This is a genomic window from Planomonospora antibiotica (assembly GCF_014647955.1).
GTDB lineage: Bacteria > Actinomycetota > Actinomycetes > Streptosporangiales > Streptosporangiaceae > Planomonospora > Planomonospora parontospora.
The window spans coordinates 1-56,200 of record NZ_BMQE01000038.1; the positions used below are offsets into that span (position 1 = coordinate 1).

Sequence of the window (56,200 nt, forward strand, 5' to 3'; positions counted from 1 at the left end):
CTCCCGGGGGCCACCCGAACGTCCCGCTTCGCCGACCTGGAACTCGCAGCATGACCCACCATCGAATTAGACAACAGAGTCCTGAAGACCGGGGAGGAATCCGGACCCCGTCAGGGGATGGCCCGCCGCCAGGCGGGACATCCCGAGCGCGAAGCGCGGGGCCGCATGCGGCCCCGCGTCATCGACGGCATTCCGCCGATCGGCGGCCACCACGACCCACTGGGCTGGTGGCGCGGACACCCGGTGCCCGCCGTGCCGCCATTCACCCTCTCCGATCATGAATTGGGCGCTAACGTGTTCGAGTCCGCACGCGCAAGGGCGGATGATCGATGAGGCGGGGGAGGTGTTTCGCCTGCTGACCGGACGCAGGTACCGACTGGAACTCGACTTCGGGCAGCAGCTGACCGCCGAGCGGATCGCCGCCGTATGCCGATCGGTGTGGAACACCGCCCTGGAGCAGCGCCGCGCCTACCGCCGCCGGGGCGCGTTCATCGGCTACGCCGAGCAGTGCCGCCAGCTCGCCGAGGCCAAAAAGGACTTCCCCTGGCTGGCCGACGCGCCCGCGCAGGCGCTGCAGCAGACGCTCAAGGACCTGGACGCGGCGTGCCGGAGGCACGGCACCTGGAAGGTCCGCTGGAAGACCAAGCAGCGGTGGACGCCGTCGTTCCGGTTTCCCACCCCCAAGCACATCCCGGTCCAGAGGATCAACCGCCGGTGGGGGCGGGTGTTCCTGCCCAAGCTCGGCTGGGCGCGGTTGCGGCTGTCGCGGCCGCTGGGCGGGGCGGTGCGCTCGGCGACCGTCTCCCGCGACGGCGCCCACTGGTTCATCTCCTTCCTCGTCGAGGACGCCCGGTCCACCCCGGACAGCCATGCCCGCCCCGAGGCGGCGGTCGGGGTGGACCGGGGCGTGGTCACGGCCGCGGTCACTTCCGAGGGGGAGTTCTTCGACCGCCGCCACGCCACCGCCACCGGCGTGTCCGCATTCGAGCCACCGAAGGAGAGCAAAGCCGGGCGGGTGGCCGATCAGGGTTATCTGTCGGCCGGTGAGGCGGAGCGGTATGCGCGCCTGCAGCGCCGGCTGGCGCGGGCGGCGAAGGGTTCGGCCCGCCGCGCGCGGGTGGTGCGCGCACTCGGGGTGATCATGGAGCGGGTGCGGCGGCGGCGGGCGGATTTCAACGCCCAAGCCGCGCACCGGCTGACCCGCGATTACGCGCACATCGTCTTCGAGGACCTGAACGTGCGGGGGATGACCGCGTCGGCGTCCGGCACGGTTGCGGCGCCGGGTGCGCGGGTGGCGCAGAAGTCCGGCCTGAACAAGGCAATCTTGGACAAGGGCTGGTACGGGCTGGAGGTCGCGGTCCGCTCGGCGGCCCGTTACACCGGCAGCCTCATCAGTACGGTTCCGGCCGCGTACACGTCCCAGACGTGCTCAGTGTCGGCCTGCGGGTGGGTGGAGGCGAGGAGCCGCGAGAGCCAAGCGCTCTTCCGCTGCACCGCCTGCGGGCAGGTCGAGCACGCCGATGTGAACGCGGCGAAATGCATCAAAGCGAAAGGGCAGACGGCCGGGCCGGTCGTCTCAGGGCGTGGAGACTGCGGGAGTGCCCGGGTCGGTGAAGCGTCAAGCACCCGTTCCACAGCGCGCGGCGCGCCGCGCGCTGCCGCGTGAGCGGCACGGGGATCCCCGTCCCTTCAGGGCGGGGAGCAGGTCAACTTTTCCGTGCTCTTCTCACCGGCCTGGGCCTTCAGGTCGGCGGCCTCGCGGCGGATCAGCAGGACCCAGCCGCCGACGGCGACCCCGATGAACAGCCACCACTGCACGCCGTACGCCAGGTTGAGCCCGCCGCCCTCGCCGACCTCCGGCTCGGGCACCGGCGCGGGCGCGGCGGCGGCCTCCGGGGACTGCCGGACCAGCTCCACGAAGCCGCCGAGCAGGCGGTACGGCAGGCCCTCGCCGATCGCGGCGGGGTCGATCAGCATCACCTGCCCGGCGGGGAGCCCCTGCAGGTCGCGGATGCCGGAGGACTCCTCGGTCTCGGCCGGGCGGAGCCGTCCGGTGACGGTGACCGGGCCGGAGGAGGGGGCGGGCACCTCGGGGAGGGCGTCGGCGGTGGCGCCGGCCCGGACCCATCCGCGGTTCACGAGCACCGCCTCGCCGTCGCCGGTGACCAGCGGAGTGATCACGTAGAAGCCGACGGCCCCGTCCTGGACGCGGCGGCGGGCCAGCAGCTGGTGGGCGGGGTCGAACGTGCCGGTCGCCGTCACCGTGCGGTACTTGTCCTGCTCGCGCACGGCGCCGCCCGCGGTGGTGAGCGTCGCGACGGGGACCGGCGGCGCCTCCAGGTTGGCCGTGGTCCGGTCGCTGCCGGCGGACCGCTCCTCGTAGCGCCCGAACTGCCATTGGCCCAGGAGGACGAAGGCGGGGATGACCAGCAGCACCACGATGTGGAGCGCGATCCACCGGCGGGTCAGAAGGAAGCGGTACACGCCACCAAGGGTAGGCACCGCATCGACCGCCCCGTCCGCCGAGTGGCCCTCAGGGGGTGTCGCCGCCGCGCGGAGGGGCTCCGGCGGCCCCCGCGCGCGGCGTCGCGGGGCCGGCGGCCGAGGACCCGTCACCACGCGGCCGGTCGCCGGCGGTGTCCGGCGTCGCGCGGGCCGTCGCGACGGCCGGTGCGGTGTTCCGCGCGCCGGGACCCGGCAGCGGGGTGACCTCCCGGGGGCCGGCGACCTCGTGGCCCTCGGCGCACCGGAAGTGCTGCTCGACGAGGGCGCCGCAGCCGCGGTGGGTGAGGAGCACCGGCGGGCCGCCGGGACCCGACCGGTAGCGGTCGCCCCAGTGCATCAGCGCGACCATGACCGGATAGAGGTCGCGGCCCATCTCGGTCAGGCGGTATTCGTCGCGCTGGCGCTGGCCGGGCTCGCGGTAGGGGACCTTGCGGAGCAGCCCCTCCTCCACCAGCCGGGCGAGGCGGGCGCTCAGCACCTGCCGGGGGGCCCCGGTGGCGGCCTGCATGTCGGCGAAGCGGCGCACCCCGCTGAAGGCCTCGCGGAGCACCAGGAAGGTCCACTTCTCGCCCAGGATGGCCAGCGTGCGTTCGATCGAGCAGTTGTCCACCCGGAAGGGCACGTTACCGAGGGTCGCCTCACTCATAGAGGCATCGTAAGCGGCCATCGCGCCACCTCCAACGAAGCTAAGTCTAGTTGACAGACTCAGATGATCCCGGAATGCTGAGTCCATGCTTCGAACTCAGCTTGCGCACCCGCGCCGCGACCCGACGCCGGCCGTACGGCCCGCCGGACGGGCCGCCGGACGGACCGCCGGACGGACCGCCGGACGGACCGCCGTGGAGCCCGTCACCCAGGGGGAGGGCGACTGGAGCCGGGTGCCAGGAGCCGATGCCCGGGCGTCCGGGGCGGGAGCCGGAATCCGGGCGCCGGGGACGGACGTCGGGATCCGGCCGGCGCGGGCGGACGACGGGGAGCGGATCCACCGGTTCCTCGCCGGGCTGTCGCTGCACACGCAGACCCTGCGGTTCTTCACCGGCCTCGGCCGCCCGGCCGCGGGCCTGGTCCGCGCCCTGTCGACGGTGGACGAGCGGCGCGACGTGCTGCTGGCGGTCCACCGGGACGACGTGGTGGGGCACGCGATGAGCTTCGGCGACGGCGTCGCCGCGGTGGAGATCGCCGTGGTGGTGACCGACGACTGGCAGGGCCTCGGGCTCGGCTCCGCACTCGTCCGCGGGCTGCTGCGCCGGGCCGAGGCGAAGGGCGCGCGGACGGTGGGGATGGACGTCATGGGGGAGAACCGCAGGGTGCTCGCCATGATCGGCAGGGAGTGGCCGGACGCGGTCATGCGGGCCTCCTCCGGGACGGTGGAGGTGACGGCGGCGCTGCGCCAGGAGGCGGGCCGGGTGCGGTAAGATCGCCGGGGTCCGGGGTGACGGGCGGGCATTTGCGGAACAAGGTTCTGTTGCCGCACCATTGACCTCGTGAAGAATGCCAAGAACGGACGTGACGGCCGCACCCGGATCGTCGAGGGAGCCCTGCGGCGGTTCAGCCAGGACGGTGTCTCGGCGACCACGCTGGCCAGCCTCCGTCAGGAGAGCGGCGTCAGCGTCGGCAGCTTCTACCACCACTTCGCGAGCAAGGAACACGTCTTCGGCATGCTCTACGCCGAGACCCTGAACATGTACCAGGACGCCTTCCTCGCCGAGCTGCGCAGCCACGAAGGGGCGCGCGAGGGCGTCGAGGCCATCGTGGCGCTGCACATGTCCTGGTGCGGCGAGCACCGCGAGCGCGCCAACCTGCTGATCAGCGAGCGCCCGCCGAAGCGGGACGAGCCGGGCGGACCGGAGGTCGCCGAGTCGCGCCGGGCCTTCTTCCGCAACGTCGCCGACTGGTGGCGGCCGCACATGAAGGCGGGCGTGCTCCAGCCGGTTCCTCCTACCATGTGCTACGTGCTCTGGCTCGGTCCGGCGGTGGAGATGTGCCGCCTGTGGTTCGCGGGGGCGCACCAGCCCACGGAGGAGGAGATCGCCGCCATGTGCGGGGCCGCCTGGCAGAGCCTGCGCAAGCATCCCTCCTGACGGCCGCGCCCGGCCGGCGGGGACCGCTCCGCGCGACCGGAGGTTCCGTACGGCCGGAGGTTCCGTACGGCCGGAGGTTCCGTACGGCCGGAGGTTCCGTACGGCCGGAGGTTCCGTACGGCCGGAGGTTCCGTACGGCCGGGGGTTCCGTACGGAGGAGGTTCCGGCGGCCGGAGGGTGGGACGGGGCGGCGTGGGGCCGGAGGGGATCGTCTAGCGGGCGCCCACCAGGCCGCGCCGCCCGGTGGGGACGCGCCAGACCTTCTCGTCGAGCGAGATGTCCAGGCGCAGGTCCTGGCGGCGCCGCTGGAGGCCGGGCACGCGGACGCGGTCGCTCACGTCGAACCTGCCGCTCCGGGGGTAGCCGAACCCGAGCTCTCCGGGAAGGACGCGCAGTTCGTCCTGGTTCCCGCAGTGCGGGCAGGTCCAGGCGACCATGTCCCGCCCGCGGTTGTAGTCGTGGCAGGCGCGGAAGTACTCGTCGGGGCGGAAACGGGACTCGCAGGCCATGCAGGGGATCAGCATCATGGATCCTTCTGGAGTCGTGCGTGCGGATCTCAAGGATTACCGTCAAGTGCTTGAGGCCCGCTTACAGATCGCTTACCACTTTGCGTAACGATTTGGTCACTCTGGGTTCCGTATGGTGAGTGATGGGACCATGGGACCGTGAAAGATCCGCTCGACCGGCTCCGCGAACTGCTGCTCGCAACCGGCTACACCATCGACGGCGTGCGCGAACGTCTCGGCGACGTCGCCGCCACCGCCCTGTCCCGCGAGGAGCTCGTCCCCGCCCTCCGCGCCACCCGCGACGGCGACCCGCTCGGCACGCTGATCCGGCTGTGGTGGCTCGGCGTCCCGGTGGCGGCCGCCGATCTGCCCGCGGGCCTGCCCGTGGCCGAGCTGGCGGCCGCGGGCCTGCTGGCCGCGGACGGCCCCCGGATCGCGCCGCGCGTCCACCTGCAGCCGTGGGAGACCGGCGGCTACGTGGTCTCCGACCCCAAGGTCAGGCCCGGGGACCCCGCGCTCCGCCCCGACCACGTCGTCGGGGCCGGCGGGGCCTCGGCGAACCTCGCCCAGCTGGTCTCGCGCCGCCCGGTGGAGCGCGCCCTCGACCTGGGCACCGGGTGCGGTGTCCAGGTGCTGCACCTGGCCGGCCGGGCCGAGCGGATCACGGCCACCGACGTCAACCCGCGTGCGCTGGAGCTGGCCCGGCTGAGCTGGGCGCTGTCCGGGATCGACGGCGTGGACGCCCGGGAGGGCTCGCTCTTCGACCCGGTGGAGGGCGAGCGGTTCGACCTGGTCGTCTCGAACCCGCCCTTCGTGGTCTCCCCCGGCGGGCGGTTCACCTACCGCGAGTCCGGCTTCGAGGCCGACGGCTTCTGCCGCGACCTGGTACGGCGGGCGCCCCGCTTCCTCGCCCCCGGCGGCACCTGCCAGCTCCTGGCCAACTGGCTGCACGTCGGGGGAGAGGACTGGCGCGACCGGGTCGGCGGCTGGCTGGCCGGGACGGGGTGCGACGGCTGGGCGGTCCAGCGGGACGTCCAGGACCCGGCCGAGTACGTCGAGCTGTGGCTGCGCGACGCCGCCGAGCAGGGCACCGCCCGCTACCGCGAGCTCTACGACGACTGGCTCGGCTGGTTCGAGGCGATGCGCGTCACGGGTGTCGGCTTCGGCTGGATCACCCTGCACGACTCCGGCAGCCTCGACCCGGTGGTCCGGGTGGAGGAGTACGGCCACCGGGTGGAGCTCCCGGTGGGCGGTTACCTGGAGGAGGTGCTCGGCTCGATCACCGCGGCGCACCGGACGACGGACGCGGAGCTGCTCGCGGCCCGCCTGGTGGTGGACGCGGGGGTGCTGGAGGAGCGGACCGGGGCTCCCGGGGCGGAGGACCCCGCCACGATCGTGCTCCGGCAGACGCGGGGGCTGCGGCGCAGCGCGCGGGTGGGGACGGTGGAGGCGGCCCTCGCCGGGGTCTGCGACGGCGACTATCCACTGGCCCCCCTCCTCGCCGCGATCGCCGACCTGACCGGGGACGACTCCGATGACCTGCCGGGGGAGGCCCTGGAGAGGATCCGGTCCCTGATCGCCGAAGGATTTTTCCACATATCCACAGGATGATGATCCACAGGTTGTGGATATCCCGCGATCGATCGTTGATCGGACGTTGAACGGGGCGGGAGAGGCTCTGGCCGTGGGCACGGATCCGGGGGATGAAGGACTCGTGCCCGCGTCCGGCCGGTCGTCGTGAGAGGCGGCCGGTCACCGTACGGCGCACCGGTTGATCCCGGGCCCCCTGCGCGCCGTACGGCGACCTGACGGCCGGCCGGACCACGACCCCTGCCGCGGCGCCCGGAAGGAAGTCCGTGATCAATCACGTGTGGATGACGCGTCTCGACGACGCCCTATACGACGGGCTCGGACCCGTCGTCGACCTGGTCGCGGTCGAGCAGGGTGCGCAGGTCCCCGGCCTCGGGGGCGCCCAGGCGGGAGAAGAGGTCGTGGGCGCGGACGAGGCAGGCGCGGCTGCGCCGGGACTCGCCGAGCCCGGAGAGCGCCCGGCCCAGCACCCATAGGGCCTGGGCCTCGCCGTAGGGGTGGCCGATCTCTCGGCTGACGGCGAGGGCCTGCTCGGCGTGGCGGGTCGCGTCGGCGAAGCGCCCGGCGGCGATGAGCGTCTCGGCCAGGCGCGAGCAGACCCGCTGCTCCCACACCCGCTGGTTGCCCGCCCGGAAGAAGGCCAGGCACTCGGCGTGGTGGTGGACCGCCTCGTTGAGGCGCCCGACCCGGGACAGCACGATGCCCAGATGGTAGCGGGCCCGTGCGGTGCCGGCGGCGGAACCGATCTCACTGAAGACCGCCAGTCCCTGCTCGGCGGCGGCGATCGCCTCCTCGGGCTGGCCGAGGAACAGGTGGTCGCGGGCGGAGTAGCTGAGCGTCAGGGCCTCGCCGCCCGGGGCGTCGTTCTCCCGGAACTCCTTGCGGGCCGCGTCGAACCAGGACAGGGCCTCGGTGTGGCGGCGCTGCCGTCCGACCACCACGGCCAGCGCGTTGAGCGCCTCCCCGGTGACGATCCGGTCGCCGCCCGCCGACAGCTCCAGCACGGCCCGGAACTCCTGCTCGGCCTCCGCCAACCGGTTCGCGCCGAACAGCAGCCTGCCGCGCACGTAGCGGCAGCGCAGCTCGGCGGAGGGCGCGTCCAGGCGCCGGGCGGCGGCGAGCACCTCGCGGATCCGCAGGCCGAACTCGCGGACGTGGCTGCCGGACTCCAGCAGCGGTTCCATGGCGAGCAGCAGGTCGGCGGCGGGCAGCAGCCCGGCGGCGTCCCGCGCGTCCGCGGCGGCCTGGGAGATGGACGCGAACAGGCCCTCGGCCTCGACCGAGAGCCAGGTCACGGCCTCGTCGGCGGAGGTGAACGCGTGCCCGCACCCGGAGACGGCCAGCCGGTCGGCCACCGTGCTGCCCTCGTAGGCGAGCCGGTGCGCCGACCGCGCGGAGGCCAGGTAGAAGCCGAGCAGCCGGCGCAGCGCCTCCGGACCGGGCTCGGCGCCGGACCCGCCGCCGGGCGAGGCCCCGGGTCCGCCGCCGGGCGAGGCCCCGGGTCCGCCGCCGGACCCGTTGTCCGGCGATGCGCCGGACCCACCGCCCGGGGAGCCCGAGCCGGAGGCTCGCTCGGCGGCTCGGCGGGCGAAGAGCTTGAGCAGGTCGTGGAAGCGGTAGCGGCCGGGGGCGGGGGCCTCCAGCAGGCTGGCGTCCACCAGGGACTCCAGCAGGTCCTCGGCGTCCATCGGGTCCAGGTCCAGTACGGCCGAGGCGGCGGAGACCGAGATGTCCGGCCCGCCGGGCAGGGAGAGCAGCCGGAACGCCCTGGCCTGGTCGGAGGTGAGCTGGCCGTACCCGAGGGCGAAGGTCGACTCCACCGCGAGGTCGCCCACCCGCATCTCGTCCAGGCGGCGGCGCTCGTCGGCCAGCCGGGGGACCAGGGAGGCGACCGTCCAGGTGGGGCGGGCGGCCAGGCGGGCCGCCACGATCCGCACGGCCAGCGGGAGGAATCCGCACGCGGCGACCACGTCCATCGCGGCGGCCCGCTCGGAGTCCACCCGCTCGGTCCCGGCGACCGCGCGCAGCAGCCCCAGCGCCTCGTCCGGTTCCATCACGTCCAGGTCGACCAGGCGCGCCGCGGGCAGGTCGGCGAGCTTGTGGCGGCTGGTCACGATCGCCGCGCAGCCGGAGGATCCCGGGAGCAGGTGGCCGACCTGGGCGGCGTCGCGGGCGTTGTCGAGCAGGACCAGCATCCGGCGGTCGGCCAGCAGCGAGCGGAACAGCGCCGAGCGCTCCGCCAGGCCGTCCGGGATGACGTCGGCGGGCAGTCCCAGGCCGCGCAGGAAGGCGGCCAGCGCGGACTCCGGCGCGGTCGGCTCGTCGCCGTACCCGCGCAGGTCCGCGTAGAGCTGCCCGTCGGGGAAGCGGTCGTGCATGGCGTGGGCGACGTGCACCGCCAGGGCGGTCTTGCCCACGCCGCCGATGCCCGAGATGGCCGCGACCGGGACCCCCTCCGAGTCGTCCGTGCCGTCCTGCGCGGAGAGCAGGACGCGGAGCCGGTCGATGATCTGGCGGCGGCCGGTGAAGTCGCTCACCGCCGCGGGCAGCTGCGCCGGGCGGGGCAGCTCCGGAGGCTCGTACCCCTCGCCGGGCACGGGCAGGGGCACGGACGCGGAGGGCCGTTCCGGGGCGGCGGAAGAGGCGGCACGAGGGGCGGCACGAGGGGTGGCGGGAGGGGCGGCGAGGGCCGGGTCGCCGGAGAGGATGCGCCGGTGCAGGGCGGCCAGTTCCGGTCCGGGGTCGATGCCCAGTTCGTCGACGAGCGCCCGGCGGGTGTCGGTGAAGACCGCCAGCGCGTCCGCCTGCCGCCCGCACCGGTAGTAGGCGAGCATGAGCTGGGCGCGCAGCCGTTCGCGGAGCGGGTGGTCTCCGGTGAGCGCGATCAGGTCGGAGACGACCTCGGCGTGCCGGCCGAGCTCCAGGTCGAGGTCCATCAGGGTTTCCAGCGCGCTCATCCGGCACTCCACCAGCCGGTCGCGCTGGTGCTCGACGTAGGGGCCGACGGCTCCGGCCAGCGGTTCGCCGGTGCACAGCGCCAGCGCCGCGCGCAGGATCCCGGCCGCCCCGCCGGGATCCCCGGCGCGGCGGGCCGCCTCCGCCTCCTGGATCCCGGCCTCGAAGCGGTTCAGGTCGAACCAGGCCCCGGCCAGGCGCAGCGCGTAGCCGCGGCCGACCGAGGTGAGCAGCGTCGGCGGGGTGCGCGGGGAGCGGTCCGGTTCGAGTACGGCGCGCAGCCGGGAGACGTAGGTGCGCAGCGCGCCGAGGGCGCGGGGCGGGGCCTCCTCGCCCCAGACGCCGTCGATCATCTCGGCCGGCGTCACGGCGCGGCCCTCGCGGACCAGCAGCATCGCCAGGATGGAACGTTGCAACGGGGTGCCCAGATCCAGTTCGGCGCCGTCGCGCCAGGCCTGGACGGGGCCGAGTACGGCGAAGCGCAGGCCGTTGTCGCCGTCCTGTGCAGCCATGTTCGGTATCTCCACCCTAATGGGAAGTTTTATGACCAAATAATAGATCCTTTGTCGCCCGCCCCATAGCTCGCCTGGACGACCGGCCAGTCGGAGTGTTGATCGGCCGTTGATCGGGCGTTGAACCCCGCGCGGGACGCTGGTGCCGCAGCCGAGCACGGCCCCTACGGGGGCGGCCGTGCCCGGTTGACGGGGGCGAAGGGCGGCGGGGGGTGCCGCCGACGGAAAAGGCCCGCCCGGAATGAATTCCGGGCGGGCCTTTTCCCATCAGATCCAGCGAGAGGACTGCCGGGTTCACCCGGCAGGGGAATCGCTTCCCTGTTACGGTTTTTGCTTGAAACGGGCAGGGCTTGTCCGTCGCCCACCTCACCAGAGGAGAGCGAGAAGCCGCTCCCTTCAGGGAGCGGAGGAGTCACTAGTCCGAAGTTGCGGTGACGTTCACGCGGCCTCGACGAGTCCGAGCCGCTCGTGCAGGCGTTCTCGCACGAGCGGCCATTCGGAACTCAGGATCGAGTAGAACGCGGTATCTCGGACCGTGTCGTCGGCGCCCCGGCTCTCCGCCCGCCGCACACCGTCGAGGTGCGCGCCGAGGGCTTCGATGGCGGCTCGGGAGCGTACGTTCCGTACGTCCGCCTTGAGGGTGACGCGGTGGACCTGCCAGGTCTCGAAGGCGAGCGAGAGCATCAGGTACTTGCTCTCCCGGTTGACGCCGGTTCCCTGGGCCGAGGCGGCCAGCCAGGTGTAACCGATGTCCGCCACGGACGGGACCTCGCCCACCGCTCCACGCGCACCCGGCGGCCAGGGCATGGGGCCCTGCCAGTACTCCAGGTTCATGAGACGGGTGGCACCGACGATTCGGTCGGTGTGCAGCCACCGGATGGCGAAGGGCATCGTGCGGCCCTCCGCCTGCTCAGCCAGAGCGGCCTCCACGTAGGAGGCCATCTCGTCCCGGCCATGGGGGACGCGGGTGAATCCGTACGTCGTACGGTCTTCACCCGCCGCGGCGACGAGGTCGTCGACGGCCGCGAGGCTGAGCGGCTCCAGGCGCACGAGGCGCCCGGACAGGGTGACAAAAGCGGGCATGAGCACATGATGAGGGCTCTCTGCGACGCTCAATGCCAAATGGCGCGGGACATCTTCCCGAGCGTCCGGGGAAGCACCCGCCCGATCGCGCAGAGGGGATGAAACCGCAGCTCAGAAGGGTGCCCTCCAGCGTGCGGTCCGTGCGCTCCGGCGGGCCTTCTCCAAACTGAGACGTGCGCCCCGGGGGGCGGGGCTCCTCAGCGGGTGGAGCGCCGGGCGACCAGGCCGTCGAGGGCCCCGCCGAGGTGGTCGAGGGAGGCCGCGATCCAGGGCAGCGCGAGGGGGTCCGGGGCGCTCAGCGCGGCCAGCCGCTGCTCGGTGGTCTCGCCGTACAGGAGGCTGGTCGCCATCCGGACCCGGAGCGCCGCCGGGTCGTCGCCGAAGGCGTGCCCCGGGAGCACGCCGACGCCGTACGCGTCGAGCAGGAGCGCGGCCAGCCCGGCGGAGGTGGAGACGTCCCGGCCGGCCCCGGCGGGGTCCAGGCGGCCGGTGAAGTCCGGGTAGAGGTAGAAACCCCCCTGCGGGGCGGCCGTTCGCACGCCCGCCGCGGTGAGCCGGGCGTGCACCGCCCGCGCGACCGCGGCGTGCAGCCGCCTGCTGCCGCCGATCCGCTCGACGAGCTCGGGGGGCTCGGTGTAGGCGTAGGCCGCGGCCTGCTGGACGGGGGCCGCCGGGCTGGACCAGATCTCACTGGCCACCGCGAGCAGCCGGTCGCGCAGCCCGGCGGAGGGCAGCCGGGTCACGCCGATCCGCCAGCCGCCCAGGGCGAGGCTCTTGCTGAGCCCGCTGGTGACGACGGTGCGCTCGGGAGCCGCCTCGGCGGGGCTGAGGAAGCCGGCGTCCGGGTCGTGGACGAGGTCGCGGTAGATCTCGTCGGAGACGATCAGCAGGTCGAGCTCGCGGGCGACCTCGGCGAGCTGCTTGATCACGTCGGCCCCCGCGAGCGTCCCGCTGGGGTTGTCGGGGAGGGTGACCAGCAGCGAGCGCACGTCCCGGCCCGCGGCGCGGGCCCGCAGGACGGCGGAGACCACCCGTTCCGGGTCCGGTGCGCCGCCTCCGCCGGGGAGCGCCGGGACGGGCAGGGAGCGCACCCCGGCCAGTTCGGCCTGGGCGGCGTAGCTGACCCAGCTCGGCACGGGCAGCACGATGTCGCCGCCGATCGCGAGCAGCAGGCCGTACAGCAGGGGCTTGCTGCCGGGGCCGCAGACGACGAGCCCGGGGTCGGTGGGCAGGCGCCGTCGGGTCCAGTATCCGGCCGCCGCCTCGCGCAGCGCGGCGGCTCCCGCGACCGGTCCGTACCCGTTCTGCCCGGCCGCGGCGGAGAGCCGCTCCCGCAGGGCGGGGTGGACCGGCAGGCCCGCCTCGCCGAAGGCGAGGTTCAGCACGCGGTGGCCCGCGCGCCGCCTCCGGTCGATTTCTTCATTTGCCGCCAAAGTGGCGGAAAGAGTGATGTTCATGGCGATTCCCCCCTGTGCTGCGGAACGTTCCCAGCGTGGTGGGATGGAGGCATCACGACAAGCTTCGATTCATGTGGGTGGGCGTAAGGAGATCCGATGCTCGACCTGCGCCGCCTGGCGTTGATCTGCGAGTTCGCCCGGAAGGGGAGCATCGCCGCGACCGCCGCCTCGCTCGGGTACAGCCCGTCGGCGGTCTCCCAGCAACTGGCCGCGCTGGAGCGCGAGTCCGGCGCCACGCTGATCGACCGGACCGCCCGCAGCGCCGAGCTGACCGACGCGGGCCGCCGTCTCGTCGAGCACGCCGAGCGCATCCTGGCCATGGTGGAGACCGCCGAGTCCGATCTGTCCGCCCAGGCGGGGACCCCCTCGGGCCGGGTCACGGTCACCGCCTTCCCCACCGCCGCCGTGGCCTTCGCGCCCGCCCTGGCCCGGCTGCTGCGCCGCCACACCGCGCTGACCCTCCGGATGGCGCAGGGCCGCTCGGGGCGGGGCGCCCGCGAGGTCCAGTCGGGCACGGCCGACCTCGCCGTGGTGGACGACTGGTACGGCCGGATGCGCGAGTCGGAGACCATGCGGATCTTCCCGCTGCTGCGCGACCCGCTGGTGCTCGTGGTGCCGCGCACGCACCGCCTCGCCTCGCCGGACGAGCCGGTCGACCTGGCGGAGCTGCGCGACGAGCCGTGGATGGCCACCCCGGACGGCGAGCCCTCCCGGATGGCCGTCGACCGCATGATGGCCGAGGTCGGCGGGGCCGGGCCGGTGCCGTGGGAGTTCGAGGGGCTGAGCACCGTCCTCAGCCTGGTCGCCAAGGGCGTCGGCATCGCCGCGGTGCCCGCCCTGGCCCTGGCGGCGGGCGTGCGCGGCATCGCCGTCCGGGAGATCCCGGGGACCCCGGCCGGCCGCGACGTGCACGCGGTCGTCCGCGCCTCCAGCGTGCACCGCCCCGCCGTCGCGGTGACCCTCCGGGCCGTCCACACCGCCGCCCGCTACCTCGCGGCCGACCTCACCGCCCTCGAACCGGCGGTGCGCTGACACCCGTCCCCGTCCCGGCCCCCGTGCGCCGCGGCCGTCCCTGTCCCCGCGCCCGTCCCCGTGCGCCGCGGCCGTCCCTGTCCCCGCGCCCGTCCCCGTGCGCCGCGGCCGTCCCTGTCCCCGCGCCCGTCCCCGTGCGCCGCGGCCGTTCCCGCATCCGGACCGGGTGGATCCCGTACGGACTCCGCGCGGGCCCCGCAGGACGGCACGGCCGGACTAAACTCCCCACGTGCCTCCCTCCTACGCGCTCGAGAACCTGCTGTCCGACGGCGGGTCGAAGCTGGTGGCCGGGATCGACGAGGTCGGCCGGGGGGCGTGGGCCGGGCCGGTGGCGGTCTGCGCGGTGGTCACGGACCTGTCCGAGCCGCCCGCCGGGCTCACCGACTCCAAGCTGCTCAGCCGGGCCCGCCGCGAGGCCATGGTCGCCGAGATCACCGGCTGGGCCGCCGGGATCGGGTACGGCGAGGCGTCCCACGAGGAGGTCGACGCCCTCGGCATGACCGAGGCGCTGCGCCGGGCCGCCCGCCGGGCCCTCGCCGAGCTGCCGGTCCGGCCCGACGCGGTGATCCTGGACGGCAAGCACGACTACCTGGGCCCGCCCTGGCAGGTCCGGTGCGAGATCAAGGGCGACCTGTCCTGCGTCTCCGTCGCCGCCGCCTCGGTGATCGCCAAGGTCCGCCGCGACGCCTACATGGCCTCCCTCGGCCTCGACGCGTACGGCTTCGCGAGCAACGCCGGCTATCCCTCCCCGGTCCACCAGCGGGCCCTCGCCGAGCACGGCCCGACCGAGCACCACCGGCTGTCCTGGTCCTACCTCGACAAGCTGCCCCGCTGGCGCCACCTCAGGAGGCACCGCGACGCCGCGGCGGGCGCGGGCCAGCTCGGGCTCTTCGGGTAGCCGGGGCGATGGGGACGGCCGGGGCGATGCGGATCGGCGTCTTCCTGGTCGCGGCCGGCTTCCCCGGCCGCCCGCCGGGCGAGGTGCTGCGGGACACGGTCGAGGCGGTGGTCGCCGCCGAGGAGGCCGGGTTCGACGACGCGTGGATCGCCGAGCACCACTTCATGTCGTACGGCGTGTGCCCGTCGGCGGCGACGCTGGCCGGGGTGGCGCTGGGCCGTACCAGCCGGATCCGGGTGGGGACGGCGGTGAGCGTGCTGTCCACCCGGCACCCCGTCGACCTGGCCGAGCAGGCGGCCGTCCTCGACCAGGTCTCGGGCGGGCGCTTCCTGCTGGGCGTGGGCCGGGGCGGGCCGTGGGTGGACCTGGAGGTGTTCGGCACCGGGCTGGACCGGTTCGAGCGGGGCTTCGCCGAGTCGCTCGACCTGCTCTGCGCGGCGCTGGAGCGGGGCGAGGTCGCGGCCGACGGGGAGTTCTTCAGGTTCCGCCGGGTGCCGGTGGTCCCGGCGGCGCGGCTGCGGCCGGTGGTGGCCTGCACCTCGCCGGCGACGGCGGCGCTGGCCGCCGCGCGGGGGCTGCCGATGCTGCTCGGCATGCACGTCGGCGACGAGGAGAAGGCGGCCATGATCCGGGCCTACGACGCGGCGGACCCGGGACGGGCGGACGCACCGACACCAGGCCCGGCGGAGTGGCGCCGGGCGGGAACCGGTCCGGTGGGACAGGGCCGGGCCGGGTCCGGTCCGGCGGAGCCCGGTCAGGTGGGGTCCGGTCGGGTGGGGTCCGGTCGGGTGGGGTCCGGTCGGGAGGACGCCCCGGCGCGCGGTCCGGAGGGGCGGCGGGACCCCGGGCACGTCGCCGCCGCCGTGGGGTACGTGGCCGACTCGACGGCGCAGGCCGTACGGGAGCTGAGGGAGAGCATGCCGCGCTGGCTGGAGCCGGGGCTGGCGGGATACGTGCCGGTGGACGGGCGGCCTCGGCCGAGCCGGGACGTCCCGGCCTACGTGGACTTCCTGTGCGCGACGCACCCGGTCGGCTCCGCGGACCACTGCGTCGCGTCGATCCGGCGGACCGCCGCCGCGACGGGCCTGCGGCATCTGATCCTGATGGTCGAGGGCGCGGGCGACCACGCCCGGACGCTGGAGAACATCAGACGCCTCGGCACCGAGGTCCTGCCGCGGGTGCGTCAGACCGCGTGATCCCGGTGACGCCGGGTCCAGAGGGCTCAGGCATCGCGTAAGACCTGGTCCCTGACGGTCTCGTTGAGGTGGTGCGTTGACACCGGACCGAAGAGGCCTTCCAACTCCTCTTTGAGGGCCATGATCTCGACGAGGCCAAAGGATGCCCCTTCGGCACGCAGGTGGCGCAGATCGAGATCGCTGTCCGGCCGGTCATCACCACGGGCCACCGATCCGAAGACCGACAGCCCGCTGAAACCGAACCGCTCACGCAGAGCGGGGAGACGCTCCTGCGGGAGATCAAGATCCATCCGTGTCCGGGGTGATCAGCGTGACCGTCGGGAAGTAGGTCCTGTAGCGAGCCGTATCACGAGTGATCAAGCGGTACTTCTGCAGGGCGGCGTGGGCGCCTATGTAGAAATCCGGCAGCGGAGATCGCTTCTGTCCGCCGCGCTGTCGATAGGCCGCGAATGCCTTACCCGCCAGGAACCCCGCCTCGTAAGGAAGATCGTAACGTTCGATTTCACCCGCGGGCAGAGCCTCGTCGAGGTCTTCGATGCCGGTGAAGCCGACGGAGATTTCAGCGTAGATGACCTGGTTGATGGCTACCGGTCCTTCTTCTCTCGCTTGTGCTACCGCTTCATCCGACCAATCGGCCCACTTCGGGTCATCCATCAGAATGTCCAGCAGAACACAGGAGTCGACGAGAGTGATCGGTCGCTCGGGAACCGGCCGCAGGTGGACTCTATTCGCCACGGAGGAGTTCCATGAGCTCGTCGGTGCTCATCCTGATCGAGGCCTTGCCGCGCATGTGACGGGTCAGTCTCTTGCCTCTGCTCTCGCTGCCCTCGCTGCGCACGATGGTCAGTGTGCTGCCGACTTCGACCACGTCCACCTCGTCGCCTTCGGTGAGGTTGTACTTCTCGCGGAGGTGAGCAGGGATCGTCACCTGTCCTTTGCTGTTGATCCGCATCCCTGAACCGCCTGTTCGAGTGGTCATGTATTACCTCTACTACCTGATACTAGCCATGTCCTCGATTCCGGAGAATGGGAGGGCGCGGGCGGTCGGGCCCGCGCCCTGGAAGCGCCTGGTGGATCCGGTCAGCAGTCGACGAGTTCGGGGGACTGGTTGAGGATCTGGGATCGGGCGGTGGTGAACTCGGCGTGGGCCGCGGTGGCGGACGGGTCGAAGACCGCGACCCGGTGGCAGTTCTGGAAGGCCAGCTTCACTCCGAAGTGGCGCTCCAGGGCGCCGCGCATGGCGTCGCTGGCCAGGCAGCGCAGGAGCTGGCCGCGGGCCTCCTCGCTGGGCGGAGGGACGGTGTTGTCGGTGAACTCGGCGCCGGTGCGCGCCCGCTCCCGGACCAGGTCGTCGATCAGGGACCAGGCGTAGGGCAGGGAGTCGCGGACGCAGGCGACGAACGCCGCGTCGTCCACCTCGCCGGCCTGGGCCTGGTCGAGAAGGTCCTTGGAAACGGTCAGCGACATGCTGCGTTCTCCTCTCGGAAAGGGGATCTTTCAGACACTAGATCGGGTCCGTCCGCCGCTCCACCTAGCGCCGGAGCGACACTCGTGTGGGCCCGAAGGCGAAGTCCGGGTCGACCTGGGCGGCGAGGTCCTCGCCGACCGCCCGGTTCGCCCAGGCCCGGGCGTTGCGCAGGTGGAACTCGACGGTCTGGCGGCCGAACCGCTCCCAGTCCTTCTCCTGGGAGTCGACGTGCTTCAGCAGCACGCCGAGGGCGTCGGCGTTGGCGGGCTCCAGGTCCTCCAGGGTGAACGGGCGGCCCTGCTCCATGGCCCGCACCGCGGCCGAGTGCTCCAGGCAGACCAGCAGGTCGTCGCCGACGTGCTCGCGCAGGAAGGCGACGTCGCCGGGGTCCTGGACCTTGTTGCCGACGACGGCGAGGGGCACGTCGTAGTCGGCGGCGTACTCGCGGTACTGCCGGTAGACGCCGACGCCCTGCCGGGTCGGCTCGGCGACCAGGAAGGTCATGTCGAAGCGGGTGAACAGGCCGGAGGCGAAGGAGTCCGCTCCGGCGGTCATGTCCACCACGACGTGCTCGCCGTGGCCGTCGACGAGGTGGTTGAGGTAGAGCTCGACCGCGCCGACCTTGGAGTGGTAGCAGGCGACGCCGAGGTCCTCCTCGCTGAACGGGCCGGTGACCATCAGGCGGAGGCCCTCCGGCGTCACGGCCGAGAAGCGGGCGTGGACCGGGTCGTCGGCCGGGTCCAGGCCCAGCAGCCGGGAGCCGCGGCCGGGCGGGGTGGTCTTGACCATGGCGGCGGCCGAGGTGATGCGCGGGTTGTCGCCGCGCAGCCACTCCTTGATCTCGGCCAGGTGGGAGCCCATCGGGCGGGGCAGCCCGCCCTCCTCCACGCCCAGCACCATGCCCAGGTGCTGGTTGATGTCGGCGTCGACGGCGACGACCGGGCCGCCCTGACGCGCCGTGTATCTCGCGAACAGCGCCGACAGAGTCGTCTTGCCGCTGCCGCCCTTGCCGACGAATGCCACCCTCACGATGACGATCCAATCTGATTATGAAAACCATTGCAACCTCTGTGAGTGGCCATCATGCCACGGCGGGTGAGATCCGGGTGGGGGTTGACGGAAAAAGGGGCGCGCCGTGACCCCGTGCCGGGGGACCCGGATGCGGACCGTACGGTGCCGTATGGAATCGTCTCGAGTGGCGACCCGGCGGGGCCGGCCGGGCCGGGGCCCTTCCGGGGTCCGGATCCGGCCGCCCCGCCCCCTACTCTCCGATCGGGAGCGACCATGCCGCACGCCGTCGAATGGCCGGAGCTCCGCGCCCTCACCCAGGACGCGGACCACGTGGACGTCAAGACAGTCGAGGGGGACGTCACCCTCAGGGAGTTCCTGGCCGGACTCGTCTCCTACGAGCCGGACTGGATGCGCTTCCTCTACCGCGTCCGGGCGGGGTTCGTGCGCCTGCTGGGCATGCGCCAGGGGGAGCTGCCCTCGGCCGCGGGCATGCGCCCGCAGGACGTCCCGTTCACGCCCGGGGAGAAGCTGGCCTTCTTCACCGTCACCGAGGCCGAGGAGGGGCGCTACTTCGTGGCGGGCACCGCGGAGTCGCACCTGAGCGCGTGGATCGCGGTGGTGGCCGAGCCCGGCCGCTTCCACGTCGTGACCGTCGTGAAGTACCACCGCTGGACCGGGCCGGTCTACTTCAACGTCATCCGCCCCTTCCACCACCTGGTGGTCGCGGGCATGGCCAGGGCGGGGGTCGCGCCGGGGGCCGGGAGGGCGCACGCGTAGCGCGGGAGCCGGGAGGGCGCAGGCGTGGCCGCGGGGCCGTGCGCGGATCCACCGGGCGTCAGGGGCAGGTCTCGTCGAGGAGGACGGTCTCCTGAGGCGTGGGCGTGGGCGTGGGCGTCGGTGCCGGTGAGGGCGTGGCCGCCGCTGTCGAGCCGGGTTCCGGCGGTGGGCCCGATTCGGATTCCGGCGCCGCTTCCGGTGCCGCAGGTGCCGTCGGCGTGCGCGCCGGCGGGGCGGGGGTCTGCCGCGGTGCGGGGCGGGGCACGGCGGTGGCGGCCGGGGACAGGGCCGCGGTGGCCTTGCGCCTGATCAGGGCGTAGTCGGGTGCGACGGGGTCGATCACCGGCGGGACGAACTGCAGGCTCCTGATCCGGGTCCCCTTCACCTTCTCGGCCAGGTCGACCAGATGGGGCAGGAGCGCCCGGGGGATGTCGGTGGACACGGTGTCCAGCGCGGCGTCGGCGATCTCCTCGAAGCCGCCGATGACCGTCACCGGGTCGGCCTGCTTGGCCACGGCGTTCAGCAGGCACTTCTGCCGGCTCATCCGGACGTAGTCGCTGGTGTGGGTGCGGGACCGGCCGTACCAGAGCGCCTCCTCGCCGGACAGGACGCGGGTGCCCGGCTGGACGACGCCCTCGTTCCGCCTGCCGTACACGATGGGCTCGGGCACGGTGAGCCGCACGCCGCCCATCGCGTCGATCATCTTGGCGAAGCCCCGCATGTCGACCATCGCGTAGTAGGGCAGGTCCAGACCGAGGACGCCGCCGACCGTCCTCTTCAGCAGGGTGGGACCGCGCTCGCCGTCGGGGGTGCCGGGGACCGTCTCGGGGTGGTCCTCGGCGTACTGCCAGATCTCGTTCAGGATCCCCGGCGTGTGCGGCGGTTCGCCCGCGAAGCCGTGCGGGAAGCGGTCGCGGGCCGGGCCGGCCGGCATGGGGACGTGCTCCAGGTTGCGGGGCAGGCCGAGCAGGACCGTGTCGCCGGTGCGGGTGTCGACGCTCGCCACGGTCACGCTGTCGGTGCGCACGCCGTACCGGCCGGTGGCGGCGTCCGCGCCGACCAGCAGCACGTTGAGCCGTTCCCGGCCCTGCCACGGGTCGGCTGGCACGGGCGTGGTGCCGGCCGCGAACAGCGTGGTCATGACGTGCTGGGAGACGTGGGCGAGCCGGGCGGCGTACACCGAGGGGAGCATCACCAGCACGCACAATAGGCCCACGGCGAAGGCGGACAGGCGGCGGCCGGCGCGGCTGAGGCCCTGCGGCCGGAGGAGCCGGTAGGACCGGATGACCACGGCCACGGTGACGGTCCCCAGCAGCAGCGCCACCGCCCCGAAGGCCTGCAGCCAGCCGGGCCGCACGGCCAGGGTCAGCAGGAAGGACTCGGCGGTGAGGAGTGCGGCCGCGGCCGCGGTGATCAGGGTCAGGGAGGAGAGCATGAGCAGGGCCCCCGTCCTGCGCCGTCCGGCCCGCAGGTGGGCCAGGCCCCACAGCACCGCCGAGCCGAGCGTGAACGCCAGGCTCGATCCGATGCCGGGACGACGCCTGTGACCTGCCATCTGTTCACTATTCCCCGTACACCTCCGGGACTGCCGCAGGTTAGTACCGGATATCGGCTTATTAGGTCATGTATTGGGTCATGTCGCGATCCGGTCCGGCGGGAATGCCGGCCCCGCCGGGCTCACCAGTCCGCGGCGCCCGCGAACGACGTGGGCGTCGGACGGTAGCCGAGCACCTCGCGGGCGGCGGTGATGTCCAGCGTGCGCTCGACGGCCAGATGGCCGACGGCATACCGGGTCAGGCGGGGCGGCCGCGTCCGGCCGAGCAGCCGGGCGGCCGTCTCGGCGACGGCGGCGACGGGCTCGGCGAGCCGGAGCGGCAGGTAGTACGGCTCCGCGGCGACGCCCCGCTCACGCAGGATCGCGCGCAGCGCGTCGTCCAGGACGACCGGCTCGGCGTCGGTGACGTTGAGGACACCGCAGGTGCCGCGCCGTACGGCCTCGGCCGCGAGCAGGCAGGCCCGGGCCAGGTTCCCCACCGAGGTGAGGCTGACCCGCTGCCGCCCGTCGCCCACGGCGACCAGCCGCCGGCCCCGGACCGCGCCGAGCACGCGGGGGAGCAGCGTCGTGTCCCCGGGACCGTAGACGGCGTGCGGGCGCAGGACGATCACCCGGCCCGGAGCCGCCTCCGCGGCGGCCCGTTCGGCGGCGGCCTTGGACGCGCCGTAGACGTTGACGTACCGCGCGACCGGGGCCTCGTGCTCGCGCGCCATCACGGTCGGCCGGAACGGGTCGTAGACGCTCGCCGTGCTCACGTGCACGAACCCGGCCCGGGGGAACGCCTCCGTCGCGCTCCGGGTCCCGGCCACGTTGGCCGCCCAGATCTCCGCCGGCGGCCCCCAGTCCGTGACGCCGCCCGCGCAGTGGACCACCGCGTCCACCTCCGGCAGCCCGGGCCGCAGGCCCCGCCCGCCGAGCAGATCCCACGCCAGGTATGGCGCGCCGCCGACATGGGCGGGCTCCACCGCGGGCCGCCGCCCGAAGGCGTGCACCTCCCAGCCCTCGGCACGGGCCGCCCGGCACACCGCGCCGCCCGCGAACCCCGACGCGCCCGTCACCGCGATCCTCATCGCCGGACCCCGCTCCTCCCGGTCGCCGGCACCTGCCCCGCCGGGCCGTTCACCGCGTCGCCGGCCGCGTCGGCCGCCCGGCCGTTCGCTGGGCCGTTCGTTCGGCCGTTCACCGCGTCGCCGGCCGCCCGGCCGTTCGCAGGGCCGTCCGCCCGGCCGTTCGCAGGGCCGTCCGCCCGGCCGCTCGGGGAGGCCGTCCGGCGGCGGTCGACCGCGGCGCTCACCGGGCCACCAGGGCGCGGAGCGCGGCGCGGTCGAGCTTGTCGGCGCGGCCGGAGCGGGGGAAGGCACCGAGCGCGACGATCCGGTCGGGGAGGGCGCCGGCGTCCACCAGGTCCGGCAGGGCCCCGCGCAGCCGCGCCTCGTCGTAGCCGGACGCGGGGACGACGGCGAGCACGACCTCCTCGTCACCGGTCTCCGGGTCGGCCAGGCCGACGATGGCGGCCTCGGCGACGCCGGGCAGCGCGGTGATCGCGGGCTCGTAGAGGCCGGGGTAGATGTTGAACCCGTCGCGCAGGATCATGTCCTTCTTCCGGCCGAGCAGGACCAGCCGGCCGCCGGAGATCCGGGCCAGGTCACCGGTGGCGACCTCGCGCAGCGGCTCCCCGCCCAGGTAGCGGCCGGCCAGGTGCGGCCCGGAGACCAGCAGCTCGCCGTCCTCGGCCAGGCGTGCCCCCACCCCAGGCAGGGGAGCCCCGAGCAGGTCGCCCTCGGCGCCCGACCCGGTGTGGGCGAGCTTCTCCTCCGCCGAGGCGATGGAGATGGGCAGGGCCTCGGTCATCGCGTAGACCGACAGCACCTGCGGACCCGCGGCGACCGCCCGGCGGAGCACCCCGGCCGGCGCGGGGGCGGAGCCGAGCAGCAGGTGGCGGAGCGTCCTCGGCAGCCGGGGCGTCTCGCGGAGCAACCGGTCCAGGCGGACCGGGACGGCGAAGGCGTGGGTGGCCTTCCGCTCCGCCAGCTCCGCCGCGAGGGGCCCCCGGCCGGGCAGCGACCAGGTGGCCCCGGCCATCAGCGCGGGCAGCCCCAGCATCAGCTGGTCGGTGTGCACGACGTCGCCCGGCCCGAGCGGGAAGGCGCTGCGGAACAGCTCCAGCCCCGCCGCGAGCGACCCCCGCGTGTGCACCACCCCGCGCGGACTGGCCGTGGTCCCGGAAGTGAAGATCACCGCGGCGGGCCGGTCCGCCCGGGACGGTCGCGGTCCGGGGTTCCCGGGGCCCTCCGGCGGCTCCGGCAGGCGGCTCAGCCGCAGCGCGCCGCGCGGCACCCCGGGCAGCCAGGGCCCGGCGTACAGGTGGCGGACCGGATGGCCGGGGAGGGGGTCGCGCAGATCGGGCAGGAGCAGGCCGCGGCGGCGGGCCAGGGACCTGAGCGGCCCGCTCAGGGTGTGCAGCAGCGACTCGGTCACCACCCACCTGGGCCGGGTGGCGGCCATCCGGGCGGCCAGCACACCGGGAGCCAGGCCCGGATCGGCCAGCACGAGCGTCCCGCCCGCCGCCACCGCGCCCAGCGCCGTCACCACCGCGTCCACGCCGGGCCGTACCGCGAACAGGACCCCGTCCCCCGGCTCCAGCCCGTCCATGGCGGCCCGGACCGTGTCCACCCGGCGGGCCAGCACGCCGTAGGCGATCTCCCGGCCGCGGCCGTCGACGAGCGCGGTCCGGTACGGTTCCCGCCCGGCGGCGGCCATGATCCCGGTGACGATGTCGTTCATGCGGCGGCGGTCCAGGGGGTGGAAGGGGTCCCGGCGGTGCCCGCGGGACGGCGGTCCGTCGGGTGGGGGCGGTCCGGAGAGGCGGGGAGGTTCATGCGGCGGTGATCCACAGGTGCTCGTAGGTGGGGATGAGGACCCCTCTGGCGGCGCGCCGTCCGGTGACGCGGACGCCGCGGGACAGCACCGTCGAGGCCACCGCGCGGATCTCCGCCAGGGCCAGCGGGTAGCCGATGCAGAAGTGCGGGCCCGCACCGAACCAGAGGCGGCGCAGCTCGGGAGGGTGCGGGCGGGACGGGTCGAAGGGACCGTGGGCGCGGGTGCAGTTGTGGGTGACGATCAGCACCCGGTCGCCGGGCCGTACCGCGACCCCGCCGACCCGCGCGGACTCGGAGACCGAGCGGAGCATCAGCGGGGTGGGGGTGGTGACCCGCATGGCCTCGTCGATCACCCGGTCCAGGTCCTCCACGACGGCACGGCGGTCGAGGCCGTGGTCGAAGACCAGTGCCACCAGGCGGGGCACGAGGGTGGCGACGGTCTCGGTACCGGTCAGGAAGAACGCTCCGGCGGCACCCCGCGCCTCGGCCGCGGACAGTCCCAACTCCCGCATCCGGCCCATGACGGTGGACGGATCCCCCGCCTCGTAGGCGGCCTGGGCGATGTCCCCGATCCGGTCCAGGACCTGCCGGGCGACCGCGACCTGCCGGTCCGACAAGCGCCGGGAGCGCAGCGAGACCATCGAGACGACCCGCTCCCCCGCGGCGAACAGCTCCCTGGCCCGTGCCTCGGCGACCGAGGCCGAGCCGGGACGTGACCCCGGGCCCGAGCCGGGGCCTGTTCCGGTCTCTCCGGCGGCCTTCGAGCCGGGGCCTGTTCCGGTCTCTCCGGCGGCCTTCGAGCGGGGGTCCGGGCCGGGACGTGAACCGGGAGCCGAGTCGAGGTCCAGACCGATGGTCCGGCAGATGACGGCTCCGGCCATCACCCGCATGGCGTCCACCAGGTCGACGGTCTCGCCGCGCGCCAGGCGCGCGTCCAGCGCCGCGAGCGGCTCGCGCAGCACGTCGTCCACCAGGCCCGCGACGTAGGCCGGGGTGAACAGCGGCATCAGCTTCCTGCGCAGCGCCAGGTGGTCCGGGCCCTCCATGTTGAGCAGCACGGACGGCCCGAGCACCGGCGTCCACAGGTCTCCCGGCGAGCCGGGGCCGTCCTTGCGGAAGCGCTCGTCGGTCAGCACGGCACGCGCCACGGAGGCGTCGTTGACCACCACGCCCAGCCCCGGCACCCGGACCACCGGCCCGAGGCGGGCCAGCAGGCGCATCAGCGGGTAGGCGAACGGGTGGGCGGCCAGGTAGAGGCGCGTCTCGTGGTCCGTCAGCCGGTCCGTCAGCCGGTTCACGGTCCGGATCACCGGATGTCGACCACGTCGGGCCGGTAGCGGTGGTCGGCGTACCAGGCCAGCGTGCCCGCCAGGCCGTAGGCCCGCAGCCGCCGGACCGAGCCGTACACCACGACGTCGCGGCGGGAGCCGTACGCGGCGGTGACCTTCCTGACCCGGTTGACCAGGGCCCGGTCCTCGTGGACCTCCTCGATCGCGGTCCGCGGGAAGCCGCCCGCGCGCTCGTAGAGCTCGGCGGTGATCGCGAGGTTGCAGCCGGGCATCATCACGTACGGCCCCTTGTGCAGCGGGTCCCGGTTGCCCGGACGGAACCGGCCGAACGCCGCCGCCACGTCGATCACGAACGGGATGAGCCGCCGCTCCCAGAACCTCAGCGGGAACTCGTCGGTCCGGGGCACGAGCCGCCCGCCGACCATCTCCAGGCCGTCGCCGAACGCGCGGCGGATGTTCCGCACCCAGTCGGCGCGGGGCAGGCAGTCGGCGTCGGTGCGGGCGACGTGGGTCGCCCCGTGCGCGACGGCGTGCCGCACGCCGGTGTCGGAGGCCGCGCCGGTGCCCTTCCGGGGTTCGCGGATCACCTGGACGCCGTGCCGCCGGACGACCTCGGCGGTGCCGTCGGTGCTCGCGTTGTCCACCACGAGCAGCGTGAAGCCGCGATCGTCCTGCGCCGCCAGCGCGCGCAGCGTCGCCTCGATGCCGGCGGCCTCGTTGTACGCCGGGACGATCACCCACAGGTCCATCACATCTCCGCCAGCATCACGCCCATGCTGATCCCGCCGCCCAGGCCCAGCAGCGCCACCCGGTCACCGGGCTCCCAGGAACCCAGCGCGAGCTGGAGCGGGAGCGTGGCCGAGGCGCAGTTGCCGTGGTCGGGCAGGCTGACGACCAGCCGGTCCTCAGGGATGTCCAGCACCTCGGCCAGGAAGCGCAGGTACGGCATCGCGACCTGGTGGACCGCTACGACGGCGAAGTCGTCCCAGGTCAGGCCGGTCCGCTTGAGCGCGTTGAGGAAGATGTCGGGACCGATGCGCTCGAAGGCCTCCTTCAGCCGCCGCCCGTCGCCCTGGAAGTAGGAGTACTCGGGGTCGCGGGGGTGGACCGAGCCGCCGCCGGGCAGGGTGCCGACCGCCCACGCGGCGGAGTCGGCGGAGAAGTCGCGGTGGAAGATGCCGCGCTCGGGGTCCGCCTCGACGAGCACGGCCGCCCCGCTGTCGGAGAGCGTGTATCCGGCGAAGGAGTCCACGAACTGCGCCCGGTCCCGGACCCGCCACCGGATCGCCCGCGACGGGGTCTCGCCGGAGCAGACCAGGACCTTGCGGTGCGCCCCGGACAGGATCAGCGCCTCGGCCACCTGGATGCCGTTGAGCAGGCTGTTGCAGGCGTTCTTGACGTCGAACACCGGGCACGACAGGCCCAGCTTGGCCGCCACGATGTGCGCGGTGGCGGGCTCGACCATGTCCTGCGAGGCGGAGGCGAAGATCATCAGGTCGGCGTCGGCTCCCGCCCCGGGCGGGGCGAGCCCGCGTACGGCCTCCACCGCCAGGTCGGACGCCTGCTGGTCCTCGCGGGCCACGTGCCGCAGCCGGATCCCCGTCATGCGCTCGACGATCCCCCGGTGGGGGGCGTATCCCTCGATCCGGCGCTCCACGTCCGAGCTGCTCAGCGTCCGTTCGGGCAGATACGTCGCGACGCCCGTGATACGGGCCTTCATCGCGCCCCCTAATCGGTCAGGTCTCCCGGTGCCTGCGCAATGTATAACCCGAAATGGCATTTCTCCTAGTCAGGGAGGATCGACGGAGCCGGCCGAGGTGTTCCGCGGGGCGGAAGCGCCCGGTGGAGCCGGCTCGCGGACCCTCCGGCCCGAGGACTCCCGCGGGAGCAGCGAACCCGCCTGCCGGAACCCGGGGACGGCGGAGGGTGAGGACGGCGGAAGCCGGAGACACCGGTGGGTGAGGACGGCGGGCGGCGGGGACGTCGGCGGGCGGCGGGGACGTCGGCGGGCGGTCGAGCCCGTCAGGCGCTCGCGCAGGAGTCGTGGGTGGCGTCGAAGCCCTTGATGCCGTCGGTGCCGCCCGGGCGCAGTTCCTTGACCCCCCGCCAGTCGTCGCCGATCACGAGGACCAGCCTGCCCGTCGTCCCGGCGGAGACGAACCGCCCGGTGGAGGCCAGCAGGTCGCGACTGAGGACCGGCGCCTTCGTCGCGCTCCGCGGCGAGTAGACGACCGTGGTCCGGGGGCGCGGCTTGCGCGCCGTGTCCCCGATCCTGGAGATGTGGTAGCCCCGCTCCTCCAGCTGGGCCGCGACCAGCGTGCCCAGACCGGAACGCCAGGTCCCGTTGCGCACCTCGACGTCGATCTGCGCGCGCGGCACCCTGGTCTGCCCTCCCCTGACCCCCGATCCGGTGAGCGGCCGGTCGTGCGCGACGATGCGGAACAGCTTCGTGCTCAACGGCTCGACCCACTCCACCTTCCCCGGGTGGACGAGCGAGTAGCGCCACGGTGTCGTGACGAAGCGGATCCGCCCCGCGGCCAGGCCCCTGGCACTGAGCGCGAGGTCCTTCATCACGGCGGGGGTGAGACCGGGGTCGGTGGTGACCGACCGGGTGGCCGCGTCGAGGAAGCCGAAGAGCCGGGCGGGGTCGCTGAGCGTCTCGCCGCTCATCACCTTCTTCAGCATCGAGGCGATGAACATCTGCTGCCGCTGGATGCGCCCGATGTCCGAGCCGTCGCCCAGGCTGTAGCGGGCGCGGACGTAACCGAGGGCCTGCTCGCCCCGGAGCGTCTGCCGTCCGGCGTCGAGGGTGAGCAGGGCCTTGGTGTCGTTGATCGGCTCCGGCACGCAGACCTCGACCCCGCCGACCGCGTCGACCATGTCCTTGAACCCGGTGAAGTCGACCTTCACGAAGTGGTCGATGCGGATGCCGGTGAGCGTCTCGACCGTCTTCCAGGTGCAGGCGATGCCGCCGTAGTTGAACGACTCGTTGATCATCCCCACGTGGGGGTACTGGCCGGGCAGCCCGTGCCGGCCCCGGCAGGCGGGGAGCGGGACCATCGAGTCGCGCGGGAAGCTGACGACCACCGCGTTGTCGCGCTTCGGCGAGATGTGCGCGAGCATGATCGTGTCGGTACGCTCCCCGGGGAACCGCCCGTACTTCGCGTTCCTGCCGTCGCGCTGGTCGGAACCGACGATCAGGACGTTCACCGCCTTGCCCGCGGCCTTCACCGGGCGCGGCCCGAGGTCCTCCGAGCCGACCTCGACGTGCCGGACGTTCCCGGACAGCCTGACGTACGCGCCGACCACCGTCGCGCTCACCCCGACCGTGACGGTCGTCACCGACGCCACCAGCCACCACACCCACCGGCGACGCCGCCGCCGGGGCCTCACCGGGTCCGCGGGCCTCGGAGGCGCGTCGGTCGATCCACTGCTCACCAGTTGTCTCCAGCGTGGAGGAACCGGCCTGCGGGCCGGATCCTGACGTGACTCCGGAAGGGGACGGGCCGGGGGCGTACGTCCCTGGCAGGGGAGCCGTGCTCCGGCTGCCGCCGAGTCTACTGAGCGTTCTGCGGAGTTCCGGGAAACTCCGGCGTACCTCTCTGACGTGGCGTGATGGCGGAACGCGGCTCCTGTTACGATCCGCCGATGATGATCCGAGATGGTGGCCCCGATGACGTTCGGGCCGTTCTGGGGATGTTCGACAGCGCGGTGGCGTGGCTGACGGCGCAGGGCCGTACCGGGCAGTGGGGCAGCGAGCCGTTCTCCACCGACCCCGCCCGCGTGGCGCGGGTGGAGGAGTGGGCGGCGGGCGGCGGGATGCGCATCGCCGAGGTCGACGGGGAGCCGGCCGGCTGCCTCGTCGTCGGAGCGGCGCTGCCGTACATCACGCCCGCCCCCGAACCCGAGCTCTACGTCCGGTGCCTGGTCGTCGACCGGCGCTTCCCCGGCCGGGGCGTCGGCGCGGCGCTGCTGGAGCGGGCCCGCGCCGAGGCGGCCGAGCGGGGGATCCCGCTGGTCCGGGTGGACTGCTACGCCGGTGACGACGGCCGCCTGGTGAAGTACTACGAGAGCCAGGGCTTCACCAGGACCGAGCCGTTCACCGTGGGCGAGTGGCCGGGCCAGCTCCTGGAGATGCGACTCTGACGGCCGCCCCGCCCCCGGAGCGGACCGGGCGGGCGACGAGCCCGCCGGGCCGCGCCGGCCGTACCGGTCCGGTACTGCCGGCCCGTCCCGGCCGACCGGTCCGGTACGGCCGTCAGCCGCCGGCCTTCATCGGGTAGATGCGCACCCAGTCGACCTCCATCCACGCCTCCCCGTTGCTGCCCTCACCGGGGAACCAGTCGAGCTGCAGGCAGAGCGACATCGGGCTGCGGGTGGAGTGGGACGAGCGGAACCACTCGCGCCCGTCGAGGTAGCCGACGACCCCGGCGGGGCTGTTCTCCACGGCGTAGGTGTGCCAGCCGGTCATGTCCACGTCGGCGTAGCCCAGCTCGTGCCCGCCCTTGGGGGTCTCCAGGAAGAAGTCCGCCCGCTGCCGGTTGGGATCGTTGTAGACCCCCATGAAGTCGATCTCCTCGCGGGTGGCGCTGTACTCGCTCCCGCCCCCGCCGTTCGGCCAGAGCAGGGCCATCGGCCGGTAGGCGCCCGCGCCCCGGTACAGGCGGATGCGGGTCTCCCACCGGCCGTACGACTGGGCGTGGCGGGCGCCGAGCCCCGCCGTGGTCCCGTCGGGCAGGCCGTGCAGGTAGAGCGCGCCGTTGCCCAGGTAGAGCTCCTTGGAGGTGCGGCGGCCCTTGCCCGCGTGCCCGGGGGTGTCGTAGAAGACCCAGTCGGACGAGTCCAGGTACTCGTCCTCGAACTCGGCGCACCAGACCGGCGCCCCCCAGCCGCGTGCCTTGGCGGCGCTGGAGCCGTCGGGGGCGGCGGGGCAGGCGGACGAGGCCTCGGCGGGCGCGGCGCCGAGCGCGGTGCCCAGGGCCAGCATCGTCACCATGCTGAGAACGGCTGTCCGGGCGCGGGAACGGAGGATCATGGATTGCTCTCCTGGAATCTGGCGCAGAGCGTGGGTGGGCTGAAGGCCCAGCAACCAACCTGAGCGGGGGCCGAACGGCCCTTGGCAGACGGGTCCGCCGTCGAGGCCGCGGGGAGTGCGAAGACCCACCGAGGCGTCGCCGACGTCTGCTGACCATCATGCTCCGCCGCAGGTGAGCTGTCAGGAGAATCGGTGGTACGGCCGTGCCAGGGAGCGAGATTCCAGCAGGTGGCGGCGGTGCCGGAGGGCGGGCAGAGCTCCCGGAACGACGGCAGGGGAAGCGGCACGACGTCCGGCGCGGCCGGGGATCCGGAGGCCTGCGGCAGCGGGGAGCGGACCGGGAGCGGCTCCTCCGACAGGACCTCGGCGGCGGCCTCCGGAGCGGGCGGGACGGTTCTCCGCGAAGGGGCCGGGTCCGGAGCGGGCCGCCGGGTGGCGGCGGGCCTCGGGGTGGCCGTCCGCGGTCGCTCCGAGGAGCCGGCGTCCGGCGCAGGCCGCCGTGTGCCCGACGGGCTGGGCGAGGGCTTGGCGGTGGCTCTGTCCGGTACGGGCTCCTGCGTTCCCTTCTGCGGCTCCTTGTCCGGCTGCTTGCTCGGTTCCTCGTCCGGTCGCCCGTTCGGTTCCTTGTCCGGGTTCTTCTGCGGGCCCGCGTCCGGCTGCCTGCTCGGTTCCCTGCTCGGCTGCTTGTCCGGTTGCTCGTCGGGGTTCTTCTGCGCGCCGTCCGGTTGCTCGTCGGGGTTCTTCTGCGCGCCGTCCGGCCGCTCGTCCGGCTTCTCGGGGGCGTCGCCGGGGGGCGCGGTGCGCTGAGGGCCCGGCGTGCTCGCGGGGTGGGGAGGTTCCGCCGAGGGCGGAGCGTCTTCCGCCGGCCTCTGGACCTGGCTCCGGGAGGATTCGGCCTTCCGCTTCTCCGGGTTCTCCGGCACCGCCGTCCCGCCCCGGGCGGTGCCGGGACCGCGCGTCGCGGCCGAGGAGGCCGAAGGCGCGTCGGCGGTGGGGGCGGGCACCGGATCGTCCCCGTCCGGAGCGGGGTCGTCCTCGGCCTCCTGCTCGGACGGCGGCACGCTCTCGCTCTCCGGAGCCCGTTCCCGGTCTGGCTGCGAGGTCCGCTCGGACCGTTCCTCGGGGGTGGATCCGTCCTCCCCGGGAGCGGGTCGCTCTTCTTCGGGGGCGGGTCCGTCCTCCTCGGGAGCGGGTCCGCCCTCGGGCTCCGGAGCCGCCGGAGGCTCGGGGTCCACCGGGATCGGCAGCGGGTCGTCCTGGGCGGTCGGTGCCGGCCCGGGGGCCGCCGCGGCGACCCAGGGCTGGGCGGTGAGGGCGCCGGCCGTCGCGGACACTCCCGCGAGGAGGAGTCCGGAGACGAGGGTGAGGCGCCGGGAGGAGCTACGTGGGGGCATGAGGGCTCTTCCTCGATCTGTCGCGGTATATGAGTCGGACCGGTCACGGGGCCGGGCCGGTTACGGGACGGGAGCGGTGGGGCGGGGCCCGGTCACCGGGTGGGGGCGGTGACGGCCTTCCAACCGGCCGCGGTGAACTCGGGGGTGCCGGGGAGGGCGACCTGCGGCACGACCGTGGGCAGCGGATCGGGTGTGTTGACCCAGTCCCCCGCCCCGGCGCGGACGGTGGGGTGCCAGACCATCAGCACGCTCATGGCGACGGGGCTGGAGTACGCCGGTCCGTCGTCCTCGGCGCCCTTGGTGGCGGTCACCCGCACCAGGAGGGAGACCTGCACCTGGTCCTCCGCCCGCTTGTGCCACTGCACGCCGATCGTCTCCGTCCGCAGGGCCGCCCCCTCGGGCAGCTTCCCGTCCGCGGGCAGCCCGATGGTCTCCCGCCAGCCGCGGGCGGTGGCCGCCGCGGCCTTGCGGGCCTCGTCCTGCTGCTCCGGCGGGGCGTACAGGACCGCGGCCTGCTCGGCCTGGGCGGAGTCCAGCGTCCAGGCGGTCTCCAGCGCGGCCGCCGCCGCCGAGGCCGCGCCCAGCTCGGTGCGGGGGAACCCGACGGGATAGCCGGCGTCGCCCTGGTAGGCGGAGGGCGAGGCGAGGGTGATCGCGGCCGGGGCGGTGGCGGAGGGCGAGGCGGCGGCCGGTTGCGGAGCCGTACCGGACCTCAGGAGACGCCACCCCACGACCGCCGCCACGATCAGCCCGACGACCGCGAGGACCACGATGACCCTCCGCCGGGACGCGCGTCCCGGCGGGCCGAGGTCGACGTCGAGCACGGAGTCCTCGACGGCCGGCGGCACTAGTGGCTCCGGTCGGGGTGCAGGCTGAACGCCTGGCCCGCCGCCGCGGCCAGCCGCAGGTAGGCGCCCCGGGTGGTGGGCCGCAGGCGGGCCAGGTCCACCTCCGCGCCCTCCTTGAGGTGGGGGTCGTAGGGGATGCGGATCACGGTGCGGCACCGGGTGTTGAAGTGGCGTTCCAGCAGGTCGAGGTCCACGTCGGTCTTCGGCTCCACCGCGTTCAGCACCACGATGGCGTTCCGTGCCAGGTCCGCGTGGCCGTGGGCGTTGAGCCAGTCCAGAGTCGCGGCGGCCGAGTTGGCCCCGTCCACCGCGACCAGGCTGACCAGCACGATCTGGTCGGCGAGGTCCAGGGTCGCGCCCATGGCCCCGTGGAGCAGGCCGGTCCCGCAGTCGGTGATGCAGATCGAGTAGTAGCGCTCGATCAGCCCGGCGACCGTACGGTAGTCCTCGGCGTTGAACGCCTCGCTGACGGCCGGGTCGGTGTCGGAGGCGAGGATCTCCAGCCGGGCGGGCGACTGCGAGGTGAAGGCCCGGGCGTCGGCGTAGCGGACGATGTGCGGCGCCTCAGCGAGCAGGGTGCGGATGGTCGCGGCGGTCTCCGACTTGACCTTGAGGCCGAGCGTGCCCCGGTCGGGGTTGGCGTCGATCGCGATCACCCGGTCGCCCCGCAGGGAGGCGAGGGTGTTGCCCAGGGCCGCGGTCGTCGTGGTCTTGCCGACCCCGCCCTTGAGGCTCATGACCGCGATCCGGTGGTGCCCCCGCGCGACCGGCGTCTGGGCCTGGGCGATCAGTGTGCGCCGCTCGATCTCCGCCGCGGACTCGGCGGGGATGATCTTCTTTCCGGAGAGCAGCCAGACGAGCCGCCGCCAGCCGCCGGAGGGCTCCGGCCGCCGGTTGGTGAGCAGGTGCTCCGCGGTGAGCGGGACCGACTCCAGTTGCGCGTCGGACGGGGCGGGCGGGGTGGAATGGATCTGGGGGGAGGTCTCTGTCATCGTCGGGGGTCCTTTCGTGCGGAACGGTGCGCCGGCGCGGGGGCCGTCAGCAGGTACGCCAGCGCACCGTCGTGGAGATCGAGTCGTCGGGTCCGTGGAGGGTCAGCGGGACGGTGACGAAGGGGGCGGGGCCGCACCAGTGGCGCACCCGCAGGGCGCGCAGGGTGATCACACTCGTGTCCCCCCGCTCCAGGGTCCCGCCGGAAGGGCTCACCACCAGCCCGGGAGCCGCCGCACGCCAGGTCAGCGGCTCTCCGGAGGTGACGGTCAGGGTCATGCTGCCCCGCCCGTACTCGTCCAGCGTCACCTCGACGGGCAGGGGCACCCGGGCGGCGAGCGTGCCCTCCTCGGCGGCGAGTGCGCTCTCCTCGGGGAAGGCCGCGGGCGGGGAGGGCGCGACGGTCGTGGCGGCCTGGGGCCTGGAGGACGGCAGGGTCCCGGCCGGGCGCTCACCGCCGACGGGACCCAGGAGGTTCATCCCCGTCAGGGTTCCCGCGGTGCCGGCGACGACGATGACGACGATCTTCAGCGTCGTCGTCCGGAACCTGTTCCCCGCCCATGTGAGCGCCTCGGCGAAGCGCGCCCTCGACCCGTCGTGGGGGTGTACGGGATCAGGGGGACCGGTGGAGGAGGGGATGGAGAGAGGGACGTCGAGGTTCGCTCGCCCGGCGCGGGACGCGATCTGGGAGAGCAGCGCGTCGTAGAGCGGGGTGTCGTGCTCCGGGCGCCCCGGCGGCGCGGGCGCCGCCGGGGGCACGGGGGCGGCGAGGGGAACGGTCCTCTCCCCCCGGGGAGGGACCGCCGCGGACGGCTGCGACGGCGCGGGCCGTGCCGACGGCGCGGACCGCGGCGGGTACGGCTTCACGGCCCGCGACGGGTACGGCTTCGCGTACGGCGCGGTACCGCGACGCGGCGCGGTTCCGCGACGGGGTGCGGGCAGGTTCGCGCGTGGCGGATCCGCGGCCGCGGGCGGGACGGAGGCCGCGGGCGGGACGGGGGCCACGGGCGGGACGGGGGCCACGGGCACGGCGTCCAGGATGCGGGTCCCGGCCTCGGGGGTGAGCGGGGGGAGCGGAGGATGGGAGATCATCTGCGGGACCGTGTAGCGGATGTTGATCGGCCGCGTGCAGGCCGGGCACCTGACGATGTGCGCGAGCAGCTCCTCTCGCGCGTGACCGGGTCCGCCGGGCGGTTCGGGGTGGTCGCCGGAGAACGCGGAAGCGGCCAGCGCACGCAGCTCGGGGCAGGTCGGGCGCCCGTGGGCGAGGCCGTCCAGGGCGCTCACGAGCGTCTCGATGATGTCCTGGGTCCTGGTCGCCAGCCGGTCGACCTCCTCCACGGGGAGGGTCAGCACGTACGCGAGGTCCTCCGAGGTCAGCTCGTGACGGAACATCAGCCGCAGCGCCTCGGTGCCCAGCGGGTCGGCGACCCCCCATCCCTGTTCGATCAGCAGGACGTCCGGCATGCCCGGCCCGCCACCCGGCACGTATCCGTCCCGGTGGCCGGGCCGGGTGAAGCAGTCCCGCCGCAGGACGGCCAGCAGCCGGGCCCGGACCGAGGCGTTCTCCGAAACGTTCTCCGAAACGTTCTCCGAGGCGTTCCCCGGGGCGGAGCGCACGCCGCACACGGCGACGGCGGCGGCCACCGCCGCCGTCGCCCGCTCCGGCCCGAGATGGTAGGCGGCGTAGTCCAGCAGGTGCGCGCCGTGCTCGTGCACCCATGCCCTCCACTGGCCGGGGCCGAGCACGGCGTTCCCGGTTCCGGTGGATGAGTTCACGGGCCTGAGTACCCGGCCGGGTCCGGAGCGGGCCCGCCGTGACCCGGATCGCCGTAACCGCCGGGGGCACCGTAACCGCCCGGATCGCCGTAACCGCCGGGGTCGCCGTAACCGCCGGGGTCGCCGTAACCGCCGGGGTCGCCGTAACCCGGCTGGTCGGACGGCACGGAACCGAGCCCTCCGGGGTCGGGCTGCCCGGGCAGGGCGGGCTGCTCCTGCCCGCCGGACCCGGCGGGCCGCTCCTCGGGTCGGGCGGGCTGGACGAACGGATCGGTCTGCCCGTCCTGACCGCCCTGTTCGTTCTGGCCGTTCTGGCCGCTCTGGTCGGTCTGCGGGGCGCCGGACCGGGCGGGGGACGGGTCCGTCACCACGAGTTCCAGGCTCCGCTCGGAGAGGCCGGTGAACTTGGTCCAGTTGCTGACCTCACCGGGGGCCGGATCGGCGAAGAGCCAGCGGAGGAAGGCGGGCCACTGGCACGAGTCGCGGGGGACGGCGTTCTCGGGAAGAGTCACGCCGTCCTGAGCGGAGCGCAGCTCCGCCAGCTCGGCGGCCGAGTAGTTACGGCAGGGAGGGGTGCCCGGCGGGGCGATGTTGAGGTCCCACACGCCGTTGGCGTCGGTGTACCGCATGTTCCGGTCCAGTCCGAGGGCCTGCTGCGCGCGCCGGAGGAGCTCGGGGTCCTGGAAGACCGGGAGCGAGACGCCGCCGTCGGGGGAGCGCTGCTCGGCGGGGAGGTCGGCGGGGCGCGGTGCGTCCCCGTCCTGGTTCCCGGACCCGTCCTGGTTCCCGGACCCGTTCGGGACCTGGGCGTCCGGGACCTGAACGGGCGGAGCCTGGGTCTCCCCTGGAGCCGGCGCCCGGTTCTCCGGATTCCTCTCACCGCCCTCGGGCGCGGGCGCGTGCGTGTCCTGCGGTGCGGGCGGGTCTCCGGCGTTCCTGCGGTCCTGCGGGGCCTGGCCTCCCTGGGAGGGCCGTGCCGGCTTGAGCGTCCTCACGGAGGGCGGCGCGTGCTCGCCTTTCTCCACGGGCGGCTCGGGATTCGCGGTTCGCGCGGGCCGTTTCGCCGGGTGCGTGGGCTTCCCCGTCCCCGCAGGCCGGTCCGCCGGATTCCTGGTCTCCGTCGGTGTGTTCCTCGGCTTCTGAGCCTGGTCCCCCGTACGACCATCCGTACGACCCGTACGACCGTCCGTACGGTGGTCCGTACGACCGCCCGGGTCGCCCGGTGGGGCGGACCGGCGGTCGCCCCCGGGTGCTCCCCCGCCGTCGCGGTCGCCGGTGTCGTTGCCGCGCGTGGTGTCACGGGGGGAGGGGGAGGTGTGGCGGGGCGTCTCCTTCGCGGGCATGTTGACGGTCTGCTTGCTGGGAGGGGGCTCCACGATCCTGCTGCCCTCGCCCAGGTTGTTGCTGATCTGCTTCGTCGGTTTCGGCGCGGGAGCGGGGTTGGAGTTGGAGTTGTTCGACTGGTTGCCCGGGTTCTGCGCGGGCGGGGCCGGATACTGCTGCTGCGGGGCCGTCTGCCGGGAGCCCGAGCCGCCACCGGAGTTGCCGCTGGAGCCGGAGTCGCGGGGCTTCGAGTCGGACGACTTCGGCGGGTCGGCGGGCTTCTCCGGCGGAGCCGGTGCACCGCTGGGGTTACTGGGAATCTGCGCGGAGGCGAGGGCGATGCCGACCGAGGAGAGCGTGGTGCAGCCCTCCCCGCCGCCGCTCACCACGCGGCCGTCGGGGGTGAGGGAGAGGCAGACCCGCGTGCCGGCGGTGCTCGCCGTCCCCGGGCCTCCCGCCGCGACCGGTGCGCCTCCACGCTCCGGGGACAGGGCCGCCCACGTGCCCGTCCGCGCGTCGAGGAGATAGGTGCCGGTGCTGAGCTGCACCGCCTCGACCTCGGCGGGCGGGGAGAGCGCGGAGACGGCGGCTCCGAGGCCGGTGCCGGCCGCGAAGACCCCGATCGCGATGCTCGCAGTGACCACCGTCGCGCGCGAGGGCTTACGTGATGGTGTCGTCATCAATGTTCCTCTTCTTCCGGTGGGAACGTCAGGTGCCGTGGCTCTCCAGAACTTCGGACCACTCGCCGAGCACACGGACCCGTTCGTTGGAACCGGCGGGCGGGATGTAGGCCGCGTACATGCGGCCGTACGTCACGCTCGCCGAGCGTGAGAACGCCTTGTTGCCGGTGCGGACCGCGGCCGCACCCTTCAGCGTGACCAGCGCGCCCGCCCGGCGGGCGGTGCGCAGGTCGGTGGAGCGGGCGGCGTACCAGACCAGGGCGCCCCCGTCGCTGGTCATGAGCGAGCGCACCGCGCCCTCGGGGCGGTAGGACAGCGAGAGCTTCCAGCCGGCCCGCTCCAGCTGGGCGCGCTCCTGCCGCCAGAACAGCGCCGCCTCGCTGGTCCACGGGCCGTCGGCGAACCGCGCGTCCGGCCGGGTGCTCTGCAGGCTCGCCAGATGGGCCCGGGCGACCTGGCGCGGGGTCGCGCGCAGGCCGGTGGCGTTCTCCGGCAGGCTCGTGGCGTAACCCTCGGAGTCGGTGGCGATCTCGGGCAGCGGCGCGGGGACGGGACGGGTGTCGGCGGTGAAGGTCGTCAGCCGCCAACCGGCCGGGGTGGAGGCCATCACCAAACTGACCTGAGCAACCTTCTGCTGATGGGCGACCGCGACGAACCAGTCGGTGGTCCCCGTGGAGTCGCGGGGGATCCAGAGCTTCGGGCGGGGCCACATGCCCGCCCCCACCTGCGTGCCCTCCATGCGGGCGGTCTGGAAGGCCGCCCGTGACATCTCCAGGGCGAGGCCGTGCTCCAGCCTTCCCATCGCCTTGGCGTCCATCTTCGACTGGGCGATGGACAGCTCCCGGGCGTAGCGGCCGTGGATGCGGCGCGCGTCCTTGGCGGTGACCCGCGTCGGCAGGGTGTCCACCGGGGACTCGGTCGTGGTCGCGGGAGATTCCGCGGTGGCCGGATCCGTGGGAGGTTCCGCGGTGGCCGGATTCGCGGGAGGCTCTGAAGCGGCGGTCGGATCCACCCGGGTGGCCGGGGCGGCCACTCCTCCGGGTCCGGCCTTCTCGGCGGTGCCGGACGAGGAGGGGCCGCCGGAGGGGAGCACGCCGACGGACGGGGGCGGGACCGCCGCCTCCCACGAGGTCCTGCCAGGGGCGGGCGTGGTGTGGGCGAGCAGGGTCCGGGGACCGGAGGAGCCGGACAGGACGATCCAGATGCCCACACCGGTGAAGACGGTGGCGGCCGTCCCGAACACGACGACCTTCCGCCACCTGAACGTGGACAGTCGTTCGGGCTCCCAGAGGCCGTCGTCGAAGTCCTGTGCGGCAGGGGCATCCATGCGTTGGGAGAGCCAGACTCGCCTGCCCGGGGAATCTGATGCATGCCGCGACATAGATCCCGATATTAGACTGACAATGATCCCGGGGGAAGGTAAAGGGGCGGGGTTATTAGCGCTTAAAGCTTCTGTCATATAAATGGCATAAGGGTCATAATCCGGACTATCCGAAACTCGGGATTCGGCGAATGTCGGGAAGGTGTAGATCGTCCCCACCAGGACATCTCTAGAGATTCACTCCGCCGCCGAACCCCAGGGAGGCGGCACGGGAGGGCTCGTGTCGCCGCCTCCGGTGATCCGTCCGGAAATTCATGATCATTACAAGACGCATGACATGAATGCCATTCGCATGTCCATGCCGCCTGGTTGGGGCGTCCATATACGCCGTTTACGTGCCATCCATTACACCGTTCCCGGCTCCCGGAGGTGGTCTCCGAAAGCCTCGGAATCACCGTGGCAGCACTCCGGGTCCGCCGTTCACCACGGGGCCGTCCGCGGGAAGCCCACTCGTGGGATGCCGCTCACCGGAGGCGGGTCCACGGACGCGAGCGAACATGGGATCCGAAGCGGGTCCGCGGGCGTGGATGAGCCTGCGATCCGAAGCGGAACGACGGTCCGAGACGGGCCGGGGAGCGAGGACGGAGCCCCGGACGAAGAGTGACGGCTCCGCCCGCAACGGCTGGAGACCCGGCCGTTCCGTGTGAGACTGGCGGACATGTGGGATACCCCGTCCGCGGACGGCGGCGCGGCGAGCCTCCGGATCGTGACCGAACGGCTCCGCCTCACCCCTCTCTCCGTGGCCGACGCCGACGAGATGGTGGAGGTGCTGGCGGGTGACGGGCTCTACGCCTTCACCGGCGGATCCCCGCCCGCGCTGGACGAGCTGCGCGCCCGTTACGCCAGGCAGGTCGTCGGCCGCTCCCCGGACGGGAGCGAGGAGTGGCGCAACTGGATCATCCGCGGGAAGGCGGACGGGCAGGCGCTCGGCTACGTCCAGGTGACGATCGCGGACGAGGGGCGGCGGGCCGAGATCGCCTGGGTGGTCGGCCTGCACCGGCAAGGACAGGGGTACGCGTCCGAGGCCGCGCGGGCCGTGGCCGGCTGGCTCCGCGCGCGCGGTGTCGTCTCCGTCCAAGCGCACATCCACCCCGGCCACGCCGCTTCCGCCGCCGTGGCCCGCCGGGTGGGTCTGCTTCCCACCGACCGCCTCGACGACGGAGAGCGGCTCTGGCTGTCGCGGCCCGGGGAAGGTCCGTGACAAGGGTCCGTACGGCCGTCCCGGCCGTCCGTACGGCCGGGACGACCGCCGTCAGAAGTGGCCGGCTCCCCCCACCCCGTCGGCCTTGTCCGCCCGGGCCGGGAGGAGCAGAGCGGTGACGACCACGACCACGGACAGCGCCGCGCCGATGATGAAGGCCAGCCGCATGCCGTCGAGGGCGGCGAGCGCCTCGGTGACTCCTTCGGACTTCAGGACGTCTGCTCGCGCGCTCATCACGGTGATCACGAGCGCGGTGCCGATGGCCGCGAAGACCTGCTGCAGCGTGCTCAGGATCGAGCTGCCGTGGGAGTAGAGATGCGGGGGGAGCGCTCCGAGCCCGAGGGTGAACACCGGGGTGAAGGTCGCGGCCAGACCCACCATGAGCAGTGCGTGCAGGCCGAGGAGCAGCCAGTACGGCGTGGTCATCGTGATCTGGGTGAACCCGGCGAGTGCGAGCGTGATCCCGATCGCTCCCGGGATGACCAGGACCCGGCCGCCGAACCGGTCGAACAGGCGGCCGACGACCGGGCCGAGCAGTCCCATCGCGAGGCCGCCCGGCATCACGAGGAGCCCCGCCTGCAGCTCGTTGAGTCCGCGGAGGTTCTGCAGGTAGAGCGGGAGCAGGATCATCGAACCCAGCATCGCCATGAAGGCCACCGCCATCAGGACCAGCGCGACCGTGTAGGTGCGGTGGCGCAGGGTGCGCAGGTCCATCAGCGGCGTGCCCCGCTTCTGCAGCGACAGCTGGCGGAAGACGAAGACGGCGATGGTGGCCAGGCCGGCGGCCACGATCGCGGCGGCGACGCGGACGTCACCGCTCTCGAACCGGCTGAGCCCGTAGACCAGGCCGCCGAAGCCGACGGCGGCCGTCACCACGCTGAACCAGTCGACGGTGCTGGACCGGGGCTCGCCGACGTTCTCGAGCTGCTTCAGGCCACGCCACGCGATCACGGCGGCGATGGGGAGCACCACGGCGAACAGCAGGCGCCAGGACCCGAGCTGGAGGATCACCCCTGAGACCGCCGGGCCCATCGCGGGCGCGACCGAGATGGCCAGCGTGACGTTGCCCATCACCCTGCCCCGGTCCCCCTCGGGCACCACCTGCATCAGCGTGGTCATCAGCAGCGGCATCATCACGGCGGTCCCGGACGCCTGGACGATGCGCGCGCCCAGCAGCACCTCGAACGAGGGCGCGACGGCGGCCAGCGCCGTGCCGAGCAGGAACAGGCCCATCGCGGTGGCGTACGCGCTGCGGGTGGAGACCCGCTGCAGGAACCACCCGGTGATCGGGATGACCGCGGCCATGGTCAGCATGAAGGCCGTCGAGAGCCACTGCGCGGTCGGCTCGGTGATGCTCAGCGCACGCATCAACCGCGGGATCGCGTTGATCAGGATCGTCTCGTTGAGGATGACCACGAACGTGGCCAGCACCAGCAGTCGGATCACGGGCGGCGTGCGGCCTGGGACGGAGGCCGCGGGCTTGGCGGGTGAGTCGAGCAGTCGGCTGGACACGGTACCTCGATCGGGGTTGTCGGACATGACGTGGCCGCGGCCGGCACGCCGGCCTTCGGTCCCACGGGAAGTGGTCATGCAAGAGTGACGGACGCCACCGACAAAACTCACCGACCGTGCCCAACGATCCGGCACAAGATCCGAAATGTCACCTGGTTTTCACCGGGTCGGGGCATCCGTGACCGGGGGAGATCCCGTTCAGGTCGGTTGATGTCCGGTTATGCGTCGTTGCTCAGCAGGCCGGCGGCGTGCAGCAGGACGGTGAGCTGCTCATCTGCGAGAGCTGTCGATTTCGGGGCACTGAGGGTTCCGTCCGCATGAGGGTGCAATCCGAGCAAGGCACCCTGAACAGGGACGGCCAGTTGCCGCAGTTCGTTGATGCGTCCGCGCAGCAGATCCTCCGCCGCAGTCAGGAACTCCGTGCCCCATCGCTGCACCGCACGCTCACCGGCGTCGACAGTGACCTGATCGTCATCATCGGTGAGCACACCGTCATCGGCCAGAATGTCGAGCACGCCTTCGAGCCCGGACATGCCGTCGGCGAGTTGGAGCTGGTGGGTGACCGGATCGTAGGAGGCGGTCAGGCAGTGCTCGCCCCGACGCAGCAATGACTCCTCCAGCCCGCCTTCCCACGTCGAGCGATCCAGTTCGACCCAGCCGATGCCTGACAGCTTCCCCTCCAAGAAGTCCAAGACGTCTTCTGAATGTTCATCGATACCACCGGCGCCGTACAGCTGTTGGTAGACCTCCCCGGCCCAACCGCCGCCCTGATCGGTCACCCCGGCGACATCACCGGCGGTGACGATCGGAGCGAGCAGCGCGGCCACGTCCGTGAAGTCGGTCTCAGGGCAACCGCCGCGGTGGCACCAGTTCTCCCCAGGACACGAGAGGATCACCCGATGCACCGTGTCCACTGTGTCTGTACCGTCGGCAGACCGGCTGACGCAGAGCAGGTAACTGTGCAGTGGACCGGGGCCACCGATCAGACCTTCGGTGCCGTGCAGGGTCCCGCCGTACACGTACACGACCAATCCGCTTCGGCCCTCACCTGCCCAGCCGGCGATGGCCGCGCGAGCAGTGGCCAGCACACCCGCATCTACGCTGGGATCCCATGAGTCAAGGAGCCAGCGGGCGCTGTATCGCCAGTCCCCTGCGGACATGAGGGCCATGGCCAACGTCTCGTGATCCTGGTGCGTACTGTCGGTGACCGGCAGCCCTCCAAGGCTTGCCGAGGTGGCCAGGAGCTCGCTTGCCACTCCCGGATCCTGCATCGCCGACAACGGCTTTGCCGGTTCGACCGCCCACCACCGGAGGTTCTCGGGGATCAGCGCCTCGTTGGCCTGTGCGTCGATCACGACAGTCGTGACGGGCGTTCGCTCGCAGGTGACACCTAGGACCGTGCACAGGACCGCTTCCCATTCTCCGATCCCACCGGGCATCATGACCAACTCCGGCCGCTCCCAGCCGGGAGCAGGAAGCAGAACGGTCACGTCGCCGAGCTCGGCAAGGGCGGTAACCGTCAGAGGCCGTCCGAGGTGAGCCTCCTCATCGGACGAGCCAGGTTGTGGTTCCGATATGGGCTCACCGTGTCGGTCCAGGCGTGGGATCCATGGTGGGCGCCGCTCCTGCCGCCATCGGATTCGGTCCGCCTGGGCCAGCAACTCGTCCCTAGTCGGATGCGAGCGAAGGAAGCCGTCGACGGCGGGCCGCACCAATGCCTCTAGATCGGCTTTGCGAAGCACCTCAGGGCGCTCGGGTATGTCGATGAACAGCTCAGGTCTGACCATCTGAGCGAAGCGTGCCTGCACCGCAGCGGTGAACTTCGCCGCGAAGTCACCCTTGGTGGACTCGAACGCCTTCCTGGCCGACTCCAGGTCAACGCCGTCCCCGACCAGGGCGTCCATCATCGATAGCAGCACGTCATTCTGGCTGTATGCGCTGAGCATGACCACGACCATAACGACCGGCACCGACACGGTGAGGGCAGCTGACACATGGGAGACGTGGTGAAAGGCCCTCACCGAGGGCTCCGCCGACTGCAGGGCCGATATCTGCCAGGGTATGGGGCTCCGTGCCGACTTCGACCCGGAAACACGAAAGGTGCGGGTCTCAGTGGACCTCGCACCTTCCGGCGTGTTCCATGGGAAACCAAGTGTGTCCGAGGACGGACTTGAACCCAAACACTATGCCCGTCTGGCCTGCGAAGACATCTCCCTGGACGGGGAGTCATGATGACCCCTCATGCTTCCTCCGTGCGGCGCATCCAGGCCACGACGATCGCGGGCGTCGCGCTCCTGGCGGGGATCGCCGCCATCGTGTCGTTCCGTCACATGCACGAACTCTGCCTACGTCACGGTGAGGACTCTCTGGCCGCAGTGCTCATCCCGCTCGCCGTGGACGGCACCATCGTCGTCGCCTCGATGTCCATCCTCCTGGCCAACCGGTACGGCTCCCGTGGCGGAACACTCGCCTGGACCCTGCTCATCACCGGCAGCCTGGCCAGTCTGGGCGCCAACGTCGCCGTCGCCGAACCCAGCCTGATCGGCCGGATCATCGCGGCCTGGCCCAGTGCCGCCTTGATCGGCAGCTACGAGCTTCTGATGTCCCAGGTCCGCCGCATCGCCGCTCAACAGCCGTCCGAAGCATTCGGAACCACTCCGCACGTCGAGCAGGACCCCGCAGAATCCGTTGCGGATAGGTCACCGACAAACACGGTCCGGCCCGACAACCCGCCTCGCCCTCGTGACGATGAGATCGTGGATCTGCATCGAGCCGCGTGGCGCTGGGCTCAGGTGAACCGTCACCCCGACGGGGCCCTTCCCTCGGGAAAGGCGATCGCTGAGCAGTTCGAGCGAAGTGCCCGGTGGGGACGATGGATCAAGAACGCGGGCCTGGCAGGTGAGCTGAGCTGAAGATCATCCGCTCATTGGTCGCGACGCGGGTAGAGGCGTTCGAGGCGGTCGGTGTGGACGGCGTAGATGAACGGACCTGGCGTGCCGGAGACAGAGAAGATCGCGTCCTGGTTGGCGATGAAGCGATCGGCGTAGGCGGTGGAGGTCAGATCGCCGCGGGTGACGACGAAACAGCGGGCGTGATGTTCGATGACGGCTTCGATCTCGGCCTGTCGGTAGCGGATTCGCTTGTCCTTCATCAGCACGACCCAGCCGCGTTTGGCGCTGTCCTCGATCCAGCGGGTGTCGCTGACCTGTTCGTCTTCGGGCACTCCGTAGTGCTCGGCCAGCGTGATCAGATCCCACCCGGCGGCACGGAGTAAGCCCGGGACAGCCACCCGTCCCAGGCTGCGGTCGACGAAGAACTTACGCGGCTGCTCGGGTGGCGACACGAAGGACGTCCTCCACCTCTTGTCTGCTCAGCCCGAACTCTTCGGCCACGACGTCAACGGGCTCGCCGGCCTGGAACAGGTCGATGACGTCTTCGAGTTTGGCGCCGCCGCGCGCGAACCGTGGCCGACCGAACGCATGGTCGGCGTCAACTCGCACGTCAGCCACACGGTACTGCGGGAGGGTGATGACCTCGGCATATCCGTCCACGGCGAAGTCCACGCGGCGTAGATAGCTGGCCACGACTTCGGTGAAGACACGCTGGTTGTTGCGGACGACGACCAGTTCGCGCGTGGAATCGTCGCCGACGTGTTCGGCGTAGTCGTAGAGAACCTCGGCACCGTCGGTGAAAAGCCGACGACTGGCCAAAGCGTGTTCCAGACCGAGCTCACGTTGGAGCGCGTCGACGGCCGGGCGGATCCGCTGGAGCGGTACTCCGGCCTGTCGGAAGGCGGCCAGCGCGTATCCCTCTGCGAGGCCGATGAAGGGCACCGATGCCTGGTTCGGACGGCCAGGTCGCCGGGCGGTGATGACCGGCTCTCCGTGAACGGTGCGTCCGTCGCGCTGGCGGCGTTCGTAGCCGAAGGCCCAGGTGGTGAAGGTGGACGCGGGTACGGCGAGGTAACCCGCCGCTTCGGCGATGCCGTACAGCGGTGTCGTGAAGCGGTCGATCGCCATGCTCGCCTCGCTTTCCTGATCGCTTCCATAATGCTGCATTCACCACGGTGGCGCAGCCGACTCGACCTGCTGGGCGAGATCTTGCGGAATGCCCTCATGCAGGCTCGAACCAATCTGGCGCGGCCTCGGCGAGCTGGGATTCCCGCAGCGTAACGTTCGCCTTGTGGAGACGTTCGACCAGGTCATGCGCGGCCTGATAGGCGAAATCCCACCACCCAGTGGGACGCCATCGTTGACTGCGTCCAGGTCGCTTTGGTGCTGAATCTGCTGCTGGAGGAGGTGCCCTGGGGATCGCATCCGCACGGTACCGGGTGGCTGGTCGACTTTCTGCGGCTGGGCAAGGGCGCGATCGCCTACTGGTGGCGCTCGCGCGAGGCGCCGGTGCGGAATCACGTGATCAAGGGACCGGTCCGGTGCTGACCGCGCTGGCCGAGCGCCGGTTCGATCAGTTGCTGCGGATCACCCCGGCGGCGGGAGCATCGTGGGTCGGGCCGCCGACCCGAGGATCACCTGTGGGAGGCGGTCCAGGGGTACCTGGACCTTCTCGACACCGCGCCCTGAGGCCTGCTGATACCGGCCGGTCCTCGTCGCGAGCCGGACTCACCCACCTGCCTTGGAGATCACTTGGCTGCGCGGTAACGCTCGGCCATGGGGCCGGGGACGGGGGTGATCCGGGGCGGCGGCGGGTTGTCGTACCAGTCGGACTTGTAGCGGCGGAGCAGAGCCTCGCCGTCACGTTCCCAGATGAAGCCGCGTTTCTTGAGGATCTTGGCGAACAGCAGACTGGCCTTGGCGGGGTCGGCTGCGGCCAGGCGCTGGAGGGGGACGGGGCTGACGGCGTCCTCACGCAGGTAGCCGGAGATGATCTGCCGGTACGGCTGCCGCACGACCAGGTCGGGGTCGGCGAACGCGTCCTGAGCGAGGGCGTAGTCGAGGTAGAAGCCGAGCCCGTCGATCTCGTCGTAGATCATGGCCACACTGTCGGCGTGGGCCCATTCCTCGGGAAGTGGCTGCAGGCCGGGATCGGTCCACGGGCCGGCCTTGCTTCCGGCCTTCTCATAGACGTGACGGTAGAACGCCAGGAGCGTCTCCCGGACTTCGGCTCCCGCAACGACGACCAGGTCGCTGCCGTGCAACTCGATGAACGCCTGCCGCTGTTCGTCCTGCATGGCGCGGGCCTCGGCGAGCTTGGCAGGGTTGCGGAAGACTGCCTCGGGGTGGCCCGCCATCAGTTGCGGAAGTCCCGCCAGGACCTGCTCGGCCTGGTCGGCGGGAAAGCGGGCGCCGGGCCCGCTCATCATCCACTCCTGGCCCAGGGGAACGATCCGCTGGATGAGAATCATCCCTGGCCCGAGACCCGCCAGCCCTTGGGCGCCCATGTTGGATCGGGCGGTGTAGGTCAGTTCGTCGACGTGGTTGAACAGGACCAGGCCGTCGTCGCCGTCCCTGGCCTTGATCTCGAAGATGCCCTGGACGTTGTCACGCCAGGACAGCAGCAGGTCGCGATCCTCGGCGGACAGGTCGCGACGGGAGTGGATGAACTGCTCCACGACCGTGTCCCCGCCGGGCAGCTTGGCGCTGAGCATGAATCCTTCGAGCGTGAGCCCAAAATACAGCTCCGCGGTCTCGCCGCTGTGATGGCCGACTTCGGCCACCAGTGCACGTAGCTTCCGGTCGTAGCGGCCAGAATGGAGGAATGCGGACAGTTCCGCCTTGAGGCCCCCAGCACGTTCCAGAAACTTGTCCATTGTGCTCCTTCCCCCCGCACTCCAAGAATAAGAGAAGCCGTCTTCAGGCGGTCACGTTCCAGTGCAGGGTGAGCCAGGTCAGGTCTTCTTCGTCCCGTGTGCGGGCGAGGCGTTCCCGGTCGAAGAGCGCGTCGGTCTTGGTGAGCACCAGGGTGTACGGCCGGCCCTCGCGCCGGGTCTGGTGGCGGACTGGAAGTTCGGCCAGGTCAATCCGGCCGTGGACATGGGAGCGACCCCCCGTCGCGAGCTTCCACTCGAAGATCCGCCGCTGCGGGTCTCTCAGGAATGTCTCCAGTGTCTCGCACAGCTCACACGAGCATCCGGACGGCAGTTCGATCGACCAGTCGTCGTGGGCGCGAAGCGGCCGGGCTAGCGCAGTACGGATCCGATCGGCGCAGTTGGCGGCTAACTGGTCAAAGACCGGGTGGCTGGCCGTTGTCGATGTCTCGGCAGCGCGCAGGGCTGCTGTCACCAGCCGGACCACCTGATCGTCAGAGGTACGGACGAGTTCGCCCACACCTTCCAGCACTGCGGTCGACTCGCACTGCGCCGCAGCGATGAGCAGCCCGGAGAACGGTCGGCCCAGGCTGGTCAGCCACTCCTCCCGACTGGCGGTGGAAGCTCCGGTGAGTTCCGAGCGGACTCGCCCCGAGAACCAGGCCCACGACGGTTCCAGGAGGTGATGAGCGACCGCAGTTCCGGTCTCCTGTAGTGCGGAGATCAGCTCCGGGAGGGCCGAGAGCCAGTCGATCAGGTCGTCCGGAACGTAGCCGTATTCCTTCGGCGGCAAAGACCGGGACCAGTCGCGCAGGAGACCGCGCAGCCAGAGGTCGCCGTAATGTGCGGTCAGGGCCGCGAGAGACGCAGCGTGGGCGGCGACCATCTGCTGAAGCTGGAACGGGGCCAGCAGCATCGCACTGGTCTGGCCGTCATCCAGCCCCGGAGCGATGTCGAGCGCTCTGGCCAGGAGTTCGTCCTTCGGGCCCGAAGTGACTGCCTGCTGCCAGAACGGTGCCAGAGTCAGCGCCGCGTCACGCGCCTCGGTGGCGGCTCCGCCCTGGAGTATTTCACCGAGTTCGTTCAGCGCCCACAGTGCGGATGCCTCGGCCTGACTGGCGAAACCCCGGTTCCGTGGCCAGATCACGAGTGCCGCGCGTCGGTACCAGCGGTCCAGGGTGTTGCCGTAGTTGCCCATGTAGCCCTCGTACTGGGAGGTGTAGGGCGTCAGGTCGGCCGACGGGGTGCTCGTGGCCGTCTCGGCGTCCTGGAGGGCCAGTGAGATCTCCGTGAGCCGACCGTTTTTCGGGTCGATCCAGTGGCTGAGGGTGATGGAGGAATCGATCAGATCCTGGATGACATACTGCTCGTCGCCGCGCTCCTCAGCCTCATCATCGTCCTCTTCGTCCTGGTAGTAGTAGTCGTCTTCGTCCTCGTCGTAGGCGTCCCAGGTTTCCTGGATCTCCGCGAGGGCCAAGGTCACCTCGTAGCCCGCCTGGCCTGCCGCCGTCCGCAACAGGGCGGCCCGGGCCGCGTCGGCGCCTTTCAACCGGGACCAGTTCAGTCCTCGCGCGGTGTACTCGTGGTCGAGGAGGTAGGCGAGCCGCGACGGTGGATCAGCCGGGCCGCCGCTGTACGGGAGGATGACGGGGGTGGCGAAGTGGGTGTCGAGGCAGGCCGCGAGTTCGCCGGTCAGCGCGGTCTCGGGCGCGGTGCCGCTGTCGCCGGTCAGCAGCAGGTTGTAGGTGAGGGTGATCCGGTTTCCGGACGTCACGGGCAGGACCTGGTGGCGGCAGTCGGCGTAGAAGGCCACGAGGGAGACAGCGACCTTCGATCCCCGGTACTCGATGGTCTGTCCGTTGTGTTCCAGGACGAGTTCGCCACCGGTGTGCGCGGACGGCAAGGTCACCACCAGGGTCGCGACCATGTCGTCGTCCTTCTCCGAATCCTGGTGGGTGACGAAGAACTGACCGGTCTCGTACAGAAGCACGGAGTGGAGCTTCGGCGTGAGCGTGCAGTGGGCAGGTAGCCCGAGCTCCTCGCGCATCACCTCAAGGACGGCCGCGAACGCGTCGGTCCATTCGAGGCGCACCAGCTCTGTAGGGATCTCCCAGGTGTCACGGACCCGCGGGTCGGTCAACGTTTCCGTGCCCCGCCCGAACCGCGCGCGGCGGCCGAGTTCACGCAACTGGCCGACCTGTTCCTGGCCCACGGGGAACTTCAGCGGGCCGACACCCTCGACCGACACCGACAGATCGGACATGAAGAGCTTGCGGTAGACGCTCGCGGCTGCAGGCTGTTCCATGCCGCCGAGGAGTTCCGCCAGCCGCTTTCGAGCCGTCCCAGACACGGAACCCCCACACCGTCGTACCTGGAAAGTCAGGTCGAGAGTTTACGCCGTCATGAAGAGGCGCGGTCGTCATCGGAGAAGGAAACGGCGAGAAGGGTGTCGGTGACGATGACGGCGAGTCAGGCAGAAGCGTTGTTCGATACCTGGATCGGGCAGGCGCACCGAGGACCAAGCAGAAAACCCGCCAGGCTCCGCGAGGTGGCGCAAGAGCTGCGGTTCGCGTGCTACGGCCGCACCTCGACTGAACGGTTCCAGGACCGGTGGACCTCGCGGGGCTGGCAGCGGGAACTGGCCGCAGATCTGGTAGCGGGGCATGGGCAGATCGTGGGTGAGTATTTCGACGTCGGGGTGTTCCGGCGCATACCGTGGCGGAACTGCCCGAAGGCGGCGGAGCCACTGGAAGCCATCAGCGGCCCGGATCGCCCGTTCGACGCGATCGTCGTCGGGGAATACGAGCGGGGATTCTTCGCCGACCAGCTCAACGAGCTCCTGCCATGGCTGGAAGACCGCGGGGACAGGTGTGGCTGCCTGAGGCAGCCGGGTCCGGTCGAGTCGGGCAGTCCGATGCACCAAGCCCTGATGACGGTGCTGGGCGCGCACTCTCAGCAGGAGGTGGTGCGGGCCCACCACCGGGTCCTGGCCGCGATGCGGATGCAGGCCGCCGAACAGGGACGCTACATGGGCGGTCGTCCGCCGTACGGGTATCGGCTGGTGGACGCCGGGCCGCATCCGAACCGGGGACACGCCCGATGGGCCGTCGGCTACACCGGCTGGAACCTGACCCGGCGACCCCAGGGGGGACGGTAATGAGTTCGAGCAGTCGTTGCACGGTGCGGGCTGACCAGGCCGAGGCGGCGACCTGGTCGGCGAGCAGCAGGATCCCACCGGGTCGAAGCACGCGGACCATTTCGGCGACCGCCTGCCGGTGGTCGGGGATTGAGCCCAGAGAGAAGGTGCACACGATGGTGTCGAAGACGGCCGGAAAACAAGAAACACTCGGGCAAAATTAGCCCGAGCGCTCAAGAGGTGCCGTATCCGTAGATAGCACCATAAATGATCTTGTGTCCGAGGGGGGACTTGAACCCCCACGCCCCGCAAAGGGCACTAGCACCTCAAGCTAGCGCGTCTGCCATTCCGCCACCCGGACTTGGTGCCTGCACGCGAGACCGTCATCCCTCGTCGGCGGACCTAGGTTAGCAAACCTTTGAGCGCACGTCATATCGGTTACCGGCGAGGTCCCTGGGGATGCCTGCGGGGTTCCGGCGACGGCAGGATGGGAGGCGCAAGCCGTACCGAACCGAAGGAGTCGACATGACCGCGCTCAATGGTGAGGACGAGGTCGTCGGGCTGTGCCGCGACCTGATCCGGATCGACTCGACCAACGCGGGCGACAACACGGGGCCGGGCGAGCGGGCCGCCGCCGAGTACGTCGCGGAGAAGCTGGCCGAGGTCGGCCTGGAGCCGCGGATCCTGGAGTCGGACAGCCGCCGGGCGAACGTGGTCGCCCGCATCGCGGGGGAGGACTCCTCGCGTGACGCGCTGCTGCTCCACGGGCACCTCGACGTCGTCCCCTTCAACGCCGACGACTGGACCCACCACCCGCTCAGCGGGGAGATCGCCGACGGGTGCGTCTGGGGGCGCGGCGCGGTCGACATGAAGGACATGGACGCGATGATCCTCGCGGTCGTCCGGCAGCGGCTCAGCGAGGGCCGCCGCCCGCCGCGGGACGTGGTGCTGGCCTTCACCGCCGACGAGGAGGCCGGCGGTTCGTACGGCGCGCAGTGGCTGACCGACAACCACGCCGACCTCTTCGAGGGCTGCACCGAGGCGATCGGCGAGGTCGGCGGGTTCAGCGTCTCCCTGGACGAGGCGCGCAGGCTCTATCTCATCGAGACGGCCGAGAAGGGCATCGCCTGGATGCGCCTGACGGCCCGCGGCCGGGCCGGGCACGGCTCCATGCTCAACAACGAGAACGCCGTCACCGAGCTGGCCGAGGCGGTCGGCAGGATCGGCCGCTACGAGTGGCCGGTACGGCTGACGCAGACCGTGAAGACCTTCCTGGCCGAGGTCTCCGAGGCCCTGGAACTGGAGCTCGACGCCGACGACGCCGAGGCGACCGTGGCCAAGCTCGGTCCGCTGGCCCGGATGATCGGCGCCACGCTCCGCAACACCGCCAACCCCACCATGCTGGCGGGGGGCTACAAGGCCAACGTCATCCCGCAGACCGCGACCGCGCACGTGGACGGGCGGTTCCTGCCCGGTTACGAGGACGAGTTCTTCGAGACGGTCGACCGGCTGCTCGGGCCCAACGTGACCAGGGAGTTCGTCTACCACGACATCGCGATCGAGACGGGCTTCGACGGGCCCCTGGTGCGCGCGATGGCCGACGCGCTCGTCGCGGAGGACCCGGGGGCGCTGGCGGTGCCGTACACGCTGTCGGGGGGCACCGACCTGAAGGCCTTCAGCCGGCTGGGCATGCGGGGGTTCGGGTTCGCGCCGCTGCGGCTCCCCGCGGACCTGGACTTCTCCGGGATGTTCCACGGGGTGGACGAGAGGGTTCCGACGGATTCGCTCCGGTTCGGGGTGCGCGTTCTTGACCGCTTCCTGGACGGCTGCTGAGACGTTCCCGGAAAAACCATTGCACTGACTCGACGTAGTGCTAGCGTAACTCTCCGTCGAAGGGAAGGCCGCTTTCACGCGGCCCCCGCCAGGAGCTGGGGAGGTCGCGTGGCACGCACGCCGGAAGGGCAGCGGGGGATCCTCCCGTCCGCCGTCCCGTGCGTGCCCGTGCCCCTCTCCGCCGGCGCGCCCGTCGTCCGGGAGATCCGGACCACGCGGTTCACGACGGGCGCCCGGCGGGTCGTCAGGCGGGTCCTCGCGGTCGGCGGCCTGTTCGCCGCCGGGTGGCTCCTCGCCGTCGTCTTCGGGCTTCTCTGCGCCGCTCCGGCGGCCGCGGGCACCACCGCGGAGGCAGAGGCGGCGCCTGCGGCGGTGGGTTCCGGCCCTCTCGACACAGCCGCTTCCGGACCGGTCTCCGAGGTCGGTGACTTCCCCACGGAAAGCGGCGACCTGCCGGCGGAAGGAAACGCCGAAGCGATGGCCGGGCGAGGCGTCGACGGGCTCACCAGCCAGTCGACTCCGGGATTCCCGGCGCCCTCCACCGCCGACCACAACGCCGGGGCGAACGGGTTCGTGCCCCAGACGAGCGGTGGATCCGGCTCCTTCGGGCCGGGTGTGGGAGACATCGCGCGGTTCGACTACGACCCGCGCCTCAGGGCACAGCGCGCCCCGCTCGCGGGGGTGCTCCCGCCCGTCGTCCGCACAGCGGCGGACGACCCATCCTTCTCTCCCGACTGACCCCGTCCCATGGCCGGTCGCGTTTCTCCAGACGAAAGCGCCGGTCGAGCGGAACGTGCCTTGGTCCTCCTGGCGGAGGAGCCGTTCCGCGCCACGGGTGATGAGCGATTCCAGGTCTCGTGACGGCTGCCGGGCGTCCGCTGTGCGGTCTCCCGCCGGGATCCCGCCTGCCCGCGCACCTCGCGCACGAGATGTCAGGTACCCCCATGAATGAACCACAAGGAGCTTCAAGCATGCGTACGTGGGTTAAGAGCACGACCCCCGCGGCCCTTCTCGCACTGGGCGTCATGTCCCTCGGCACCGGTACGGCCTTCGCCGAGGACACCTCGGGCGACGGTTCGATCGGCGGCGGCAACCAGGTCAACCTGCCGATCACCCTGCCGATCGACATCAGCGGCAACTCCGTCGCCGCCATCGGCGAGTCGGAGGCCGGTTCCGTCGGCGGCGCCTCCGTCGAGCAGTCGGGCAAGGGCTCCGGCGCCGGCGGCAACCGGACCAGCGGCGACCACAGCATCCTCGGCGGCAACCAGATCGTCGCGCCGATCACCGCTCCCATCAACGCCTGCGGCAACGCCGTCGCCGTCGTCGGCCGCTCCGCCGCCGGCTGCAAGGGCGGCGCCTCGGTCAAGAACTCCGGCAAGGGCTCCGGCGCGGGCGGCAACCGTACCAGTGGCCGTGGCAGCATCCTGGGCGGCAACCAGGTGGTCGCGCCGATCACCGCGCCGGTCAACGTCTGCGGCAACGCCGTCGCCGTCGTCGGCCAGGCGTTCGCGGGCTGCAAGGGCGGTGCCTCGGTCACCGGCGGCAAGTCCGGTCACGGGTACCACAACGGGCACGGCAAGGGCTCCGGCGCGGGTGACAACCGGACCAGTGGCCGTGGCAGCATCCTGGGCGGCAACCAGGTGGTCGCGCCGATCACCGCGCCGGTCAACGTCTGCGGCAACTCCGTCGGGGCGCTCTTCGGCCAGGCGTTCGCGGGCTGCAAGGGCGGCGCCTCGGTCAAGAACTCCGGCAAGGGCTCCGGCGCCGGCGGCAACCGGACCAGCGGTGACCGCAGCATCCTGGGCGGCAACCAGGTGGTCGCGCCGATCACCGTGCCGGTCAACGTCTGCGGCAACGCGGTGGCCGTCCTGGCCGACGCCGCCGCGGGCTGCCTCGGCGGCGCGCACGTCGGCAAGTCCGGCCACGGGTACGACGGCCACGGCTACGACGGCCACGGCCACGACAAGTGGGGCAAGCGCCCCGGCAAGCACACCTCCGGCCTCCTCCCGGCGCTGCCAGTCGTCCCGGCGCTGAGCGGCGCCCAGGACGGCGGTGCCGCTCAGGCGATGCGGGGTGCCTCCTCGTCCGCGCTGCCCGCGGTCGACGGGGTGCCCGGCCTGGCCGAGCTGCCGAACCTGTCCGGCTCCGAGGCCGGGGGCCGCAGCGCCCGGCACGCGTCCTCCCCGGCGGCCGGCCTGACCGACGCCGTTCCGGCCCTCGGCGGGATCGGCCTGATGAGCGCCGCCCAGCCCGCGGGCGTGACCGGGATGACCTCCGGTTCGCTGCTGGCCCTGGTGGTCGGGGCGATGGCGGCGGCCTCGGCCACGCTCTTCGCGACCACCCGCCGGGTCCGCTTCGGCAAGCACAAGGCCTAGTTCCGGAGGGCTCAAGGCCTGGTTCCGGCGGGCTCTAAGCCCGGTGCCGGAGGGCTCAAGGCCTGGTTCCGGCAGGCTCAGGAGAGCACCAGCGAGACGGGGGCCGGGGAGGCGGAGAACCGCCGAACCGGCCCCGCCGAGACCGGCCCCCGCCGGGCGGGGCGAGCGGCAGCCGGCCGCTCGCCGTACCGCCCGGCGCGGGGCGCCCCCGGATCCGCCGGGGGAGCACAGACGCTTTGCCCGTTCCGGGGGCGTGGCCCGGGACGGGCAAAGCCATGTCCGGGGACGGGCGGTCGGCACCCGGTTCCGTCCGGCGGCGGCCCGCTCACGCTCACCGGAGGAAGCGGCGGCCCGCTCACGCTCCGGCGGAAGGGGCCGCCCGCCCGCGGACGGTGGCCGCCCGCCCGTGGGCGGCGGCCGATGTCCGATTCCGGACGGACCCGGCAGGGGTCACATCGTCCGGGTCGCACGTATGATCTTCCGGCGCAGTCGGACGTCCCGGCGGCCGTCGGGATACAGTCGCAGACGGTCGAGCTCCCAGCCGCCGTATTCTGCGTGTTCGGTGAGGATCTGCCGGGCGGCGTTCCTGGAGGTGCCGCGCGGGAGATGAAGAACCAAGTAGGAGTAGTCGAGCACAGCGGTTAGTCTCCGAGAGGTGGGCTGGGGGACGTCGGCACTCATCGGGCTTTATTCTGCGTCCTTGCGGCTTTCCTCGGGAGTGCCCCCGACCAGGATCGGGTAGCCCGAGAGGGAAGTGAACGGGGAACGAATGCGAACAGCGAGGTAGGAAGCAGCGTGCCAGCCAAGAACGGCAACGCCGGCGGAACCCGCCTGGTGATCGTCGAGTCGCCTTCCAAGGCGAAGACCATCGCCGGGTACCTCGGCCGCGGCTATGTCGTGGAGTCCAGCATCGGCCATATCCGCGACCTCCCGCAGGGCGCCGACGACATCCCCGAGAAGGACAAGGGCAAGCCCTGGGCCCGTCTGGGCGTCAACGTCGACCATGAGTTCGAGCCGCTCTACGTCGTCAACGCCGACAAGAAGGCCCAGGTCAACAAGCTCAAGCAGCTGCTGAAGGACGCCGACGAGCTCTATCTCGCCACCGACGAGGACCGGGAGGGCGAGGCGATCGCCTGGCACCTCCGCGAGGTGCTCAAGCCCAAGGTCCCGGTCCACCGGATGGTGTTCCACGAGATCACCCCGCGGGCGATCCAGGAGGCGGTGGCCAACCCGCGCGAGCTGAACCTGCGGCTGGTCGACGCCCAGGAGACCCGGCGCATCCTCGACCGCCTCTACGGCTACGAGGTCAGTCCCGTCCTGTGGAAGAAGGTCAAGCCCCGCCTGTCCGCCGGCCGCGTGCAGTCGGTGGCGACCCGGCTGGTCGTGGAGCGCGAGCGCGAGCGGCTGGCGTTCACCAGCGCGAGCTACTGGGACCTGCAGGCGCTGTTCGACACCGGCCGCGACGAGGTCCCGCGCGAGTTCACCGCCACGCTGACCGGGGTGGACGGCAGGCGCGTCGCCCAGGGCCGCGACTTCGCGAGCACCGGCACGCTGAAGAACCCCGGGGTGCTCCACCTGGACGAGGAGGCCGCCCGGGCCCTCGCCGGACGGCTCGCGGGCACCTCCTACACGGTCGGCTCCGTCGAGCGCCGGCCGTACACCCGCAAGCCGTACGCCCCGTTCCGGACGACCACGCTGCAGCAGGAGGCCAGCCGGAAGCTGGGCTTCTCCGCGAAGCTGACCATGCAGATCGCCCAGCGGCTCTACGAAAACGGCTTCATCACCTACATGCGGACCGACAGCATCACGCTGTCGGAGACCGCCGTCGCCGCCGCCCGCAGCCAGGCCGTCAAGCTGTACGGCGCGGCGTACGTCCCGGACCGGCCGCGCGTCTACGCCAGCAAGGTGAAGAACGCGCAGGAGGCGCACGAGGCGATCCGCCCCTCGGGCGAGGAGTTCCGCACGCCGGGCGAGACCGGCCTGACCGGTGACATGTTCCGGCTGTACGAACTGATCTGGCAGCGGACCGTGGCCTCCCAGATGAAGGACGCGGTCGGCGAGTCCGTCACGGTCAAGGTGGGCGGCGCGTCCAGCTCCGGAGAGCGGGTCGAGTTCAGCGCCTCGGGCCGGACGATCACCTTCCACGGCTTCCTCA

50 protein-coding genes, 1 tRNA gene and 1 pseudogene (1 of these 52 cut by a window edge) are annotated in these 56,200 nt (G+C 72.3%); 18 read left to right on the top strand and 34 right to left on the bottom strand.

All coding sequences use genetic code 11. The features are described from left to right. The first annotated feature begins 322 nt into the window (after positions 1-322). The gene (locus tag IEZ06_RS26780; RefSeq protein ID WP_189239451.1) at positions 323-1,666 is read left to right on the top strand and encodes an RNA-guided endonuclease InsQ/TnpB family protein; all 1,344 of its coding nucleotides are present in this window, start codon (positions 323-325) and stop codon (positions 1,664-1,666) included. A gap of 23 nt (positions 1,667-1,689) precedes the next feature. On the opposite strand, the gene IEZ06_RS26785 is transcribed toward IEZ06_RS26780, so the two are convergent. Beyond that, a complete protein-coding gene (locus tag IEZ06_RS26785; RefSeq protein ID WP_189239452.1) occupies positions 1,690-2,484 on the bottom strand; it encodes an SURF1 family cytochrome oxidase biogenesis protein in 795 nt (264 codons plus the stop codon). 49 nt (positions 2,485-2,533) lie between these two features. Beyond that, the gene (locus IEZ06_RS26790; RefSeq protein ID WP_229798727.1) at positions 2,534-3,151 is read right to left on the bottom strand and encodes a winged helix-turn-helix transcriptional regulator; all 618 of its coding nucleotides are present in this window, start codon (positions 3,149-3,151) and stop codon (positions 2,534-2,536) included. A gap of 85 nt (positions 3,152-3,236) precedes the next feature. Between IEZ06_RS26790 and IEZ06_RS26795 the strand changes: the two genes are divergently transcribed. Continuing rightward, positions 3,237-3,920: a GNAT family N-acetyltransferase gene (locus tag IEZ06_RS26795; protein WP_189239454.1), complete on the top strand. Its 684-nt coding sequence runs from the start codon at positions 3,237-3,239 to the stop codon at positions 3,918-3,920. 69 nt (positions 3,921-3,989) lie between these two features. Then, the gene (locus IEZ06_RS26800; RefSeq protein WP_189239455.1) at positions 3,990-4,586 is read left to right on the top strand and encodes a TetR/AcrR family transcriptional regulator; all 597 of its coding nucleotides are present in this window, start codon (positions 3,990-3,992) and stop codon (positions 4,584-4,586) included. A gap of 212 nt (positions 4,587-4,798) precedes the next feature. On the opposite strand, the gene IEZ06_RS26805 is transcribed toward IEZ06_RS26800, so the two are convergent. Beyond that, the gene (locus tag IEZ06_RS26805; RefSeq protein ID WP_229798729.1) at positions 4,799-5,113 is read right to left on the bottom strand and encodes a hypothetical protein; all 315 of its coding nucleotides are present in this window, start codon (positions 5,111-5,113) and stop codon (positions 4,799-4,801) included. A 138-nt stretch (positions 5,114-5,251) separates the two neighbouring features. On the opposite strand from IEZ06_RS26805, the gene IEZ06_RS26810 reads away from it, so the two are divergent. Beyond that, positions 5,252-6,703 carry a DUF7059 domain-containing protein gene (locus tag IEZ06_RS26810; RefSeq protein ID WP_189239456.1) on the top strand — a complete coding sequence of 484 codons (1,452 nt, stop codon included), beginning with the start codon at positions 5,252-5,254 and terminating at the stop codon, positions 6,701-6,703. A 284-nt stretch (positions 6,704-6,987) separates the two neighbouring features. On the opposite strand, the gene IEZ06_RS26815 is transcribed toward IEZ06_RS26810, so the two are convergent. The 3 genes from IEZ06_RS26815 to IEZ06_RS26825 all read right to left on the bottom strand — a co-directional run bounded on the left by IEZ06_RS26815 (position 6,988) and on the right by IEZ06_RS26825 (position 12,689). After that, on the bottom strand, positions 6,988-10,149 hold the full coding sequence (locus tag IEZ06_RS26815; protein ID WP_189239457.1) for an AfsR/SARP family transcriptional regulator: 3,162 nt from the start codon (positions 10,147-10,149) through the stop codon (positions 6,988-6,990). Between the two features lie 438 nt (positions 10,150-10,587). Then, entirely contained in the window at positions 10,588-11,232 is a 645-nt protein-coding gene (locus IEZ06_RS26820; RefSeq protein ID WP_189239458.1) for a GNAT family N-acetyltransferase, read from the bottom strand. A gap of 197 nt (positions 11,233-11,429) precedes the next feature. Continuing rightward, positions 11,430-12,689, bottom strand: a complete 1,260-nt coding sequence (locus IEZ06_RS26825) for a pyridoxal phosphate-dependent aminotransferase (protein ID WP_189239459.1) — start codon at positions 12,687-12,689, stop codon at positions 11,430-11,432. A gap of 96 nt (positions 12,690-12,785) precedes the next feature. On the opposite strand from IEZ06_RS26825, the gene IEZ06_RS26830 reads away from it, so the two are divergent. The 3 genes from IEZ06_RS26830 to IEZ06_RS26840 all read left to right on the top strand — a co-directional run bounded on the left by IEZ06_RS26830 (position 12,786) and on the right by IEZ06_RS26840 (position 15,815). Further along, positions 12,786-13,721, top strand: a complete 936-nt coding sequence (locus tag IEZ06_RS26830; protein WP_189239460.1) for a LysR family transcriptional regulator — start codon at positions 12,786-12,788, stop codon at positions 13,719-13,721. Positions 13,722-13,950: 229 nt separating this feature from the next. Further along, entirely contained in the window at positions 13,951-14,619 is a 669-nt protein-coding gene (gene rnhB, locus IEZ06_RS26835) for a ribonuclease HII (RefSeq protein ID WP_189239461.1), read from the top strand. Between the two features lie 26 nt (positions 14,620-14,645). After that, positions 14,646-15,815, top strand: a complete 1,170-nt coding sequence (locus IEZ06_RS26840) for an LLM class flavin-dependent oxidoreductase (protein WP_189239499.1) — start codon at positions 14,646-14,648, stop codon at positions 15,813-15,815. Between the two features lie 26 nt (positions 15,816-15,841). Here IEZ06_RS26840 and IEZ06_RS26845 read toward each other — a convergent pair whose 3' ends face one another. The 5 genes from IEZ06_RS26845 to IEZ06_RS26865 all read right to left on the bottom strand — a co-directional run bounded on the left by IEZ06_RS26845 (position 15,842) and on the right by IEZ06_RS26865 (position 18,312). Then, entirely contained in the window at positions 15,842-16,105 is a 264-nt protein-coding gene (locus IEZ06_RS26845) for a nucleotidyltransferase family protein (RefSeq protein ID WP_189239462.1), read from the bottom strand. Next, a complete protein-coding gene (locus IEZ06_RS26850) occupies positions 16,095-16,550 on the bottom strand; it encodes a type II toxin-antitoxin system VapC family toxin (RefSeq protein ID WP_189239463.1) in 456 nt (151 codons plus the stop codon). Before IEZ06_RS26850 ends, IEZ06_RS26845 begins: the two co-directional genes overlap by 11 nt. Next, positions 16,540-16,794 (bottom strand): AbrB/MazE/SpoVT family DNA-binding domain-containing protein, encoded by a 255-nt coding sequence (locus tag IEZ06_RS26855; protein ID WP_203871939.1) that lies wholly within the window; start codon positions 16,792-16,794, stop codon positions 16,540-16,542. Before IEZ06_RS26855 ends, IEZ06_RS26850 begins: the two co-directional genes overlap by 11 nt. A gap of 101 nt (positions 16,795-16,895) precedes the next feature. Further along, positions 16,896-17,282 (bottom strand): SCO5389 family protein, encoded by a 387-nt coding sequence (locus tag IEZ06_RS26860; RefSeq protein WP_068900432.1) that lies wholly within the window; start codon positions 17,280-17,282, stop codon positions 16,896-16,898. A 64-nt stretch (positions 17,283-17,346) separates the two neighbouring features. Further along, entirely contained in the window at positions 17,347-18,312 is a 966-nt protein-coding gene (locus IEZ06_RS26865; protein WP_189239464.1) for an ATP-binding protein, read from the bottom strand. A 255-nt stretch (positions 18,313-18,567) separates the two neighbouring features. Between IEZ06_RS26865 and IEZ06_RS26870 the strand changes: the two genes are divergently transcribed. Next, positions 18,568-19,071 (top strand): DUF2867 domain-containing protein, encoded by a 504-nt coding sequence (locus IEZ06_RS26870; RefSeq protein WP_189239465.1) that lies wholly within the window; start codon positions 18,568-18,570, stop codon positions 19,069-19,071. Between the two features lie 58 nt (positions 19,072-19,129). On the opposite strand, the gene IEZ06_RS26875 is transcribed toward IEZ06_RS26870, so the two are convergent. The 7 genes from IEZ06_RS26875 to IEZ06_RS26910 form a co-directional block, all read right to left on the bottom strand. Further along, the gene (locus tag IEZ06_RS26875; protein WP_189239466.1) at positions 19,130-20,626 is read right to left on the bottom strand and encodes an LCP family protein; all 1,497 of its coding nucleotides are present in this window, start codon (positions 20,624-20,626) and stop codon (positions 19,130-19,132) included. 122 nt (positions 20,627-20,748) lie between these two features. Further along, positions 20,749-21,696, bottom strand: a complete 948-nt coding sequence (locus IEZ06_RS26880) for an NAD-dependent epimerase/dehydratase family protein (protein WP_189239467.1) — start codon at positions 21,694-21,696, stop codon at positions 20,749-20,751. A gap of 220 nt (positions 21,697-21,916) precedes the next feature. Then, complete coding sequence (locus IEZ06_RS26885; protein ID WP_189239468.1) at positions 21,917-23,410, bottom strand: class I adenylate-forming enzyme family protein; 1,494 nt, start codon at positions 23,408-23,410, stop codon at positions 21,917-21,919. Between the two features lie 91 nt (positions 23,411-23,501). Then, on the bottom strand, positions 23,502-24,725 hold the full coding sequence (locus IEZ06_RS36675; protein ID WP_229798740.1) for a cytochrome P450: 1,224 nt from the start codon (positions 24,723-24,725) through the stop codon (positions 23,502-23,504). An 86-nt stretch (positions 24,726-24,811) separates the two neighbouring features. Beyond that, positions 24,812-25,543, bottom strand: coding sequence for a glycosyltransferase family 2 protein (locus IEZ06_RS26900; RefSeq protein WP_189239469.1), 732 nt, complete (start codon positions 25,541-25,543; stop codon positions 24,812-24,814). Beyond that, positions 25,543-26,514 (bottom strand): 3-oxoacyl-ACP synthase III family protein, encoded by a 972-nt coding sequence (locus IEZ06_RS26905; RefSeq protein ID WP_189239470.1) that lies wholly within the window; start codon positions 26,512-26,514, stop codon positions 25,543-25,545. Before IEZ06_RS26905 ends, IEZ06_RS26900 begins: the two co-directional genes overlap by 1 nt. A 302-nt stretch (positions 26,515-26,816) precedes the next feature. Beyond that, positions 26,817-28,136, bottom strand: coding sequence for an LCP family protein (locus IEZ06_RS26910; protein ID WP_229798731.1), 1,320 nt, complete (start codon positions 28,134-28,136; stop codon positions 26,817-26,819). Positions 28,137-28,442: 306 nt separating this feature from the next. On the opposite strand from IEZ06_RS26910, the gene IEZ06_RS26915 reads away from it, so the two are divergent. After that, entirely contained in the window at positions 28,443-28,940 is a 498-nt protein-coding gene (locus IEZ06_RS26915) for a GNAT family N-acetyltransferase (protein ID WP_189239472.1), read from the top strand. Positions 28,941-29,052: 112 nt separating this feature from the next. On the opposite strand, the gene IEZ06_RS26920 is transcribed toward IEZ06_RS26915, so the two are convergent. The 7 genes from IEZ06_RS26920 to IEZ06_RS26950 all read right to left on the bottom strand — a co-directional run bounded on the left by IEZ06_RS26920 (position 29,053) and on the right by IEZ06_RS26950 (position 38,170). Continuing rightward, positions 29,053-29,829, bottom strand: a complete 777-nt coding sequence (locus IEZ06_RS26920) for a glycoside hydrolase family 16 protein (protein ID WP_189239473.1) — start codon at positions 29,827-29,829, stop codon at positions 29,053-29,055. Continuing rightward, positions 29,826-31,223: a hypothetical protein gene (locus IEZ06_RS26925; RefSeq protein ID WP_189239474.1), complete on the bottom strand. Its 1,398-nt coding sequence runs from the start codon at positions 31,221-31,223 to the stop codon at positions 29,826-29,828. The genes IEZ06_RS26920 and IEZ06_RS26925 overlap by 4 nt, the downstream gene beginning before the upstream one ends. A gap of 92 nt (positions 31,224-31,315) precedes the next feature. After that, positions 31,316-32,047 (bottom strand): hypothetical protein, encoded by a 732-nt coding sequence (locus IEZ06_RS26930; protein WP_229798732.1) that lies wholly within the window; start codon positions 32,045-32,047, stop codon positions 31,316-31,318. 23 nt (positions 32,048-32,070) lie between these two features. Then, the gene (locus IEZ06_RS26935; RefSeq protein WP_189239476.1) at positions 32,071-33,063 is read right to left on the bottom strand and encodes a MinD/ParA family ATP-binding protein; all 993 of its coding nucleotides are present in this window, start codon (positions 33,061-33,063) and stop codon (positions 32,071-32,073) included. A gap of 46 nt (positions 33,064-33,109) precedes the next feature. After that, entirely contained in the window at positions 33,110-34,840 is a 1,731-nt protein-coding gene (locus IEZ06_RS26940) for a hypothetical protein (RefSeq protein ID WP_189239477.1), read from the bottom strand. Continuing rightward, entirely contained in the window at positions 34,837-36,843 is a 2,007-nt protein-coding gene (locus tag IEZ06_RS26945) for a hypothetical protein (RefSeq protein WP_189239478.1), read from the bottom strand. The genes IEZ06_RS26940 and IEZ06_RS26945 overlap by 4 nt, the downstream gene beginning before the upstream one ends. A gap of 28 nt (positions 36,844-36,871) precedes the next feature. After that, positions 36,872-38,170, bottom strand: coding sequence for a DUF8094 domain-containing protein (locus IEZ06_RS26950; RefSeq protein ID WP_189239479.1), 1,299 nt, complete (start codon positions 38,168-38,170; stop codon positions 36,872-36,874). Between the two features lie 760 nt (positions 38,171-38,930). On the opposite strand from IEZ06_RS26950, the gene IEZ06_RS26955 reads away from it, so the two are divergent. Next, on the top strand, positions 38,931-39,425 hold the full coding sequence (locus tag IEZ06_RS26955) for a GNAT family N-acetyltransferase (protein WP_229798734.1): 495 nt from the start codon (positions 38,931-38,933) through the stop codon (positions 39,423-39,425). Positions 39,426-39,476: 51 nt separating this feature from the next. Here the strand turns inward: IEZ06_RS26955 and IEZ06_RS26960 are convergent, their stop codons facing one another. Next, positions 39,477-40,937, bottom strand: coding sequence for an MDR family MFS transporter (locus IEZ06_RS26960; RefSeq protein ID WP_229798736.1), 1,461 nt, complete (start codon positions 40,935-40,937; stop codon positions 39,477-39,479). A gap of 218 nt (positions 40,938-41,155) precedes the next feature. Then, positions 41,156-42,883 carry a hypothetical protein gene (locus IEZ06_RS26965; protein ID WP_189239481.1) on the bottom strand — a complete coding sequence of 576 codons (1,728 nt, stop codon included), beginning with the start codon at positions 42,881-42,883 and terminating at the stop codon, positions 41,156-41,158. 306 nt (positions 42,884-43,189) lie between these two features. Here IEZ06_RS26965 and IEZ06_RS26970 point away from each other — a divergent pair, with 306 nt between their 5' ends. Further along, a complete protein-coding gene (locus tag IEZ06_RS26970) occupies positions 43,190-43,849 on the top strand; it encodes a DUF2637 domain-containing protein (RefSeq protein ID WP_229798737.1) in 660 nt (219 codons plus the stop codon). An 11-nt stretch (positions 43,850-43,860) separates the two neighbouring features. Here IEZ06_RS26970 and IEZ06_RS26975 read toward each other — a convergent pair whose 3' ends face one another. Together IEZ06_RS26975 and IEZ06_RS26980 are read right to left on the bottom strand one after the other, a co-directional pair. Continuing rightward, entirely contained in the window at positions 43,861-44,280 is a 420-nt protein-coding gene (locus tag IEZ06_RS26975; RefSeq protein WP_189239482.1) for a PIN-like domain-containing protein, read from the bottom strand. Next, complete coding sequence (locus tag IEZ06_RS26980) at positions 44,255-44,956, bottom strand: DUF433 domain-containing protein (protein ID WP_189239483.1); 702 nt, start codon at positions 44,954-44,956, stop codon at positions 44,255-44,257. The genes IEZ06_RS26975 and IEZ06_RS26980 overlap by 26 nt, the downstream gene beginning before the upstream one ends. A gap of 228 nt (positions 44,957-45,184) precedes the next feature. Here IEZ06_RS26980 and IEZ06_RS26985 point away from each other — a divergent pair, with 228 nt between their 5' ends. Both IEZ06_RS26985 and IEZ06_RS37870 read left to right on the top strand, forming a co-directional pair. Next, positions 45,185-45,376 carry a DUF7711 family protein gene (locus IEZ06_RS26985; protein WP_444544044.1) on the top strand — a complete coding sequence of 64 codons (192 nt, stop codon included), beginning with the start codon at positions 45,185-45,187 and terminating at the stop codon, positions 45,374-45,376. A 24-nt stretch (positions 45,377-45,400) separates the two neighbouring features. Beyond that, complete coding sequence (locus tag IEZ06_RS37870; RefSeq protein WP_444544045.1) at positions 45,401-45,517, top strand: DUF7711 family protein; 117 nt, start codon at positions 45,401-45,403, stop codon at positions 45,515-45,517. A 59-nt stretch (positions 45,518-45,576) separates the two neighbouring features. Here IEZ06_RS37870 and IEZ06_RS26990 read toward each other — a convergent pair whose 3' ends face one another. Together IEZ06_RS26990 and IEZ06_RS26995 are read right to left on the bottom strand one after the other, a co-directional pair. Beyond that, positions 45,577-46,704, bottom strand: a complete 1,128-nt coding sequence (locus IEZ06_RS26990; protein WP_189239485.1) for a hypothetical protein — start codon at positions 46,702-46,704, stop codon at positions 45,577-45,579. Between the two features lie 43 nt (positions 46,705-46,747). Next, a complete protein-coding gene (locus tag IEZ06_RS26995) occupies positions 46,748-49,006 on the bottom strand; it encodes a 2OG-Fe(II) oxygenase (protein WP_203871938.1) in 2,259 nt (752 codons plus the stop codon). A gap of 141 nt (positions 49,007-49,147) precedes the next feature. Here IEZ06_RS26995 and IEZ06_RS36680 point away from each other — a divergent pair, with 141 nt between their 5' ends. Continuing rightward, positions 49,148-49,858 (top strand): serine integrase family protein, encoded by a 711-nt coding sequence (locus IEZ06_RS36680; RefSeq protein WP_229798744.1) that lies wholly within the window; start codon positions 49,148-49,150, stop codon positions 49,856-49,858. A gap of 76 nt (positions 49,859-49,934) precedes the next feature. Here the strand turns inward: IEZ06_RS36680 and IEZ06_RS37315 are convergent. Both IEZ06_RS37315 and IEZ06_RS27005 read right to left on the bottom strand, forming a co-directional pair. Continuing rightward, a pseudogene (locus tag IEZ06_RS37315) lies at positions 49,935-50,015 on the bottom strand (class I SAM-dependent methyltransferase); the annotation flags it as partial. Between the two features lie 98 nt (positions 50,016-50,113). After that, positions 50,114-50,198: transfer RNA gene (locus IEZ06_RS27005), tRNA-Leu, on the bottom strand. A 164-nt stretch (positions 50,199-50,362) separates the two neighbouring features. Between IEZ06_RS27005 and IEZ06_RS27010 the strand changes: the two genes are divergently transcribed. From IEZ06_RS27010 to IEZ06_RS27020, 3 genes are all read left to right on the top strand, one after another. Continuing rightward, positions 50,363-51,670 (top strand): M20/M25/M40 family metallo-hydrolase, encoded by a 1,308-nt coding sequence (locus IEZ06_RS27010; RefSeq protein ID WP_189239487.1) that lies wholly within the window; start codon positions 50,363-50,365, stop codon positions 51,668-51,670. A gap of 108 nt (positions 51,671-51,778) precedes the next feature. Continuing rightward, the gene (locus IEZ06_RS27015; protein ID WP_229798739.1) at positions 51,779-52,408 is read left to right on the top strand and encodes a hypothetical protein; all 630 of its coding nucleotides are present in this window, start codon (positions 51,779-51,781) and stop codon (positions 52,406-52,408) included. A gap of 233 nt (positions 52,409-52,641) precedes the next feature. Beyond that, positions 52,642-54,045, top strand: a complete 1,404-nt coding sequence (locus tag IEZ06_RS27020; RefSeq protein WP_189239488.1) for a chaplin family protein — start codon at positions 52,642-52,644, stop codon at positions 54,043-54,045. Positions 54,046-54,495: 450 nt separating this feature from the next. Here the strand turns inward: IEZ06_RS27020 and IEZ06_RS27025 are convergent, their stop codons facing one another. Beyond that, positions 54,496-54,681, bottom strand: a complete 186-nt coding sequence (locus IEZ06_RS27025) for a DUF5703 family protein (RefSeq protein WP_068900476.1) — start codon at positions 54,679-54,681, stop codon at positions 54,496-54,498. Between the two features lie 159 nt (positions 54,682-54,840). Between IEZ06_RS27025 and topA the strand changes: the two genes are divergently transcribed. Beyond that, positions 54,841-56,200, top strand: the 5' portion of a protein-coding gene (topA, locus tag IEZ06_RS27030; protein WP_189239489.1) for a type I DNA topoisomerase. It continues 1,301 nt past the right edge of the window; the window shows 1,360 of its 2,661 coding nt (coding positions 1-1,360); it begins with the start codon at positions 54,841-54,843; its stop codon lies off the right edge, out of view.

Excerpts from the sequence above, each read along its gene's own strand:
- IEZ06_RS26950 (WP_189239479.1), bottom strand. The coding sequence starts at position 38,170 with ATGGATGCCCCTGCCGCACAGGACTTCGACGACGGCCTCTGGGAGCCC.
- IEZ06_RS27020 (WP_189239488.1), top strand. The coding sequence starts at position 52,642 with ATGCGTACGTGGGTTAAGAGCACGACCCCCGCGGCCCTTCTCGCACTG.
- IEZ06_RS26945 (WP_189239478.1), bottom strand. The coding sequence starts at position 36,843 with ATGACGACACCATCACGTAAGCCCTCGCGCGCGACGGTGGTCACTGCG.
- IEZ06_RS26830 (WP_189239460.1), top strand. The coding sequence starts at position 12,786 with ATGCTCGACCTGCGCCGCCTGGCGTTGATCTGCGAGTTCGCCCGGAAG.
- IEZ06_RS26780 (WP_189239451.1), top strand. The coding sequence starts at position 323 with ATGATCGATGAGGCGGGGGAGGTGTTTCGCCTGCTGACCGGACGCAGG.
- IEZ06_RS26795 (WP_189239454.1), top strand. The coding sequence starts at position 3,237 with ATGCTTCGAACTCAGCTTGCGCACCCGCGCCGCGACCCGACGCCGGCC.
- IEZ06_RS26885 (WP_189239468.1), bottom strand. The coding sequence starts at position 23,410 with ATGAACGACATCGTCACCGGGATCATGGCCGCCGCCGGGCGGGAACCG.
- IEZ06_RS26845 (WP_189239462.1), bottom strand. The coding sequence starts at position 16,105 with ATGGATCTTGATCTCCCGCAGGAGCGTCTCCCCGCTCTGCGTGAGCGG.
- IEZ06_RS26915 (WP_189239472.1), top strand. The coding sequence starts at position 28,443 with ATGATGATCCGAGATGGTGGCCCCGATGACGTTCGGGCCGTTCTGGGG.
- IEZ06_RS26905 (WP_189239470.1), bottom strand. The coding sequence starts at position 26,514 with ATGAAGGCCCGTATCACGGGCGTCGCGACGTATCTGCCCGAACGGACG.
- IEZ06_RS26990 (WP_189239485.1), bottom strand. The coding sequence starts at position 46,704 with ATGGACAAGTTTCTGGAACGTGCTGGGGGCCTCAAGGCGGAACTGTCC.
- IEZ06_RS26820 (WP_189239458.1), bottom strand. The coding sequence starts at position 11,232 with ATGCCCGCTTTTGTCACCCTGTCCGGGCGCCTCGTGCGCCTGGAGCCG.
- IEZ06_RS26920 (WP_189239473.1), bottom strand. The coding sequence starts at position 29,829 with ATGATCCTCCGTTCCCGCGCCCGGACAGCCGTTCTCAGCATGGTGACG.
- IEZ06_RS26880 (WP_189239467.1), bottom strand. The coding sequence starts at position 21,696 with ATGAGGATCGCGGTGACGGGCGCGTCGGGGTTCGCGGGCGGCGCGGTG.
- IEZ06_RS26805 (WP_229798729.1), bottom strand. The coding sequence starts at position 5,113 with ATGATGCTGATCCCCTGCATGGCCTGCGAGTCCCGTTTCCGCCCCGAC.
- IEZ06_RS26870 (WP_189239465.1), top strand. The coding sequence starts at position 18,568 with ATGCCGCACGCCGTCGAATGGCCGGAGCTCCGCGCCCTCACCCAGGAC.
- IEZ06_RS26965 (WP_189239481.1), bottom strand. The coding sequence starts at position 42,883 with ATGCTCAGCGCATACAGCCAGAATGACGTGCTGCTATCGATGATGGAC.
- IEZ06_RS26860 (WP_068900432.1), bottom strand. The coding sequence starts at position 17,282 with ATGTCGCTGACCGTTTCCAAGGACCTTCTCGACCAGGCCCAGGCCGGC.
- IEZ06_RS26815 (WP_189239457.1), bottom strand. The coding sequence starts at position 10,149 with ATGGCTGCACAGGACGGCGACAACGGCCTGCGCTTCGCCGTACTCGGC.
- IEZ06_RS26875 (WP_189239466.1), bottom strand. The coding sequence starts at position 20,626 with ATGGCAGGTCACAGGCGTCGTCCCGGCATCGGATCGAGCCTGGCGTTC.
- IEZ06_RS26980 (WP_189239483.1), bottom strand. The coding sequence starts at position 44,956 with ATGGCGATCGACCGCTTCACGACACCGCTGTACGGCATCGCCGAAGCG.
- IEZ06_RS26995 (WP_203871938.1), bottom strand. The coding sequence starts at position 49,006 with ATGGAACAGCCTGCAGCCGCGAGCGTCTACCGCAAGCTCTTCATGTCC.
- IEZ06_RS26840 (WP_189239499.1), top strand. The coding sequence starts at position 14,646 with ATGCGGATCGGCGTCTTCCTGGTCGCGGCCGGCTTCCCCGGCCGCCCG.
- IEZ06_RS26935 (WP_189239476.1), bottom strand. The coding sequence starts at position 33,063 with ATGACAGAGACCTCCCCCCAGATCCATTCCACCCCGCCCGCCCCGTCC.
- IEZ06_RS26925 (WP_189239474.1), bottom strand. The coding sequence starts at position 31,223 with ATGCCCCCACGTAGCTCCTCCCGGCGCCTCACCCTCGTCTCCGGACTC.
- IEZ06_RS26790 (WP_229798727.1), bottom strand. The coding sequence starts at position 3,151 with ATGAGTGAGGCGACCCTCGGTAACGTGCCCTTCCGGGTGGACAACTGC.
- IEZ06_RS26825 (WP_189239459.1), bottom strand. The coding sequence starts at position 12,689 with ATGAACATCACTCTTTCCGCCACTTTGGCGGCAAATGAAGAAATCGAC.
- IEZ06_RS36675 (WP_229798740.1), bottom strand. The coding sequence starts at position 24,725 with ATGCGCCTGCTGGCCCGCCTCGGGCCGGTGGTCCGGGTGCCGGGGCTG.
- IEZ06_RS26855 (WP_203871939.1), bottom strand. The coding sequence starts at position 16,794 with ATGACCACTCGAACAGGCGGTTCAGGGATGCGGATCAACAGCAAAGGA.
- IEZ06_RS26900 (WP_189239469.1), bottom strand. The coding sequence starts at position 25,543 with ATGGACCTGTGGGTGATCGTCCCGGCGTACAACGAGGCCGCCGGCATC.
- IEZ06_RS27010 (WP_189239487.1), top strand. The coding sequence starts at position 50,363 with ATGACCGCGCTCAATGGTGAGGACGAGGTCGTCGGGCTGTGCCGCGAC.